Source organism: Enterobacter sp. Lyrl_3 (genome assembly GCF_051948675.1).
Classification (GTDB): domain Bacteria; phylum Pseudomonadota; class Gammaproteobacteria; order Enterobacterales; family Enterobacteriaceae; genus Enterobacter; species Enterobacter cloacae.
In genome coordinates, this window is sequence record NZ_JAYJLI010000004.1 from 230,686 (window position 1) to 285,891 (window position 55,206).

Sequence of the window (55,206 nt, forward strand, 5' to 3'; positions counted from 1 at the left end):
TTAGTCAGGTTATCCCCTTCTCCTGCGTGGACGGGCCGGGCAGCCGCCTGGCCCTCTTCCTGCAGGGCTGTAACCTGCGCTGTAAAACCTGCCACAACCCGTGGACCATCGGTCGCTGCAACGACTGCGGCGACTGCGTGCCCCACTGCCCGCACGATGCACTGAACATTCAGGCCGGACGCGTCTGGTGGCAGGAGAGTCGGTGCCAGCAGTGCGATACCTGCCTGCATCTGTGCCAGCAGCAGGCAACGCCAATGGCGCAGCGCCTGAGCGTGGAAGAGATCCTCGCGCAGGTCCGTAAAGCCGCCCCTTTTATTGAAGGGGTTACCGTGAGCGGCGGCGAAGCCACTACCCAGTTGCCGTTTTTGATCGCCCTGTTCACGGCGATCAAAACGGATCCCGCCCTGCGCCACCTGACGTGTCTGGTGGACAGTAACGGTCTGCTGGGGGAAACCGGCTGGCAAAGACTGCTGCCGGTACTGGATGGCGCGATGGTGGATCTCAAGGCGTGGGGAAACGAACATCACCTCGTGCTGACCGGACGCGAAAACCCGCAGATTAAGCAGAGCATTCGCTGGCTGGCGCAGCATCAGCGGCTGACGGAACTGCGTTTACTGGTGATCCCTGAGCAGTGCGATTATCTGGAGCATCTTAAGCCCCTGACAACATTTATCCACGGGCTGGGGAATGTGCCGGTGCGCATTAACGCGTTTCACGCGCACGGGGTTTACGGCGAGGCGGCGTCATGGCGCAGCGCTACACCGGAGGACATCGAGCCGCTGGCGCTGGCGCTCGAAAAACAGCACATCACGGTGATTCGCCCGGCACTTTACCTATAGCGTGATGCCAAACAGCGCGCGGGTATTTTCCAGCAGCGCATCTGCAATCTCCGTTTCCGGCTCCTCACGCAGTTCACACAGCGTGGTAAACACGCGTGCCGCCTGTTCCGGGCGGTTCGGCTGCCCCTGAAAACCGTTTAATGGCATATCAGGAGCATCCGTTTCCAGTAACAGAGCAGACAGCGGTAACTGTGCCATTACGTCGCGCGTTTTGCTGGCCCGGGGATAGGTAATGGTACCGCCCACGCCAATCTTATAGCCCAGTTCAATGAAACGCTGCGCCTGCTGCAGACTACCGGAGAAACCGTGCACCACCCCTTTTCGCGGCAGATCGATGCGTTTCAGGTGCATCGCCAGTTTGTCGTGCGTACGTCGTGAGTGGAGGATCACCGGCAGATCGTGACGCTTTGCCAGCCTGAGCTGGGCATCAAGGATCGTCTGCTGGCGTTCAAACTGCGGATTATCGCGATAGAGATCGAGGCCGATCTCACCCATCGCGACCAGTTTGTTTTCGCGGGTTTGCAGCGCCGCATCCAGTACGTCGAGATGTTCGTCCAGATGGTGTTCTATCACAATAGGATGCAGACCCAGCGCGGCGTACAGCGCATCATGGCGGCGGGCGAGATCAAGCACGCGCTCGAATCTGTCCACTTCGATTGCAGGCACAATCATCGCGTGGATACCCACCTGAGCGGCGCGCTCAATGCTCTGCGTCTCGTCCCCCGTAAACGGCGGAAAATCAAAGTGGCAGTGGGTATCAACAAAACGGTGCGTCACGCCAGATCCTCGTTATCCAGTAAAGCGTCATTCGCCTGCGGGACATCCACCAGTGGCACGGTCAGCGGATCGTTAGCCACAATCGCAGGCGGCGTAATAATGTGTTTGTGCCGGTGCAGCGGCGGTTGCTCTGCCAGCATTTTTCCAACCGTCGCCAGGAAGTAGCGTCCGCACAGCCGCCCCGTTTTATAATCTGCACGCAGCGCGGGAACACGGCTGCCGAGCGCCATACTGACCAGCGGTTTCGGCGGATAAATTTCAAAAATACGCAGCTTACCCGGCGGTTTTTCGATAAAGCGTTGCATCGCGCCGTAGGTGGTTTCATGCTGCTTCGCGATATTCACCAGCGGCTGCAAACTGCTGTCGCCCAGCCAGCGCTCCATCCGTTTAAACCACTGCGGCGTGTAGTACATTTGCGACGGCACAGTGCGGATCACCACAATGGTTTTTGCCCCCCGCCGGGCCGCTTCCTGCACCGGCACCGCGTCACTGATGCCGCCGTCGAGATAGCTGATGCCGTCCAGCAACGCGCCGGTCCGATAAAAGCCGGGAATGGCGCTGGAGGCACGGATGATATCCAGCCAGTTCTCTTTTTGCGGAGAGAAATAGCCCGGGGAATAATCATCGCCCCGGCTGGCGCACATCCAGAACGCTTTGCCGCTATCAAACAGGCGTGCGGCGGTATCCATCGCCAGCGGCATCTGGCTGGAAGTGGATTCCAGCAGCCAGTCGAGATCGATCAGGTTGCCGCCGCGCACAAAGCGCACCGGGTTAAAAAATTCTTTCGCCGTGGTGTAGCGCATAATGACCTTTCGCGCGTAGCCGGGCTGGTTACAGACATAGGCAGACAGGTTCTGCGCCCCGGCAGACGTGCCGAAGTAAAGGTCAAACGGGTTGAATTGCGCGCGCATAAATTCATCCAGCACGCCGGCGGTAAAAATGCCGCGCTGCCCGCCCCCCTCGCAAACCAGCGCAAGTTGACCAGCACGAAACGGTTTTAACGTCAGCGGCGCAATATTGCCGAGCGTAACGGGAATTCGTTGCCCCACCTCTGCTTTCCTGTTTTGATTATTTTCTCTCTTCACAGTAACGCACCCGACCAGCAACGCAAATAAGAAAAAGCCAGTCATCACGACTGGCTTTTTTTTGTTTAAGGAATATTGCGTTTGCTACGGACGTCTGCGTCCCGTAAACAGGCTCACCAGGAACAGGATGATACCGACAACGAAGACAATTTTAGCTGCCCAGGCCGCTGTACCCGCCAGTCCGCCAAAGCCCAAAGCGGCGGCAATTAACGCGATAACCAGAAATATAATGCCCCAACGAAACATAAGCCTCTCCTTTACCATAGTTAATGTCGGCCGCTAAATATGAGCGCTCAGGTCACTCACCGGCGTTTTTCCAGAGTCATTTTTATTTCGCCCGCAGGGCTGGCCTGTCGGGCGAATCGTGCAGGTTTACTTCGTTTTCAGATCGTTTTTAACGCTTTTCACACCATCAATTGCTTTCGCAATGGATTCGGCGCGGTCAATTTGCGCCTGAGAATCTACCGTACCGGAAAGCTGAACCACACCGTCGGTGGTTTCCACTTTGACTTTACGCGATGGCACGATGTCATCTGCTAAAAGTTTAGCTTTGATTTCGCTGGTCGTAGCGGCATCGCCTGCATAGCCTTTCACCGACGCGTTTTTGCTGTCACGGACGTGCAGTTTGTCACTTACAGACGCAACGCCTTCAACACCCTTCGCCACTTTTACGGCCTGTTCGGCCTGGGCCTGGCTTTCAACAAAGCCGCTCAGGGTGACGACTTTTTGCTCGGTTTTTACGGAAATATCGGTGCTCTTGATAGCTTCATCATCTACCAGCGCGGCTTTCACTTTTGCTGTGATTGAGCTGTCATCCATGAAATTACCGACTTTATTCATAGAGCTATCGATTTTTTCCCCTGCGGTATTAGCGGTGTTTTGCGCTTTATCCATGGTGCTGGATTCCGCCAGAGCGGAGCCGCTTACCAGAACGCTACCCAATGTCACCGCCAGCAGAGTTTTAGAAATCTTCAGTCTTGTCATATTCATCGATGTATTCCTGTGTTTTGCCCGTTATTCGGGCTACATACTTCCTTAGTAGTTTTATATATTGCGAATAGACACACGGGCAAAATGGAGAACCTAAAGTCATGCATTGAACAGTTTATTCATCCACGCCCGGAGCTAAACACTGAGTTAAATATAGATCACTCTCACAGAGGTGCTTTCAGTTTCGGGCAAAAAACGAGCAAAAAGCGCGAAAATGCGATGAATTAAGAACATTCCGCAAGGGACTAATAAGACAGGAAATAAAGAAGAGCACGGCGGCTGCCGTGCTCTGAGAGGGGATTAGTGTTCGCGCGTTTTGCGGAACTGTACGTCAGGATAACGTTCCTGCGTCAGATTCAGGTTAACCATGGTTGGGGCGATATAGGTGAGATTATCACCGCCATCCAGCGCCAGCTGAACTTCGTTCTTACGCTTGAACTCCTCGAATTTCTTCACGTCAGCACATTCAACCCAGCGCGCGGTCGCCACGTTGACCGATTCGTAAATCGCTTCCACGTTGTATTCGCTCTTCAGACGCGCAACCACCACGTCGAACTGCAGCACACCCACCGCACCCACGATCAGATCGTTGTTCGCGATTGGACGGAAGACCTGCACAGCACCCTCTTCGGAAAGCTGCACCAGCCCTTTCAGCAGCTGTTTCTGCTTCAGCGGATCTTTCAGGCGAATGCGGCGGAACAGCTCTGGCGCGAAGTTCGGTATCCCGGTGAACTTCATCATTTCGCCCTGCGTGAAGGTATCGCCGATCTGGATGGTGCCATGGTTATGCAGACCGATAATGTCACCCGGATACGCTTCTTCCACGTGCGAACGGTCGCCCGCCATGAAGGTCAGCGCGTCGGAGATCACCACATCTTTACCGATACGCACCTGACGCAGCTTCATACCCTTTTCATACTTGCCGGACACCACGCGCATAAAGGCCACGCGGTCACGGTGTTTCGGGTCCATATTGGCCTGAATTTTAAAGACGAAGCCGGTGAACTTCTCTTCTTTCGCTTCCACTTCACGGGTGTCGGTTTTACGTGGCATCGGCTGCGGCGCCCACTCCACCAGACCGTCGAGCATATGGTCGACGCCGAAGTTACCCAAAGCGGTACCAAAGAAGACCGGGGTAATTTCGCCGCTCAGGAACAGCTCTTTATCGAACTCATGAGATGCGCCTTTCACCAGCTCCAGCTCGTCACGCAGCTGTGCAGCCAGCTCGTCACCCACCGCGGCGTCCAGATCCGGATTATCCAGACCTTTCACGATGCGCACTTCCTGAATGGTGTGGCCTTTACCTGTCTGATACAAATAGGTTTCGTCTTTATAAAGGTGGTAAACACCTTTAAACAGCTTACCGCAGCCAATTGGCCAGGTGATGGGCGCACAGGCAATCTTCAGCTCGTTTTCCACTTCATCCATCAGCTCCATCGGATCACGGATGTCACGGTCGAGTTTGTTCATAAAGGTGAGGATTGGCGTATCGCGCAGACGGGTCACTTCCATCAGCTTACGGGTACGGTCTTCTACACCTTTTGCGGCGTCGATCACCATCAGGCAGCAGTCCACCGCCGTCAGCGTACGGTAGGTATCTTCGGAGAAGTCTTCGTGGCCCGGGGTGTCCAGCAGGTTCACCAGGCAGTCGTGATACGGGAACTGCATCACGGAGGTGGTAATCGAAATACCACGCTGTTTTTCCATCTCCATCCAGTCAGATTTTGCGTGCTGGCTGGAGCCACGGCCCTTTACGGTACCGGCGGTCTGGATGGCCTGTCCGAACAGCAGCACCTTCTCGGTGATGGTGGTTTTACCGGCATCCGGGTGCGAAATAATGGCAAAAGTGCGGCGTTTGGCCACCTCTTGCAGATAAGGAGACAACGTCATAATCAAATCTTCTTATATAAGCGCGACAGCAGGCCGCGCATCATGGAATACGAAAAATGCGGCTATTTTACCCATCAATGGGGGGCAGGCAATCATTGTTTACACAGGAGCTGCTCCAGTTCGTTCAACGACGTTACGGTCCAGGTTGGCTCAATACCTTCTGGCTTCACGCGGCCATGCGCATTCAACCAGACGGTCGACAGACCAGAATTCATGCCGCCCAGAATATCCGACTCCGCGGTATCACCCACCATCAGCACACGGTCGCGATCGGGGTTGCCGGCTTGCGCCAGTGCATAATCAAAAATACGTGGATCCGGCTTCGGCACGCCCACCTCTTCTGAGATCACCAGCGCGTCGAAATGATCGCGCAGGCCCGTGCGCTCAAGGCGAATCTGCTGCAGCGCGGTAAAACCGTTGGTGATGATCCCCAGTTTGACCTTGCCTTTCAGCGAATCAAGCAGGGAAACCGCCCCCGGCAGCGGGGCGCAGATATCGGCCATCGCATTGAGGAATGCCTCGTTTAACGCGCCTGGACTTACATTTAACCGTTCGGCCCAGACATCGAAACGCTGGTGCTGCAGTTGTAACGCGGTGATGGCACCGTTCTGGTAATCCACCCACAGCGGTTTATTCACCGCCTGATAGTCCTGAAAATCTTCAGCGGTGAAGGTCACGCTATAGTCCAAAAACATCCGCTGTAGACCACCGAACGAATCGAACGTAAAGAGCGTTTCGTCGGCGTCAAAGAAAATCCAGTCCCATTTCATCGTTACAACCTTATTTTTCGTTATCCAATCGGCAGAGCCATAATAATGGCGTCTTCATGTCCCTCTGCGGTCGGGTAGTAGTTACGGCGAATTGTCGCCTCGTTAAAGCCTAAGCTTTCATAGAGCGCGATGGCGGCGACATTTGACGCGCGCACCTCCAGCCACAGGGTGAAAACGTCACGGGTTTCGAGCTCACGAATGAGATGCGTAAGCAGTTCTCTTCCCAGCCCACGGCGCTGAAATGCGGGATCCACCGCGATATTAAACAGCGTGGCCTCATCCAGAACGACCTGGGTTATCGCAAATGCGGCCAGGGTGCCGTCAACGTCCAGGCGGTAATTCAGATACCGTTCGCCCTGATTGCTGGCGAGTGTCTTTTCGCTCCACGGAAACGCATGGGCGCGTGTTTCAATCGCATACGCCGCAGGCAGATCAGGCGTCGTGAGGGAAGAAATCGTGTTCATATTCGCAGATTTGTTGCCATAGCGCGCTTCGCGCTTTTGGGTTGGCTTTCAGCTCTTCCAGCACGGGGGAGCTGATCTGGCTCCCGGAAAGGGATATGTCGTTTGTCTCGCCCATTCGCCAGCAGTTGCAATGGCTGTCAGGAGGAAGCATGGCGACCCTGTCCGGCGTCAGCTGTAAAACCTGGTCGGCCGTCAGCTTCAGGCTGCGAAGGACATCACCAATCAGGGCATCATTCAGGGCAGGCAGTTCTTCCGCCACCATCACCAGACGCACATGCGCAGGGATGGCGATAGCGATTTCACCCTGCAACGCCGTCGGGCGACGCAAGACCCACTGGGTGATACCCAGCTGCTGCAACTGCCAGTCACGTCGGGATGTCATAGCGAAAACTCCTGTCTCTCAGGCGCGCAAATATAGCAAATGTGTCGAAAGTGCGCCATCTACCTACTATAATCCCCGCCTGAGTTTATTGAGGAACAATTCATGTCTGCATTTACCCCGGCAAGTGAAGTCTTGCTGCGTCACAGTGATGATTTCGAAGAAAGCCGTATTCTGTTTGCCGGAGATATGCAGGATGACCTGCCCGCGCGTTTCGACTGTGCTGAAAGCCGTGCCCACACCCAATACTACCACCACTGGCAGGTGCTGAGCCGCCAGATGGGCGAGCGCGCACGCTTTAGCCTGGTGGCGGAACAGAGTGATGTCGCTGACTGCGACACGCTGATCTACTACTGGCCGAAGAACAAACCGGAAGCGCAGTTCCAGCTGATGAATCTGCTCTCTCTGCTGCCGGTCGGGTGCGATATTTTCGTGGTCGGTGAGAACCGCAGCGGCGTGCGAAGCGCAGAGCAGATGCTGGAAGCGTACGCCCCGCTCAATAAAGTCGACAGCGCCCGTCGCTGCGGCCTGTATCATGGTCGTCTGGAAAACCAGCCTTCCTTTGATGCCGGGACATACTGGGATGCGTATCAGCTTGATGGCCTGACCATTAAAACCCTGCCGGGCGTTTTCAGCCGTGACGGGCTGGACATGGGCAGTAAGCTGCTGCTCTCCACGCTGACGCCGCACACCAAAGGCAAAGTGCTGGACGTAGGCTGCGGTGCAGGGGTACTGGCCACGGTGCTGGCAAGCCACTCACCAAAAGTCCGCCTGACGCTCTGTGACGTCAGCGCGCCCGCAGTTGAAGCCAGCCGTGCGACGCTTGCCGCAAACGGCTTCGAAGGGGATGTCTTCGCCAGCAACGTCTTCTCGGACGTTACCGGTCGGTTCGACATGATTATTTCAAATCCGCCGTTCCACGATGGCATCGAAACCAGCCTTGAAGCAGCGCAAACGCTGATCCGTGGCGCAGTACGTCACCTGAACAGCGGGGGTGAACTGAGGATCGTCGCCAACGCGTTTCTGCCGTACCCGAAAGTGCTGGATGAAACCTTCGGCTTCCATGAAGTTATCGCGCAAACGGGCCGTTTTAAGGTCTACCGTACCGTGATGACGCGTCAGGCTAAAAAGTAATCCACGGGTATTGTTTGCCGGAGAAGTGCCATCCCCCTCCGGCCATTTTTGCAGCAATTAAAACAACGCGCGCATTTTTCTATTGACGTAAAGCTCAAAACATCTAGAATGCGCCTCCGTGGTTACGATACTTTTACAGTATCGATGGTATGCGAAGGTGGCGGAATTGGTAGACGCGCTAGCTTCAGGTGTTAGTGTCCTTACGGACGTGGGGGTTCAAGTCCCCCCCCTCGCACCATAAATCACGTTGATATTGCTCGCACTGGGCGAAGGTGGCGGAATTGGTAGACGCGCTAGCTTCAGGTGTTAGTGTTCTTACGGACGTGGGGGTTCAAGTCCCCCCCCTCGCACCAACGAGGCGATATCAAAAAGTAAGATAACTGTGCGAAGGTGGCGGAATTGGTAGACGCGCTAGCTTCAGGTGTTAGTGTCCTTACGGACGTGGGGGTTCAAGTCCCCCCCCTCGCACCAATTATCTTGCATCCCCTCTGAAGTCCTTCTTGTTATTCACTGTTATTTCAAACTCATCAGTATCACCAGAATTCCACTGACCAGCGCGACGCATGATGGCAACAAAACAAAGTGCCGTAATTGCTTATGCCAGATCATGGCTGAGGTCATCAGCAGCCCTGACACAATGATGGCTTTCCAGAGATCAATGGAGAGATCGGCAAACATCAGACCGCCGAGGATGGCTCCCGGCAGTAATACCCCCCAACCACTTCCTAACACCCGGTTCAACATGGTTTGCCCTTTCGAATCGATAATGATAACCAATATCATATGACAAGCATTATCATTTGTCAGCACCGATAATTAAAAACCGTGGCCGTTTACCTTTCCCGTAATGACAGGCATTGTTTAAGGTGATAAATTGCCCACCTGTTAACTACTCATAAAATTTCTCTGATAATTACTCGTTGATTTTTTTTGCTTCCATTATTGCGAAACAACATCCATTTATCTGTTTTAATTAAATTTTAATAAAAACGCACTACTATGACATCACAATCCTGGCGGTCTTTGGTCAACAGCAAATATCAATTATCGTTACGTTTATTTTTATTTTTGAACGCAACCTCAGCGGTGTTCTCGGTAACAAATCCGCTCTATTCTGTTCAGCTGTTATCTTTCCCCCTGCTGGCTATTTTTACGCTCAGCACCGGATTGCTGCTCTGGCACTGGCAAAAGAGTACCCGCAAGATAAATATTCCTGTGGTTTCAGCGATATTCGGGATTTTATGGGCCTGGCAAATCGCCTCAAAATTTTCGTTAATTACGCACGATCGGGCGACATATTTGATCATGGCGCTATTAACGGTGCTTTTTATCGGTTCGCTGGCATTCGCCATTAATATCAAAGCGTTTACGCTCCACTCATTACCCGCATTTATTGTCTGCCTGTGGTTAAGCCCCTCTGAACACTGGTTGAGAATGATCTACTCTTTCATTCTTCCGGTCGTGGCTATCGGCGTTCACCACGTACTACAAAGACGTAACGATCGCTTCGCTCAGGAACTCCTCTCCCGGTTACTGGAAGAACGAGAAACGCTGACCGATCTCAGCATGATGGATCCGCTTACCGGCCTGTATAACCGTCGCGGCTTGCAAAGCCGACTGGAGAATCTGCCTGCGGTAGAGAACGGCGAACACTTTGTCCTGCTAATGGATATCGATCACTTCAAAGCCTATAACGACCACTACGGCCATATGATGGGTGACCAGGCGTTAATCCGTGTCTCGGCAGCCATTCGTGATGCCGTACGCTCGCGGGACATTGTGGCGCGGTTTGGCGGGGAAGAGTTTATGGTACTGCTGACGAACATCTCGCTGGAACATGCCCGCCAGACGGCAGAGCGTATTCGTCAGAAAGTGTACGACTTAAAAATCCCCCACATGTTCAATGAGCGCGTCGCGACTAACGTCACCATCAGCATTGGTATTGCCATTTTTGAGAATGAAGACGCAGAAGGCGCGCTGGAAAAAGCGGATAAAGCCCTCTACGAAGCAAAGCATCTTGGGCGGAATAACATTCTGCTCAGCGAAGAGCTACAGGCGGTTTAAGCACAGCATTCTCTCTCCAGGACAAAAGTCTTGCCATCGGTATGAGCAATAGTTAGGATTGGCAATCATTATCATTTAGATTTCTATCTATTATGGCCACTCATACCGTACAGACTGTTGAACCCCTCCTCTGGCGAGCCCGTCTCACCACGGGAGACTCTTCGCTTGCGGAAGCCATACGCCAAAAGATAGCGGCAACCCGTGCCCATCTGCTGGACTTTATCAAACTGGATGAGCCGCATCCGCACCACGCCATGACACTGGCACAGTGGCAGCAGCCGGCAAAACGCCAGTCGCTGCTGGCAACCTATTCTGACCATATCTATCGCAATCAACCCACCCTTACGCGGGAAAATAAGCCCCTGCTCTCTCTCTGGGCGCAATGGTATATCGGCCTGATGGCGCCTCCGCTTATGCTGGCATTGCTCACCCAGGAGACCATGCTGGATCTCTCCCCGGAGTATTTTCACGTTGAGTTCCACGAGACGGGGCGTGCGGCCTGCTTCTGGATCGATCTTCACGAAGACCCAACGGCCATGCATCTTTCTGCCACGCAGCGGATGGAGCGGCTCGTGACCCGCGCCCTGATGCCGGTGGTGAATGCTCTGGAAGAGACAGGTGAGATCAACGGGAAGCTTATCTGGAGTAATACCGGCTATTTAATCCACTGGTATTTGACGGAAATGAAGCCCCTGCTCGGTGATGAGAAGGTGGATGCCCTGCGTCAGTCCTTGTTCTTTACGAAACAGCTTGCGGATGGCCGCGATAACCCATTATTCCGTACCGTAGTGCCGCGTGACGGGCTTCTGGTGCGTCGCACCTGCTGCCAGCGCTATCGCCTGCCGGACGTTCAGCAGTGCGGGGATTGTACGCTGAAGTAGTCAGGACCGGCCTGATGCCCTCACCCTGCCCCTCTCCCACAGGGTTGAGGGATCCCCATAAATAATGCCTGCACAGACGGCCCCCTCTCCCTTTGGGAGAGGGCGGGGGTGAGGGGGAACATACGGCTGTGGAGGTCATTCCGTTCACTTTATGTTCCTTGCTACTCTGTAACGGCATGACTTGTGAACGTGCCAGGGTGGCTCAGTCGCCACCACCCTGGCGACCCGGGCTCCCGGCGGTAAATCGCCGCTTCGCGGATTGTTCGCCCCATCCCTGGGGCTCACCCCTTTGGGGCCAGCGCAAGCGCTGTCCAAAATTGCTCCCGGCAATTTTGTCTTCGGCTTATTCCTTCCGGCTTATCGGGGACGGGCGGATGTAACGTCCCTGTAAAGCCGCCCTCTCGGCGCATCCCTGCGCCTCGCCCCGGCCTGCAGGAAACGCCTCAGCGATTTACAGCCGGACCAGGGCATCGCTGAATGTTCTCAGTCATTCTGAGAGCAGCGTTATCGCTTATGGTTAAAAAATTACTGGGGATCCCTCAACCCACAGGGAAAGGGAACAAACACTAAAAACGGCAACTTATGTTGCCGTTTTGCTTTTACCTAGGCCACCTGCTGATTTTCCGCTTCCGCATTACGCTGCGCTTCTTCCGCTTCCTGCTCCAGCAGCTGCTTCTCGTACACTTTAAAGAACGGGAAGTAGATGATGGCTGAGACACACGCAAGCACCACTACCAGAATGGCCGCGCGGAAATCCCAGCCCAGCGCCCATGCGGCGCCCACAGGCGCGGGTGCTGTCCATGGCACAACAGAGATCACGCGGCTAATCAGATCAAACTTCATTGCCGCCCAGGCCAGCACGGCGTTGACCATCGGTGCCAGCAGGAACGGAATAAAGAACACCGGGTTCATGACGATCGGCGTACCAAAGATGACCGGTTCGTTGATGTTAAAGATGCTCGGCACCACGCTCAGACGTCCGATGGAGCGCAGGTGCGCTGAACGGCTGCGCAGGTAGCAGAACACCAGCCCCATTGTCGCCCCCGAGCCCCCAATCACGATAAAGAACGTCCAGAACGCTTCCATAAAGATATGGGGAAGAGGCTGGCTTGCCGCCAGGGCGGTCTGGTTAGCCCCGAGATTGGTCAGCCAGAACATCTGCAGCATCCCGGAGACAATTGCCGCCCCGTGGATCCCTGCGAACCACAGTAAATGACCAATCAACACCGCCAGCAGGATGGCAGGCAGAGAATCCGCAGCGGAAACCAGCGGTTTGAAGATTGACATAATGGCCTGCGGGATCAGCATGCCAAACTGAGACTGAATCAACAAACTCAGCGGATAGAGCGTCAGTACAACCACCAGCACCGGGATCAGCAGATCAAAGGAGTTTTTGATCATCGGAGGAACCTGGTCCGGCAGACGGATACCGATATTGTGCGCTTTGAGGAAACGCATCATCTCAACGCAGTAGATTGCTACCAGAATCGCAGTAAAGATCCCCGTGCCTCCCAGGCTGTCTACGGGCAGCGTGCCTTTGGTCTTAGGTGCAGCCACCAACAGAAACGCCATCAGCGACAGCATGGCGCACATGAACGGATCTAACTGATGCGATTTCACATAGTGTTTGCCGAGGTTATAGGCAATGGCCGCACAAATATAGATGGACATAATGCCCATCGTCATATCGAACGGCGTGAGAATCTGTCCTTCAAATTGCTTTGCCATGTCCAGCCAGGCGCGCGCGAAGCCCCAGGTGGTGTCTGGCGAAAACGGTGGGTAAGCAAACACTAACAAAAATGAACCGACAATCATGAAGGGCATCGCGGAAATAAATCCGTCGCGGATAGCCATAACATGACGCTGGGAAGAGATCCGCCCGGCAATGGGACTGACGTAATTTTCAACGAAACGGAATATCAGATTAAACGCAGCATGGTTGGCAGACATAGCAGATCTCCTGTCAGACGTTCGATACGGGCGTTTTCACGCCACACGTTGTTCCATAAATCAGCTTCACAACCTTGCTGGCTCGTGTACCAGCGGTACTGCTCAGACGGAATGGTTTCATAATGTGCTCTTATTAGTGGATACAGGGGACGTTACGTCCTCAGTATTAATCTCTGATTCACGCTCTGCAACCGGTTACTGTAACCGGTTTCCGTGAATGTGAAGGCGATCCAGAAATCGGCCATGTAGGATATTTGTTACTTAAGAGATATTTACAGCAGATAAATTCTTATGACAGATTACGCAGGATATTTGTCAGGAGGAAACAATGAGTTTGCAGTCTGTACAGCAGTTTTTTGCCGACAACGCGCCGGATATTGAAATCATTGAACTGAGTCAGAGTACCGCGACCGTTGCGCTGGCTGCTGCCGCTCATCGCGTTGAGCCGGGACAAATCGCCAAGACGTTATCGCTAAAAGTAAAAAATGAGGTGATTCTGGTAGTGGCGAAAGGCGATGCGCGTCTGGACAACAAAAAACTGAAAGATACCTTTGGTGCAAAAGCGCGCATGCTCAGTAGTGATGAAGTGGTGACGATTACAGGCCATCCCGTCGGGGGAGTCTGTCCGTTCGGGCTGGAAAACCCACTTTCTGTTTACTGCGATATTTCGTTAAAACAGTACGCGGAAGTGCTGCCCGCCGCAGGTGCCATCCACAGCGCCGTGCGCATTTCTCCAGACCGGATGGCTGAGCTGACGTCCGCAAAGTGGGTCGATGTATGCATTTAATTGATGTGCCAGAAGTTATCTGGCGCATCAAAAAATCACCGATTATAAAAATGCCGGCGAGCCCGACACCGAACAGCGCATGTCTCTTGCCGGAAGATGGGTAAGAATATCCGCCGCATCAAGCAACCCTACGTCAGAATTCACCCCCAGTTTCACCATCGCATTAAACTTGTGCGCGCGGATGGTTTTAATATTGCGTTCAAGTTGTTCCGCGATTTCAGGGATAGAAAACCCGAAAGACATATACCGCAATATCGCCCGCTCCGTTGGGCTTAACAATCTGTTTTGATTGACATACCAGTGGTTCAGCATATTGTCATTGATATGATGCGTCTCTCTCAATAGCACCACCAGCTCCTCCTGCAGGTGGCTCAGCGGTACCGATTTACTCACAATGCCATGCAGACGAGAAGGCGACAGATGGCTTATCAGGCGCGCTTCCATGTCATCAGACGCAAGTACAATTCGCTGAATATCGCTATGGGTGAAAGCGAGATCCCGCAGGGAAGCCAGGCAGTTACGACGCTCCTCACGCGCATCCGAGAGCGAATAGATCACCGAGAAAAAAGAGATATTGGTCAGCGCCTTTTTAAAGCTTTCGAACTGACTGAAGAGGTGCAGTCGATAATGGCTGAGCATCGGCATCGCAAAAAGATGCTGCAGCCCAACGGCACTCATTGTGCAATTTTCGATGACAGCGATATGTCCTGGTGTATCGGTTTTTTCCATTCCTCATACTCTCCATAGGCTGACATTAAACTCAGCTCTCTCATTCCCTGTGCACTGTTAATCCAGGCGTACATATCGGCATTGCTGCGCAGCGACAACCGTCGCATCGCACTGTTTTTCTGCGCACTGATTGTTTTGTTGCTCTTCTTGAGCAGGGTAGCAATTTGGTTAATTCCCCAGCCCTTACCTAGCAGGCGTAACACTTTTCGTTCAGAGTGGGTCAGCGCAACAAACGGTTCGTCTTCGGTTTCCGCCTCGGCGGGTTCAGGAGACAATAACGTCTGGCTTATCCTCTCTGCCCGCTCGCTACCTGCACGAATAGCATTAATCACGCCTTCAATCGGCTCCATTTCAGAAAGCAACGTGCTTTCCGGGCGCATAAGCAGTTCCACTGCAATGGGATAAAGGGGACGAGAGACCATAAAAATCCAGTGAATATCCCGGTATTGGTTCAGTAAGTTGTAATATTCTTCTAACGTTCCCCGGGGTTTCCTGTATTCACCTGAAATATCAGCAATAATGACATTAGCCCGGCGAAGCTGAAGTAACGTTAACTCCTGCAGCGAACGACAATAAGTCAATTCAAATTCTGGGAAATGGTTTGCCATAACGCTGCCTAACCCGTTTTGCATAACGGGTACCCTGCTAATAACTACGCCATGTTTACCATTCAATGACAACATAGACCCTCCGTGTCCATTTTTCATTTGATGAGTAGCGTCTAAACGCATCAAGATTTATGTTTTTTCGTCCCTGAGTGTAGACTGATTAATACAAGCAGAAGATGAGATATGTTCTTAGCTTAAGAAAGGCCTAAAACAACGCTAATATCTCACAAAGCGCAATTAAATTTAATTGCAAGAGCATTAAAATAATGAAAATATAAAATAAGAATAACTTAATATAAATATTCTATATTTCGACTCATACAAATTCATCGTATTTATATTTAAACCTCATTCTCTTTCGCGAACCGGGCTGCAACTGTTTGCAGGAATCTTGATCTGACCCAGAGCAAGGGATACCGCACTCTGTGCTAAAAGTAAGCATCAGGGGCCAACAGGCAAGCGACTCACCAACACTTCGGGACACTACATGCAGGCAGAAATAACGATGCAGCGTGCCACCACGCGGCTGTGTATTCAGTGCGGACTTTTCCTGCTCCAGCACGGGGCGGAAAGCGCCCTGGTCGAGGAGCTTTCGACGCGTCTGGGGCTGGCATTGGGGATGGATAGCGTCGAAAGCGCGATTTCATCGAACGCTATCGTGCTGACCACCATCAAAGATGGCCAGTGCCTCACCTCTACCCGTAAAAACCACGACCGCGGCATTAATATGCATGTGGTAACCGAAGTGCAGCACATCGTCATTCTGGCTGAACATAAGCTGCTCGACCTGAAAGAGATAGAAAAACGGTTCAACCAAATTAAACCCCTACGTTATCCGCGCTGGCTGGTGGTGTTGATGGTGGGGTTATCGTGCGCCTGTTTTTGTAAGCTCAATAAAGGGGGCTGGGACGGCGCGTTCGTGACCTTCTGCGCCAGCAGCATCGCCATGTATGTACGCCAGGTACTGACGCACCGGCAGTTGCACCCACAAATTAACTTCTGCATCACCGCGTTTGTTGCCACCACGGTGTCGGGGCTGCTGCTGCGCCTGCCGCAGTTTGCCAACACGCCCACCATCGCCATGGCCGCCAGCGTGCTCCTGCTGGTTCCGGGCTTCCCGCTGATTAACGCCGTTGCCGATATGTTTAAAGGGCACATCAATACCGGTCTGGCGCGCTGGGCGATTGCCAGCCTGCTTACGCTGGCAACCTGTATCGGCGTAGTGATGGCCATGACGCTGTGGGGGTTACGCGGATGGGCGTGATAACGTTTCTGCTGGCACTGATGCAGGACATGATCCTGGCCGCCATTCCCGCCGTCGGCTTTGCGATGGTCTTCAACGTCCCGCAGCGCGCTTTGCCATGGTGTGCGCTGCTGGGCGCCATCGGTCATGGCTCGAGAATGATCATGATGACCGCTGGTTTTAACATCGAGTGGTCAACTTTTATGGCCTCTATGCTGGTCGGCAGCATTGGTATTCAGTGGTCGCGCTGGTATCTGGCGCACCCTAAGGTGTTCACCGTCGCGGCCGTCATCCCGATGTTCCCCGGCATTTCAGCCTATACGGCCATGATTTCAGCGGTAAAAATCAGCCACTTTGGCTACACCGAGCCACAAATGATCCTGCTTCTGAGCAACTTTCTTAAGGCCTCATCTATTGTTGGCGCGCTCTCGATCGGGTTGTCGATCCCGGGGCTGTGGCTTTACCGCAAACGCCCGCGCGTTTGATGTTTGTGTTATTTCGCTGCCATGGGGATAATCTTTCTATTCCGTTTAGTGACGATAAGGAAAGGATGTGGCAAACCCTGGCAGCGAACTCCCGGAGCACAGTGAAGAATCCAGCCTGAAGGAAAAAATCTTTCAGAGCGCTATCGCCCTTTTTGCCGAATATGGGTTGAACGGCGCCCGCATGGAGCAGATCGCAGAGAAAGCAGGCACCACTAAACGGATGGTGGTTTACCATTTTAAGAACAAAGAAAATCTTTACCTTCTCGTTCTTGAGTACGTCTACACCCGGATCCGCGCCAGTGAAAAAGCGCTCAGCCTTGCAGACATACCGCCGGTTGAAGCGCTGGTGCACCTGGTGGAAGCCACCTTTGACTACCACGCAGACCACCCGGATTACATTCGTATTATCTGCATGGAGAACATGCAGCGTGGTCGCTTTATGCAGCAATCCAGCTACCTGCGCCAGGTCAACCGCAGCGCGCTCGATCTGCTCGACGATATCCTGCGGCGCGGAAAAGAAAAGCAGCTGTTCAGCCAGTCTGTTGACCCGCGGGATCTTCACCGCCTGATCAGCAGCTTCAGCTTCCACTATGTTGCCAACAGCTACACCTTTACGCTGCTGTTTGAAGAGGGAGCAGACGAGCAGGCTCAGCGCCAGCACTACCGGAAAATGGCCGTTCAGGTGGCGCTTCGTTATACCTGTCCATAAAATTGCTTGCAATTATATCGTGCACTATCTATATTCAACTCATGAACGCAAAAACGAACGACACCACCAACGCGCTTCTGCTGGATAACCAGCTCTGTTTTGCCCTCTATTCGGCAAACCTGGCGCTTAACAAGCTGTACCGGCAACTGCTGGCGCCGCTGAACCTGACCTACCCGCAATACCTGGTGATGCTGGTACTGTGGGAGCAGGATGATATTACGGTGTCGGACATCGGTGAGCGGCTGTTCCTTGACTCTGCCACCCTGACGCCGCTGTTGAAGCGTCTGGAAAGCGCCGGGCTGATCAACCGTCAGCGTTCGCGTAAAGACGAACGCCAGGTCGCCGTCACGCTGAGCGATGCGGGACGTGAGCTGCAGCAGCAGGCCTCCGGGATCCCTCACGCGGTGGGATGCGCAGCGCAATGTGACACTGACACCATGCTGGCACTCAAGCAGCAGCTTGAAATTTTGCGACATCAGTTACATCACGCGTAAGGCTATACTTTACGCGTATTTATTTACCCAAATACATCGCGTGCTATTTAATAGCGCACACTAACGTAAAATGAGGAACCTGCCATGTCTTTAGAAAAAGTTGTCTACACTGCCAAAGCAAAAGCGACCGGAGGCCGTGACGGCCGAGCAACCTCTTCCGATGGCGTCCTGGACGTCAAACTGGGTGTGCCAAAAGAGATGGGCGGCATGGGGGGCGAAGTGACCAACCCTGAACAGCTGTTTGCTGCCGGCTACTCTGCCTGTTTCCTGGGGGCGATGAAATTTGTGGCTGCGCGCGACAAATTTACGCTGCCAAAAGAGGCCTTCATTGAAGGTGAAGTGGGAATTGGTCCACTGCCAACCGGTTTTGGTATCGAAGCCAAACTGAACATTCACGTTGAAGGCATGGATCCTGCAGAAGCCAAAAAACTGGTGGATGCGGCGCACATTGTGTGCCCGTACTCTAACGCGACCCGCGGCAACATCGACGTGACCCTGAATATCATCGCGTGATAAATGCCTGATGGCGCTGCGCTTATCAGGCCTACGACTGTAGCCCCGGTAAGCGCAGCGCCACCGGGGAAATCCCCTCCATTCCCTCATCCTCTCTGTGCTACCATAAGCCCATATCACGCCCGTAGTAATCAGTAGAGAAAGCGTTATGTCCTCCAGAATTCTGACCACCAGCATTGCTGGTATTGATGCCTTTATGCGCGATCCCCGCGGTGTGTTGACGCACGCCGAAGGCGGCACGCTTGCAGTGTTGGCCGATAACGCCCCGGCGTTTTACGCCCTCACCCCGGAGCGTCTGGCGCAGCTTCTGGAGATAGAAGCGCGGTTGTCGCGCCCGGCAAGTGACGTCACGCTCGATAACCAGTTCTTTGAAGAGCCGGGTAACGCCCCCGTCACGGTGCCGATGGGGAAATTTGCCCTGTACGCGGGCTGGCATCCGGATGTGGATTTCCAGCGGCAGGCGGCATTGTGGGGCATTGCGCTGACGCAACCGGCTACCCCTGAGGAGCTTGCCGCCTTTATTGCCTGGTGGCAGGCAGAAGGCAAAGTCTTTACCCACATTCAGTGGCAGCAAAAGCTCGCCCGCCATCTGCAAATTAACCGCGCCAGCAATAACGGCCAGCCAAAACGCGATATCAACGCTTTTTCAGAACCGGATAAACAGATCCCTAATGGATTCCGAGGTGCGAAATGAAAAACGTCGGCGACCTGATGAAACGACTGCAAAAGATGATGCCAGCCAATGTGAAACCTGCCTTCACAACGGGTGAAGAACTTCTGGCGTGGCAAAAAGAACAGGGTGAGATCCGCGCTGCCGCCCTCGCCCGCGAAAACCGGGCGATGAAAATGCAGCGTACCTTTAACCGCTCCGGTATTCGCCCCCTGCATCAGAACTGCTCATTCGATAACTATAAAATTGAGACCCACGGGCAGATGAACGCCCTGGCCGCCGCCCGGCAGTACGTGGACGAATTCGACGGCAACATCGCCAGCTTTATCTTCAGCGGTAAGCCCGGCACCGGTAAAAATCACCTGGCCGCCGCCATCTGCAACGAACTGCTTCTGCGCGGGAAATCGGTGTTAATCATTACCGTGGCCGATATCATGTCTGCCATGAAAGATACCTTCAGCAACCGTGAAACCAGCGAAGAGCAGCTGCTTAACGATCTGAGCAATGTGGATTTGCTGGTTATTGACGAGATTGGTGTTCAAACCGAATCCCGCTATGAAAAGGTGATCATTAACCAGATTGTCGATCGCCGCTCTTCTTCCAAGCGTCCCACCGGCATGCTGACCAACCACAATATCGACGAGATGACCCGCTTACTGGGCGAGCGCGTGATGGATCGCATGAAGCTGGGCAACAGCCTCTACGTCATCTTTGACTGGGAAAGCTATCGCAGCCGCGTCACCGGTAAAGAGTATTAAGACAGTTCCAGGAATCGCCGCCGGAGCGGAGGTATATACTGGACCCCTTCCGGCCCAAAACGGACCTTTTTGAGAAAGCCATTATGAAAAAACAGATTCTTTTCAGCACACTTTTAGGCGCCCTGCTGGTCACCGGCATGGCCCATGCCGCGTCATGGCAAGAGTCCCTCTCCAGCGCCGCCAGCGAACTCACCAAAGAGAGCGGCAGCACTCAGGGCGGGCTGTCAGCCTCTTCCCTCACCAGCCTGCTGGGCAATAGCTCCCAGAGTCTGAGTGCCGGCACCATGAACAACGCAGCAGGCATCCTGGAATACTGTGCGAAGCAAAAGCTGGCTTCCGTGACCGATGCGCAAAATGTGAAAAACCAGGTGCTCGGTAAGCTGGGTCTGGACACCCAGGAGCAGAAAGCCGACACCAACTACATGGACGGCATTCAGGGTCTGCTGAACGCGCAAAATGGTCAGCAGCTGAATCTGAGCACCCTTGGCAACTCATCTCTGGCGAAACAGGTGAAAACCAAAGCCTGCGATCTGGTGCTGAAACAAGGCGTTAATTTCATCTCCTGATCGGCCCCATTTCCTGCCACAACACGCCGCGTTTAATACGTTAGTCTTGCAACGCGGCGTGAAACCGGCATTTTTCCCCTTCTGCCCTCGTCTCAGCATCCGTACAGCAGGATGCGACCGCCTTCAAAAAAACGATTTTCTAAACCAATTCCTAACAACGGCACACTTTCGTGACACTAAAATTGCAGCTTAGCGACATCACCATTACATTGTATTACCCAAAAAATAATCAATTAGCCAGCGAAGCACCTGGCGTCATGAGGATATGCTGTTGTCAGAGTTAATGTCCCTTGCCCTTTTTCTGGCCTCCATCGGCGTTTACGCCTGGAAAGCTGGCCGTAACACCTGGTGGTTTATCGCCACGCTGGTGGTGCTCGGCATTTTTATTGTTTTAAACATTACGCTCTACGCCAGCGATTACTTTACCGGAGACGGGATAAACGATGCGGTGCTCTACACCCTGACCAATAGCCTGACGGGCGCGGGCGTGGGTAAGTATATCCTCCCCGGTCTGGGGCTGGTGCTGGCGCTGGTGACCATTTTTGGCGCGCTCGCCTGGGTGCTGCGCCGCCGCCGTCATCTTCCGCACCATCATGGCTACAGCCTGCTGGCGCTTTTCCTTGCGCTGGCCTCCGTGGATGCCAGCCCGGCATTTCATCAGATCACCGAGCTGGTGAAATCCCAGTCGCGCGACGGTGACCCGGATTTCGTGGCGTACTATAAAGAGCCATCGAAAACGATAGCCAACCCGAAGCTTAATCTGGTGTACATCTACGGCGAGAGTCTGGAGAGGACCTATTTTGATAACGACGCCTTCCCGAACCTGACGCCGGATCTGGGCGCGCTGAAAAACGAAGGCCTCGACTTCAGTCACACCATGCAGCTGCCCGGCACCGACTACACCATTGCCGGAATGGTCGCCTCCCAGTGCGGCATTCCTCTGTTTGCCCCCTTTGAAGGCAACGCCTCAGCTTCAATGTCGAGCTTCTTCCCGCAGAATATCTGCCTGGGCGACATACTGAAAAACTCCGGTTACGAGAACTATTTTGTCCAGGGGGCCAACCTGCGCTTTGCCGGGAAAGATGTGTTCCTGAAATCACACGGGTTTGATCATCTGTACGGCTCAGAAGAGTTAAAAACGACCGTCGCCGACCCCACTTACCGCAACGACTGGGGCTTCTACGACGATACCGTGCTGGAGGAGACCTGGAAAAAATTCGAAGAACTGTCCCGCGCCGGGAAACGCTTCTCCCTCTTTGCCCTGACGGTAGATACTCACCATCCTGACGGTTTCGTCTCGCGCACCTGCAAGCGCAAACGCTACGACATTGACGGAAAAGATAATAAATCCTTCAGCGCCGTCACCTGTAGCCAGGAGCATATCGCCGCCCTTGTTCAGAAAATCAAAACCTCGCCCTGGTTCAAAAACACGGTGATCGTGGTCTCTTCAGACCATCTGGCGATGAAAAACAGCGCGTGGGATCAGCTGAACAAACAGGATCGCAGCAACCTGTTCTTCGTTCTGCGCGGCGACAAACCGCAGCAGGAGGTAATCGCCACCAAGCGTAATTCGATGGATAACGGCGCCACGGTGCTGGATATTCTTGGCGGTGACAACTTTATTGGCCTGGGCCGCAGCACGCTGTCGGGACAATCGCTGTCCGAAGTGTTCCTCAACATGAAGGAAAAAATCCTCGCCTGGAAGCCGGATATCATTCGTCTGTGGAACTTCCCGAAAGAGATGAAAGACTTCACTATCGATCAGGATAAAAAAACGATCGCCTTCTCAGGCAGCCACTTCCGGCTGCCGCTGCTGCTGCGCGTGTCGGATAACCGCGTTGAGCCGCTGCCTGAAAGCGAATACTCGGCGCCGCTGCGCTTCCAGCTGGCGGAGTTTGCCCCGCGTGATAACTTTGTCTGGGTCGATAAGTGCTACAAAATGGGCCAGCTCTGGTCGCCGCCGCTGGCGCTGTCGACGGACTGGTGCGTCTCTCAGGGGCAGCTTGGCGGGGAGCAAACCGTGCAGCACGTGGACAAGCCAGTATGGAAGGGCAAAACCGCCTTCAGGGATACGGTTATCGATACCGCCCGCTATCAGCGCAACATTGATATGCTGAAAATCGTCGACAACGATATTCGTTATAAAGCGGACAGCTTCATCTTCAACGTCGCCGGTGCGCCGGAAGAAGTTAAACAGTTCAGCGGTATCTCTCGTCCGGAGTCCTGGGGACGCTGGTCCAACGCACAGCTGGGCAATGAGGTAAAAATTGAGTATGCCCACCCCTTGCCGCAGAAATTCGATCTGGTGATCACCGCCAAAGCGTATGGCGCTAATGCTAACCGCCCTGTTCCGGTACGGGTGGGCGACAGCGAGCAGACGCTGACCCTTGGCAACGAAGTCACCACCACCACGCTGCATTTCGATAATCCTTCACGGAGTAATACCCTGGTGATTGTGCCGCCAGAGCCGCAATCCACCAATGAAGGCAATATTCTCGGCCACTCACCGCGCGAGCTCGGGATTGGCATGGTCGAAATTAAAATCGTGGGTAACGCAGGCTAATGCGTGTCGGCCTTAACATCACCGTTCGCCCAACACGCCCCGGTGACGTCACCGCCCTGCCCGCCATTGAACGCGCGGCGGGCGAGCGTTTCCGGGACTACCCGGAACTCGCCTGGCTTGCAGAGGGCGAGGTCATTTCCGCTGAGCAGCATCTCGACTACGCCGAACGCGGACTGAGCTGGCTGGCGCTGGCCAACGACCAGCCGGTCGGTTTTATCCTCGCAGAATTGCACGTTTCGTCGCTGTTCATCGTGGAGCTTTCGGTGCATCTGGACTGGCAGGGAAAAGGGATCGGCCGACGGCTCATCGCCTGTGTCGCTGACCAGGCCCGCAAAAGGGGGCTGGCATCGCTGACGCTGACAACCTTCCGGGACGTGCCGTGGAATGCGCCGTTCTATGCGCGGCTGGGGTTTGAAATGATAACGACGCTGACGCCTGAACTGCGTGAAAAACGCGAAGAAGAGATGGCGCACGGTTTAGCGTATGACGCTCGCTGTGCCATGCGCCTGCCTCTGTAATATCGTCCGACGGCGCACCGTCATTGCGTAGGCCGGGTAAGGCGTAGCCGCCACCCGGCACCACATACGGCGTTAGAAGGTTTCCCAGTTATCGCCCGCATCCGCGGTCGCCGGTTTACGCATCACCACCGGTGCAGCAACGCTTTTGGCAGCGGCAAACTCACGTGCTTTCATCTGCTCCTGCTGAATACGGAACACCGCGACGGCCTGCGTCAGGCGGCTCGCCTGCTCTTCCAGCGCCGCAGCGGCAGCAGCAGACTCTTCCACCAGCGAGGCGTTCTGCTGAGTCACGCGATCCATCTCCGCCACCGCCAGACCAACCTGATCGATACCGCGGCTCTGCTCATCAGAGGCAGAGGCGATTTCGCCCATGATATCGGTCACGCGGGTCACCGCATTAACGATTTCACCCATCGTTTCACCGGCGCTTTCCACCAGCGTTGAGCCCACTTCCACACGACCGACGGAGTCTTCTATCAGGCTCTTGATCTCACGGGCAGCCTGGGCACTGCGCTGGGCCAGGTTACGTACTTCACCTGCCACGACGGCGAATCCGCGCCCCTGCTCACCCGCACGTGCAGCTTCAACCGCCGCGTTCAGTGCCAGAATATTGGTCTGGAAGGCAATACCGTCAATCACGCTGATAATATCGGCGATTTTCTGCGAACTGCCCGCGATGTCGCGCATGGTTTGCACCACGTTATCCACCACTTTCCCGCCCTTCTGTGCGGTTTCAGACGCGCTCAGCGCCAGGTTGCTCGCCTGGCGGGCATTCTCGGCGTTCTGCTTCACGGTCGCCGTCAGCTGCTCCATGCTGGCTGCGGTCTCTTCCAGGGAAGCGGCCTGCTGTTCAGTACGGGAAGAGAGATCGTTATTGCCCATCGCGATTTCGCTCGCGCCGCTGTAGATAGCGTTTGCGCCGTTACGCACGTCACCAACGGTACGCACCAGTTCGCTCTGCATATGACGCAGCGAGTCGGCCAGTTCACCCATCTCGTTAGCGCCTTCCACTTCAATGCGCTTCACCAGATCGCCGCTGGCGATATGGCGGATGTTGTCGATGAGACGGGTCAGCGGAGAGATCAGCGCCTGCTTGATACCCAGCCACACGCCCACGATGACCACCAGCACAACCATCAGCACGCTGATCAGCACCCAGATCGCCTGGCTGTAAGAGCTGTTGCTGTTTTCCACCGCCATCTGATACAGCTTGTCGTTCTGCAGCAGGTAGTTCACATACTGCTTCTCAAAACCATCCTGATAGCTCTGGGTAGGCTGATCGAAGAAAGCGTTAATTTTGCCTGCCCCCAGCAGCTGAATCAGCTCCGCCAGCGCGCCGTGATAAATATCGTAGTTACGCTTAATTTCCATCGCTTCAGCGTCGCTCTGACGCGGATCGCGCGGCAGGGCTTCGTAGGCGGCCCAGTTTTTTTCCGCCTGTTTCAGTGACACAGAGGCAATTTGCATCAGATCGTTCACGGTCGCGCCGCTGCCGATATTGTTCTGATCCATCATGTAGCGGATGCCCGCGCGGTTCAGGGTGTTACGGGTTTGCAGCAACGCCACCCAGCTGGCGTTCAGCGTGGATTGTTGCTGGCGAATGGTTTGCAGGACGGTGAAATTCTCTTTGTCATGCTTCAGGGCATTGAAGAAAAGACCACCGGAGGTCAGTTGTAAAAGGCCAAATATCGCTAAAACCAGCATTAAGCTGGTGACAATCTTGATACGGTTTAACATGTTTTCTCTTCCTTCAGACAGATACAGAATTTTCGGCCTGGAAAGGGAAAACTTTACGAAAATCATCCTTTAATTTGTGGTTTTTACTCTTCGTCACGCGCTGCGTTATGGCGGTTTCCCAGCGCGATAAACTCCTCAAGCAGCGCCGTCAGCTGTTTCATCTTCTCCGGCGTATATTCCGCCTCTATCTGCTGGTACGCCTCTTCCACCTGCGCCTGAGCGTGCTCGTACAGCGCGTTGCCCTCTTTGGTCAGCGACACGTACAGTTTGCGCTGGTCATTGACCGGTTTTAAGCGCAGCACCAGACCGTCGCGCTCCATGCGCGTCAGAATGCCCGTCAGGCTCGGGCGCAATATGCAGGTCCGAAACGCCAGATCGTGAAAATCCATCGAGGGATGTTCAGCCAGTACACGCACAATGCGCCACTGCTGCTCGGTCAGGTTATGCCGCTTCACAATTGGTCGGAAGTAGGACATTGCCGCTTCCCGCGCCTGCAACAGGGCGATAGTTAAAGAATCATGCATAGCCACTCCCGCTTATTGTTAACAAGTAAACAATTCAAAATCGCTGTTTTAATCAACTGCTTTTTGACCATCGGAAAGTCTAACAGAAACAACAGCACTTTATTAACACGATGATAAATATATCATTTTAAACGAAAATGTAAATTTATTGTTATTCATATCACAAATATTTCACTTCTGATTGCGAAATAATCAGCAAAAGCATAAAACCAGATCATTAACATATTAACAAAATCAACGCCGGCGTTCCGGCCTGAGGAGTATGTCAATGAAAGGTACCGTTTTTGCCGTGGCGCTGAACCACCAAAGCCAGCGCGACGCCTGGGCTGAGGCGTTTGAAAAAGCCCCCTACAACACCCCGCCAAAAACCGCGGTGTGGTTTATCAAGCCACACAACACGGTGATCCGCGCAGGTGAACCCATCCCGTTCCCGCTGGGTGAGACGGTGCTGAGCGGCGCAACCGTCGCGCTGGTGGTGGGCAAAACGGCCAGCAAAGTTCGCGTCGAGGATGCGGCGGCCTACATCGCCGGGTACGCACTGGCCAACGAGGTAAGCCTGCCGGAAGAGAGCTTTTATCGCCCGGCAATCAAAGCCAAATGCCGGGACGGGTTTTGTCCGCTGGGTGAGCTGGTCGCCGTCGACAACGTGGATAACCTGACTATCATCACCGAAATCAACGGCCGCGAAGCAGATCACTGGAACACCGCCGGGCTACAGCGCAACGCCGCCGAACTGCTGAGCGCCCTGAGCGAGTTCGCGACCCTGAATCCGGGCGATGCGATCTTGCTCGGCACGCCGCAAAGCCGCGTCGAGATCCGCCCTGGCGATCGGGTACGCATTCTGGCGGAAGGGTTCCCGGCACTGGAAAACCCGGTGGTGGATGAACGCGACGTGGCGATGGCTCAGGGCGCGCACCCTCACCCCACGCTGTTCGCCCTCGGCCTGAACTACGCCGATCACGCCAGCGAGTTGGCATTCACGCCACCGACCGAGCCGCTGGTGTTTATCAAAGCGCCCAATACCTTCAACGGCGACAACCAGACCTCGGTACGCCCGGACAACGTTGAGTACATGCACTACGAGGCGGAGCTGGTGGTGGTCATCGGCAAAACCGCGCGTAAGGTCAGTGAAGCCGAGGCGATGGATTTTGTTGCGGGCTACACGGTCTGTAACGACTACGCTATTCGCGACTATCTCGAAAATTACTACCGCCCGAATCTGCGGGTCAAAAGCCGCGACGGGTTAACCCCCATCAGCCCCAACATCGTGCCAAAAGCAGCCATTCCCGATCCGCATAACTTAACCCTGCGCACCTTCGTCAACGGTGAATTACGTCAGGAAGGGACCACGGCGGATCTGATTTTCAGCATCCCATACCTGATTGCATACCTGAGCGAATTCATGACTCTGCAGCCGGGCGACATGATCGCCACCGGCACGCCAAAAGGACTATCCGACGTGGTACCGGGGGATGAAGTGGTGGTGGAAGTGGAAGGCGTGGGTCGCCTGGTAAACCGGATTGTGAGTGAGGAGACGGCAAAATGAAAAAGATTAACCACTGGATCAACGGCAAAAACGTGGCGGGAAGCGACTACTTCCACACCACCAACCCGGCCTCCGGCGAGGTGCTGGCAGAAGTCGCCGCCGGCGGGGAAGCGGAAATCCATCAGGCCGTGGCGGCAGCAAAAGAGGCTTTCCCAAAGTGGGCCAACCTGCCGATGAAAGAGCGTGCGCGTCTGATGCGTCGCCTGGGCGATCTGATTGACCAGAACGTGCCGGACATTGCCGCGATGGAAACCGCCGACACCGGCCTGCCCATCCACCAGACCAAAAACGTGCTTATCCCCCGCGCCTCGCACAACTTTGAGTTCTTCGCCGAAGTGTGCCAGCAGATGAACGGCAAAACCTACCCGGTTGACGACAAGATGCTGAACTACACCCTGGTGCAGCCGGTGGGCGTCTGCGCGCTGGTGTCGCCATGGAACGTGCCGTTTATGACCGCCACCTGGAAGGTCGCCCCATGCCTGGCGTTGGGGAATACCGCCGTGCTGAAGATGTCTGAACTCTCGCCGCTGACCGCCGACCGTCTGGGCGAACTGGCGCTGGAGGCGGGTATTCCGGCGGGCGTGCTGAACGTGGTGCAGGGCTATGGCGCCACGGCAGGCGATGCGCTGGTGCGCCATCACGACGTGCGGGCCGTCTCCTTCACCGGCGGCACCGCCACCGGGCGCAATATCATGAAAAACGCCGGGCTGAAGAAATACTCCATGGAGCTGGGCGGCAAATCCCCGGTACTGATTTTTGAAGATGCCGACATTGAGCGCGCGCTGGACGCCGCCCTGTTCACCATCTTCTCCATCAACGGCGAGCGCTGCACCGCGGGCTCGCGCATTTTCATCCAGCAGAGCATCTACCCGGAATTCGTCAAACGCTTCGCCGAGCGCGCCAACCGCCTGCGCGTGGGCGATCCGACCGATCCGAACACCCAGATTGGCGCACTGATTAGCCAACAGCACTGGGAGAAAGTCTCCGGCTATATCCGCCTGGGCATTGAGGAGGGCGCGACCCTGCTGGCGGGCGGCCCGGACAAACCGGCCGACCTGCCCGCGCACCTGAAAGGCGGTAACTTCCTGCGCCCGACGGTACTGGCGGATGTCGACAACCGCATGCGCGTGGCGCAGGAGGAGATCTTCGGCCCGGTAGCATGCCTGCTGCCGTTCAAGGACGAAGCGGAAGGGCTACGCCTGGCCAACGACGTGGAGTACGGCCTGGCGTCGTACATCTGGACCCAGGACGTCAGCAAAGTGCTGCGTCTGGCGCGCAATATCGAAGCGGGCATGGTGTTCGTGAATACCCAGAACGTGCGCGATCTGCGCCAGCCGTTTGGCGGCGTGAAGGCCTCCGGCACCGGGCGCGAAGGCGGCGAGTACAGCTTTGAGGTGTTCGCGGAGATGAAGAACGTCTGCATCTCCATGGGCGACCATCCGATTCCAAAATGGGGGATCTAAAATGGGAAAGTTAGCGTTAGCGGCAAAAATCACGCATGTACCGTCAATGTATCTCTCTGAGCTGCCGGGTAAAAACCACGGCTGCCGTCAGGGGGCCATTGACGGGCACAAAGAGATCGGCAAGCGCTGCCGCGAGCTGGGCGTCGATACCATCATCGTCTTCGACACCCACTGGCTGGTGAACAGCGCCTATCACATCAACTGTGCGGACCATTTTTCAGGCATCTACACCAGTAACGAGCTGCCGCACTTTATCCGCGACATGACCTACGACTACGACGGCAACCCGGAGCTCGGGCAGCTGATCGCCGACGAGGCGGTCAAGCTTGGCGTGCGCGCCAAAGCGCACAACATCCCGAGCCTGAAGCTGGAATACGGCACGCTGGTGCCGATGCGCTACATGAACGCGGATAAGCACTTCAAAGTGGTCTCCATCTCGGCGTTCTGCACGGTTCACGACTTCGCCGACAGCCGCAGGCTGGGCGAGGCCATCGTCAGCGCCATCGAAAAGTATGACGGCACCGTGGCGGTGCTCGCCAGCGGCTCGCTGTCGCACCGCTTTATCGACGACCAGCGTGCGGAAGAAGGGATGAACAGCTACACCCGCGAGTTCGACCGCCAGATGGACGAACGGGTGGTGAAGCTATGGCGCGAAGGCCAGTTCAAAGAGTTCTGCAGCATGCTGCCGGAGTACGCCGATTACTGCTACGGCGAGGGCAACATGCACGACACGGTGATGCTGCTGGGTATGCTCGGCTGGGACAAATACGACGGCAAGGTTGAATTCCTCACCGAGCTGTTCGCCAGCTCCGGTACCGGCCAGGTTAACGCCGTTTTCCCGCTGCCCGCGTAAGGAGCCACCATGCCGCATTTTATCGCTGAATGTACCGACAACATCCGCGAGCAGGCCGACCTGCCGGGGCTGTTCGCCAAAGTGAACGAGGCGCTGGCCGCCACCGGCATTTTCCCCATCGGCGGTATCCGCAGCCGCGCCCACTGGCTGGATACCTGGCAGATGGCGGACGGCAAGCAGGAGTACGCCTTTGTGCATATGACGCTGAAGATTGGCGCCGGGCGCAGCCTGGAGAGCCGCGAGGCCGTGGGTGAAATGCTGTTTGCGCTGATCAAAGCGCATTTTGCCAACCTCATGGCCGCCCGCTATCTGGCGCTGTCGTTTGAGCTCGATGAACTGCACCCGACGCTCAATTACAAACAAAACAACGTACACGCGTTGTTTACGTAATTCCGTCCCCTCTCCCTTTGGGGAGAGGGTTCCCCAGTAATTTTTTTAACCATAAGCGATGAATGTTGCTTCAGGAAAATGAAAGACTTACAGCGACGCCCTGGTCCGGCTGTAAATCGCTGAGGCGTTTCCTGCAGGCCGGGTCGCCAGGGCGGCGGCGATTGAGCCGCCCTGGCACGTTCACAGGTTATGTCGTAACAGAGTAGCAAGGAACATAAAGTGAACGGAATGACCTCCACAGCCGTATGTTCCCCCTCACCCCAGCCCTCTCCCAAAGGGAGAGGGGGCCGTCTGTGCAGGCATTATTTATGGGGATCCCTCAGCCCTTTGGGAGAGGGTTAGGGTGAGGGGAAATCTCTGCGGCCCGATGCCCTCACCCCGTCCCTCTCCCACTGGGAGAGGGAGAAAACAAACATAAAACAGGATATCGCCATGCTCGACAAACACACCCATACCCTGATCGCCCACCGCCTACATCAGGCGGAGCAGTCCCGGGAGCAGATCCGCGCGATCTCGCTGGAGTACCCGGAGATCACGATTGAAGACGCCTACGCCGTACAGCGCGAATGGGTGAACCTGAAAATCGCCGAAGGCCGCGTGCTGAAAGGCCACAAGATCGGCCTCACCTCAAAAGCGATGCAGGCCAGCTCGCAGATCAGCGAGCCGGACTACGGTGCGCTGCTGGACGATATGTTCTTCCACGACGGCAGCGACATCCCCGTCGATCGCTTTATCGTCCCGCGCATTGAGGTGGAGCTGGCTTTCGTGCTGGCAAAACCGCTGCGCGGCCCCAACTGCACGATCTTCGACGTCTACAACGCCACGGATTACGTGATCCCCGCACTGGAGCTGATCGACGCCCGCTGCCACAACGTTGACCCGGAAACCCAGCGCCCGCGCAAGGTGTTCGACACCATCTCCGATAACGCCGCCAACGCGGGCGTGATCCTCGGCGGCCGTCCGATTAAGCCCGACGAGCTGGATCTGCGCTGGATCTCCGCCCTGCTCTATCGCAACGGCGTGATCGAAGAGACCGGCGTTGCCGCGGGCGTGCTCAACCACCCGGCTAACGGCGTGGCGTGGCTGGCCAACAAACTTGCCCCCTACGACGTTCAGCTTGAGCCAGGCCAGATCATTCTCGGCGGTTCGTTTACCCGTCCGGTCGCGGCCAGCAGAGGCGATACCTTCCACGTGGACTACGGCAACATGGGCTCCATCAGCTGCCGCTTTGTCTAGGAGATAACCATGCAAAACGCATTCAAAACGGCGCTGAAAGCCGGAAAGCCGCAGATTGGTTTATGGCTGGGGCTGACCAGCAGCTACAGCGCCGAACTGCTGGCGGGGGCTGGTTTCGACTGGCTGCTGATTGACGCCGAACATGCGCCGAACACCGTGCAGACCGTCTTAACCCAGCTGCAGGCCATCGCCCCTTATCCGAGCCAGCCGGTGGTACGCCCGTCGTGGAACGATCCGGTGCAGATCAAACAGCTGCTGGATGTGGGCGCGCAAACCCTGCTGGTACCGATGGTACAAAACGCCGAAGAAGCCCGTCTGGCGGTCCGTTCCACGCGCTATCCGCCTGCGGGTATTCGCGGCGTGGGCAGCGCCCTGGCGCGGGCCTCACGCTGGAACCGCATCCCGGACTACCTGCACCAGGCCAACGACGCCATGTGCGTGCTGGTGCAAATCGAAACCCGCGAGGCGCTAAAAAACCTGCCGCAGATCCTGGATGTGGACGGCGTCGACGGGGTGTTTATCGGCCCGGCGGATCTGAGCGCCGACATGGGCTTTGCCGGTAAACCTCAGCATCCGGAAGTGCAGGCGGCCATTGAACAGGCGATCGCGCAAATCCTGAGCGCCGGCAAAGCGCCCGGCATCCTGATGGCCAACGAGCAGCTGGCCAAACGCTATCTCGAACTCGGTGCGTTGTTTGTCGCCGTCGGCGTCGACACCACCCTGCTCGCCCGCAGCGCCGAAGCGCTGGCGGCACGTTTTATCGATCACCCGGTTACGTCAGTTAATAACAATAAATCCGTCTACTAAACGTAAGATCTGGAGCGCACCATGACGACCTCTACCCTGCAAGATAATAAAGCTGTTGAACATCGCGTTATAAATAAGCTGTTCCGTCGTTTGATCGTGTTTCTCTTTATCCTGTTTGTCTTTTCGTTTCTCGATCGCATCAACATTGGCTTTGCCGGGCTGACGATGGGCAAAGATCTGGGCCTCACCTCCACGATGTTTGGCCTGGCCGCGACGCTCTTTTACGTCACCTACGTGCTGTGCGGGATCCCGAGCAACATCATGCTGGCGAAGATCGGCGCCCGGCGCTGGATCGCCGGGATCATGGTGGTGTGGGGGATCGCGTCCACCTGCACCATGTTCGCCACCAGCCCGGAAACGCTCTATGTGCTGCGCATGCTGGTGGGCATTGCCGAGGCTGGCTTCCTGCCGGGGATTTTGGTCTATCTCACCTGGTGGTTCCCGGCCTATCACCGCGCCCGCGCCAACGCGCTGTTTATGATTGCCATGCCGGTAACCATGATGCTCGGCTCTATTCTTTCCGGCTACATCCTGGCGATGGACGGGCTGTGGAATCTGAAAGGCTGGCAGTGGCTGTTCCTGCTGGAAGGGTTGCCGTCGGTGGTGCTCGGCGTGGTGACCTGGTTCTACCTTAACGACACCCCGGATCAGGCCAGCTGGCTGGATGATGAAGAAAAGCAAACGCTGAAAACCATGATCGCCCGTGAGCAAGAGCTGGCGGTGGCGCATGCCGCCACGCCGCGTTCAACGCTGCGTGAAGTCCTGACTCCGGCGGTACTGCTCTATACGCTGGCCTATTTCTGCCTGACGAACACGCTGAGTGCGATCAATATCTGGACGCCGCAGATCCTGCAAAGCTTCAACACCGGCAGCAGCAACATTGTGATCGGCCTGCTGGCGGCGATCCCGCAGTTTTGCACCATCCTCGGCATGATCTGGTGGAGCCGTCGCTCCGACAGGCTGAAAGAGCGAAAAAAGCACACCATCCTGCCGTATCTCTTCGCGGCGGCGGGATGGATGCTGGCCTCGGCCACCGATCACAGCCTGATCCAGCTGCTTGGCATCATCATGGCCTCAACCGGATCGTTTACCGCCATGGCGATATTCTGGACCACGCCGGATCAGGTTATTAGCCTGCAGTCCCGTGCGGTGGCGCTGGCGGTGATCAACGCTATCGGCAACGTCGGATCCGCCGTCAGCCCGCTGCTGATCGGCATTCTGCGTGATGCCACCGGCAGCTTCAGCTCCGGGCTGTGGTTTGTCGCCGGGCTGCTGGTGGTGGGCGCGCTGGTGCTGACGCGGATCCCAATGACCCGCCAGGAAAGCCTCGGGCGCGATCCGGGGATGGCGGCACAGAAGATCCACTGAGGAGGAGCTATGTGCCAGAGCCCCGTCGCCAATATCGATATCAGCAAAGAGTACGACGAAAGTCTGGGCACCGACGATGTGCACTATCAGTCGTTCGCCCGCATGGCGGCCTTTTTTGGCCGCGACATGCAGGCGCATCGTCACGACCAGTATTTTCAGATGCACTTTCTTGATACCGGGCAGATAGAACTCCAGCTCGACGATCATCGCTACTCGGTGCAGGCTCCGCTGTTCGTCATTACCCCGCCGTCGGTGCCGCACGCGTTTATCACCGAATCCGACAGCGATGGCCACGTTCTGACGGTACGCGAGGATCTCATCTGGCCGCTGCTGGAGGTGCTCTACCCCGGCACGCGAGAAGCGTTTGGCCTGCCGGGGATCTGCCTGTCGCTGGCCGATAAGCCCGACGAGCTGGCGGCGCTCAGGCACTACTGGCAGCTGATTGCCAGGGAATCCACCGGGCAACTTCCTGGGCGCGCGCATACCCTGGTGCTGCTCGCGCAGGCGGTCTTTACCCTGCTGCTGCGTAACGCCAGGCTCGACGACCACGCTTCAGGCGGCATGCGCGGTGAGTTAAAACTGTTCCAGCGCTTTACCCAGTTGATTGACACCCACTATCACCAGCACTGGACGGTGCCGGACTACGCCTGTGAACTCCACCTGACCGAATCCCGCCTGACCGATATCTGCCGCCGCTTCGCCAACCGTCCGCCGAAGCGGCTGATCTTCGACCGCCAGCTGCGCGAAGCCAGACGGCTGTTGCTCTTTTCCGACAGTACGGTCAGCGAGATTGCGTGGCAGCTGGGCTTTAAGGATCCGGCCTATTTTGCCCGCTTTTTCAATCGCCTGACGGGTTGCTCGCCCAGCGCGTATCGGGCGCAGAAAGTACCGGTGTCGTAATCCCCCGGTGGCGCTACGCTTACCGGGGCTACGGTCCGTAGGGCGGGTAAGCGTAGCGCCACCCGCCTAAAAGCCGCACAGATCACAAAACCACATCTCACCCGAAAAGTACCTGCCGTTGTCCCAATCGTCCCTTCACGTTCCGCCCCTCTCACGCTTCAATTAAACAACAAAAACAAAACATAAATTTAACAAACCAATTCCGATACGAGGTCCCTATGAAGCCTGAAGAGTTCCGCGCTGATACCAAACGCCCGTTAACCGGCGAAGAGTATTTAAAAAGCCTGCAGGATGGCCGCGAGATTTATATCTACGGCGAGCGCGTTAAAGACGTCACCACCCATCCGGCGTTTCGCAATGCGGCGGCCTCCATCGCGCAGATGTACGACGCGCTGCACAAACCGGACATGCAGGACACGCTGTGCTGGGGCACCGACACCGGCAGCGGCGGTTACACCCATAAGTTCTTCCGCGTGGCGAAAAGCGCCGACGACCTGCGTCAGCAACGAGACGCCATCGCCGAGTGGTCTCGCCTGAGCTACGGCTGGATGGGCCGCACGCCGGACTACAAAGCCGCGTTCGGCTGCGCGCTTGGCGCAAACCCGGCCTTCTACGGCCAGTTCGAGCAAAATGCCCGTAACTGGTATACCCGCATTCAGGAAACCGGCCTGTACTTTAACCACGCTATCGTCAACCCGCCTATCGACCGCCACAAACCGGCGGACGAGGTGAAAGACGTCTATATCAAGCTGGAAAAAGAGACCGACGCCGGGATCATCGTCAGCGGCGCCAAAGTGGTTGCCACCAACTCGGCACTGACCCACTACAACATGATCGGCTTTGGCTCCGCACAGGTGATGGGCGAAAACCCGGACTTTGCGCTGATGTTCGTCGCGCCAATGGATGCCGAAGGGGTGAAGCTGATCTCCCGCGCCTCCTACGAGATGGTGGCTGGCGCTACCGGCTCGCCGTACGACTACCCGCTCTCCAGCCGTTTTGATGAGAACGACGCGATCCTGGTGATGGATAATGTACTCATCCCATGGGAAAACGTGCTGATCTACCGCGATTTCGACCGCTGCCGTCGCTGGACTATGGAAGGCGGTTTTGCCCGCATGTACCCGCTGCAGGCCTGCGTGCGTCTGGCGGTGAAGCTCGACTTCATCACCGCCCTGCTGAAAAAATCGCTGGAGTGTACCGGCACCCTGGAGTTCCGCGGCGTGCAGGCAGATCTCGGCGAAGTGGTCGCCTGGCGCAATATGTTCTGGGCGCTGAGCGACTCCATGTGTTCCGAAGCCACGCCGTGGGTGAACGGTGCGTACCTGCCGGATCACGCGGCGCTGCAAACCTATCGCGTGATGGCGCCAATGGCCTACGCGAAGATTAAAAACATCATCGAACGCAACGTCACCAGCGGGCTGATCTACCTGCCATCCAGCGCACGGGATCTGAACAACCCGCAGATCGATCAGTATCTGGCGAAGTACGTGCGCGGCTCCAACGGTATGGATCACGTCGAACGCATCAAGATTTTGAAGCTGATGTGGGATGCCATCGGCAGCGAATTTGGCGGCCGTCACGAGCTGTATGAGATCAACTACTCCGGCAGCCAGGACGAAATTCGCCTGCAGTGTCTGCGCCAGGCGCAAAGCTCCGGCAACATGGACAAAATGATGGCGATGGTCGACCGCTGCATGTCTGAGTACGACCAACACGGCTGGACGGTGCCACACCTGCACAACAACAGCGATATCAACATGCTGGACAAGCTGCTGAAATAACGCAGCGGGAGGTTTCAATGCATTCAGATGAACAACGCCTGCGTTTTCGCGACGCCATGGCCAGCCTGTCGGCCGCGGTGAATGTCATCACCACGGCGGGCGATGCCGGACGCTGCGGGATCACCGCCACTGCCGTCTGCTCGGTAACGGATTCCCCGCCGTCGGTCATGGTCTGTATCAACGCCAACAGCGCCATGAACCCGGTGTTTCAGGGCAACGGCAAACTGTGCGTGAACGTGCTCAACCACGAGCAGGAGATCATGGCTCGCCACTTCGCCGGTATGACCGGGATGGCCATGGAGGAGCGCTTTACCCTCTCCTGCTGGCAGAAAGGTCCTCTGGCGCAACCGGTGCTGAAAGGGGCGCTGGCAAGCCTGGAAGGCGAGATAAGTCAGGTGCAAACCATCGGCACGCATCTGGTTTATCTTGTTGAAATTAAAAATATCATCCTCAGTGAAGAGGGCCACGGCCTGATCTATTTCAAACGTCGTTTCCACCCGGTAATGATGGAGCCGGAAGCAGCCGTGTGATCCCCTCTCGCGCTGGCCCTCCTGAGGCCAGCGCGCCTTTCTGCAAAAATTCCTAAGGTTTCCGCTAAATCACGCCGTTATATAGCCATAAGAGAAATTTTCTGTGCCTGAATACTGACACGCTGTGTCAGTGCTACCCGCATCATTCAGCGCATACCCTAATATACAGGAAGACCTTATGGCTAAAACGACGCGGAGCCGCTCGGCTGAACGTCTGGTCGATATTCTCCTTGAGCTACATTTAAACGGTGTGATAAACCGCAGTGCGCTGATGGAGAAATTTAATATTACCGAGCGTACCGTCTACCGGGATTTAAATGCGCTCTCCCCGATTGTGGAACATACCGGAAACGGGCTATATCGGCTGATCCATTCCGCGCAATCGCCCGGCGGACAAGGATTACACCATACCCTTGCTAACTTCCTGAATGCTGATAGTTTTTTCCCCGAAAGAAACGCGGAGTTTTGGGAGAAACTCGAAAACCGCGTTGACGAAAATCATATTCTTATTCTCGCCAACGAGGCGGAGCACACGGCGGAACGTGATATTCGTCGCCATTTATCCAACATTGAAAAATCGATTAAAAACTGTAATGTTTGCCAGATCGTTTATAAAGGCAAAACCCGGCTGATTAACCCCTATAAACTCATTAACAAAAAAAATATATGGTATTTACAAGCTACCGAAAATAGCCGGTTAAAATCCTTCTCATTGAGTCAGATTCGCTGGCTTGATATTCAGAAACGCACCTTTACGCCGGACGAAAATGTGATCGGGCTGTTGGAAAACAACCTCGATCCGTGGGTATCGGAAGATACTTTCGAGGTGAAAATATTTATTAAGGATAATATTTCACACTACTTCCTGCGCCGCGATCTCCTCCCGGCACAAGAGCTGCTGGAGGAGCAACACGACGGCGTGACGCTGCGCTGTCAGGCAGCACATGAAAACCAGATCCTGCCGCTGCTGTTCTACTGGTTACCCAACATTCAGATCCTGGAGCCAGCCTGGCTTAAGGAAAAGCTGGTTAAAACGCTGGAAGGCTACCTGGGGGGGAGCGCAGCCACGGTAACCGGGTGATCTGTATCACATTATTTCTTCCGCTGGCGGCGAGCCTGAACCACTCGCCGCCCCCTTTGACCGCTCACCAGGCACTTTCAACCACTCACCCAATTTCTTCCCTTTACGCGCGCAAGCTTCTGGCACGATCGCTCCAGCATTACTCAATACCTCCTCACAACGAACCCTGACCCTTTTTTCTTTACATAAAAAACCAGGTCTTACTATGGATACTAAAAAACTACTGAAGCATGTGCCCTGGGCCTTACTCGGGATCCTCGGCGCTTTCTGTCTGGCGGTTGTCGCATTACGCCGGGGCGAACACGTAAGCGCCCTGTGGATCGTGGTCGCGTCGGTTTCCGTCTACCTTGTGGCTTATCGCTACTACAGCTTATACATCGCGCAGAAGGTCATGAAACTCGACCCGACGCGTGCCACCCCGGCGGTCATTAACAATGACGGCCTGAACTACGTGCCAACCAACCGCTATGTGCTGTTTGGTCACCACTTTGCCGCCATTGCAGGCGCTGGCCCGCTGGTCGGCCCGGTACTGGCCGCGCAGATGGGCTACCTGCCGGGTACCCTGTGGCTGCTCGCTGGTGTAGTGCTGGCGGGTGCGGTGCAGGACTTTATGGTGCTGTTTATCTCCTCGCGCCGTAACGGTTCGTCGCTGGGTGAGATGATCAAAGAAGAGATGGGCCGCGTGCCGGGTACCATCGCCCTCTTCGGATGCTTCCTGATTATGATCATCATCCTCGCGGTGCTGGCATTAATCGTGGTGAAAGCGCTGGCTGAAAGTCCGTGGGGCGTCTTTACCGTCTGCTCTACCGTGCCGATTGCGCTGTTCATGGGGATCTACATGCGCTTCCTGCGCCCTGGCCGCGTCGGCGAGGTGTCGGTCATTGGTATCGTGCTGCTGGTTGCCTCTATCTACTTCGGCGGTGTGATTGCGCACGACCCGTACTGGGGTCCGGCGCTGACCTTCAAAGACACCACCATCACCTTTGCCCTGATTGGTTACGCGTTTATCTCTGCCCTTCTGCCGGTATGGCTGATTCTGGCTCCGCGTGACTATCTGGCGACCTTCCTGAAAATCGGCGTCATCGTCGGGCTGGCGATCGGTATTGTGATCATCAACCCTGAACTGAAAATGCCGGCGGTGACCCAGTACATTGACGGTACCGGTCCGCTGTGGAAAGGCGCCCTGTTCCCGTTCCTGTTTATCACCATCGCCTGTGGTGCCGTTTCTGGCTTCCACGCGCTGATCTCCTCCGGCACCACGCCGAAGCTGATGGCCAACGAAACCGACGCGCGTTTCATCGGTTACGGTGCCATGCTGATGGAATCCTTCGTGGCGATCATGGCGCTGGTGGCTGCGTCTATCATCGAACCGGGTCTTTACTTCGCGATGAACACCCCGCCGGCAGGCCTGGGCATCACCATGCCAAACCTGCATGAGATGGGCGGTGACAACGCGGCGCTGATTATGGCGCAGTTGAAGGACGCCAGCGCCCACGCGGCGGCGACCGTCAGCTCCTGGGGCTTTGTGATTTCGCCTGAGCAGATCATGCAGACCGCGAAAGACATCGGCGAACCGTCCGTGCTGAACCGCGCCGGTGGCGCACCGACGCTGGCGGTAGGTATTGCACACGTGTTCCACAAAGTGCTGCCATGGGCGGACATGGGCTTCTGGTACCACTTCGGTATTCTGTTCGAAGCACTGTTCATCCTCACCGCGCTGGACGCCGGTACCCGTGCAGGCCGCTTTATGCTGCAGGATCTGTTGGGTAACTTCGTGCCGTTCCTGAAGAAAACCGACTCGCTGGTGGCGGGCGTGCTGGGTACTGCGGGCTGCGTTGGCCTGTGGGGTTACCTGCTGTACCAGGGCGTTGTTGACCCACTCGGCGGCGTGAAGAGCCTGTGGCCGCTGTTCGGTATCTCTAACCAGATGCTGGCCGCCGTTGCCCTGGTGCTCGGCACCGTGGTACTGGTGAAGATGAAACGCACCAAATACATCTGGGTCACCGTGGTGCCTGCGCTGTGGCTGCTGCTCTGCACCACCTGGGCGCTGGGTCTGAAACTGTTCAGCAGCAACCCGCAGTTGGAAGGCTTCTTCTACATGGCTAACCAGTACAAAGCGAAAATTGCCGCCGGTGGCGCGGATCTCACCGCCCAGCAGATTGCCAACATGAACCATATCGTGGTGAACAACTACACCAACGCGGGTCTGAGCATTCTGTTCCTGGTGGTGGTGTACAGCATTATCTTCTACGGCATCAAAACCTGGATGAAAGTGCGTAACGCTGAAGGTCGTACGGACAAAGAGACCCCGTACGTGCCGGTACCGGAAGGCGGCGTGAAGACCTCTTCGCACCATTAATCTACTAATACCCCTCCCCCCAGCCCTCTCCCCATAGGGGAGAGGGTGTAAAAGTTCCCTCTCCCCTATGGGGAGAGGGTTAGGGTGAGGGGCTTTTCCTGTCTGGAATCCACAATGTTTGGTAACTTAGGCGAAGCAAAAAAATACCTCGGTCAGGCAGCGAAAATGCTGATTGGCATTCCGGACTATGACAACTACGTTGAGCATATGAAAACCAACCACCCGGATAAGCCCTACATGACCTACACTGAATTCTTCCGCGAGCGTCAGGAAGCGCGCTACGGCGGAAGTGGAGAAGGCGGCGTCCGCTGCTGCTAAAGGAGAGACCATGACCCCGATTGCCGTCACCCTGTTGACCGGTTTCCTCGGCGCCGGTAAAACCACCCTGCTGCGCCACATTCTCAACGCGCAGCACGGTTTCAAAATCGCCGTGATCGAAAACGAGTTCGGCGAAGTCTCCGTTGACGACCAGCTGATTGGCGATCGCGCCACGCAGATCAAAACCCTGACCAACGGCTGCATCTGCTGTACCCGCTCTAACGAACTGGAAGATGCCCTGCTGGACCTGCTCGACAGCCGCGATCGTGGGGACATCCACTTCGACCGCCTGGTGATTGAATGCACCGGCATGGCCGACCCCGGCCCGATTATTCAGACCTTTTTCTCACATGACATCCTTTGCCAGCGCTACCTGTTGGACGGCGTGATTGCCCTGGTCGACGCGGTTCACGCCGACGATCACATGAACCAGTTCACCATCGCCCAGTCTCAGGTGGGCTACGCCGACCGCATCCTGCTGACCAAAACCGACGTGGCGGGCGAGAGCGTTAAACTGCGCGAGCGCCTGGCACGCATCAACGCCCGCGCACCGGTATACACCGTGACGCACGGCGATATCGACCTGTCTCAGCTGTTCAACACCAACGGTTTTATGCTGGAAGAGCATGTCACCTCAAAACCGCGTTTTCACTTTATGGCGGATAAGCAGAACGACGTGGCGTCGATTGTGGTGGAGCTGGATTACCCGGTAGACATCAGCGAGGTCTCCCGCGTGATGGAGAACCTGCTGCTGTCGTTTGCGGATAAGCTGTTGCGCTACAAAGGCATGCTGTGGATCGACGGCGAACCAAACCGCCTGCTGTTCCAGGGCGTACAGCGGCTGTACAGCGCGGACTGGGATAGACCCTGGGGCGACGAGACACCGCGCAGCGTGATGGTATTTATCGGTATCCAGCTGCCGGAGGAGGAAATCCGGGCGGCGTTTGCGGGGCTGAAGAGATAACCGCCCGGCATCCCCTCTCCCTTTGGGAGAGGGTTAGGGTGAGGGGCAAACCTTATTTCACCGCCTCCGGCAGCGTCACAATCCACAACTCACTGTCAGACTCCGGTTTCTCCAGCGGCTTCACGCTGAGGGTCGTCTCAACCGGCTTATCATCCAGCGTCAGCTTTCCTTCCGCGTTCACCCGATAATCCTTGAGCTTCTTGCCCTCGACCGGATGTTGCATCGCCACCTTCACGCCAAAGTCGTTATCGTTCGCCACCGCCAGCGTTTTGCTGTCGATCAGCGCCAGCCCTTCAGCCTTTTCCTGCTGCCAGCCCAGGGCGCGCAGATCAACAACCTGCGTTTTCTGCGCAAGGGTAATGCCGCGCTGTGCCAGGGTTTTCTCATCATCAAACTCCGGATACTCGCCCGGCTTGTCGAAACCTGACAAATCGCTCGCCTTACTGAGATCGACCTTGTAAATCAGGTTACGCATTCCGTCGTTTTTATCACTTCCCTGTTCAATCAGCAGGATGTGCTGGTCATCGAGCGCCACGATGTCGCCGATTTTAGCGTCGCTGTTTTTGCTGTAAGCCGCGCTGTCGATGGGATAACCGTACATCGCGGTTTTCCCGCTTGCCGGGTCAAAGCTCACCAGACGCGTAAACAGCGCCTTTTTCTTGCCCTTACCGTCGATATCCAGCGTACTTTGCACGGCGGCAATAATACGCCCGTCCGGCATACGGGTGAGGCCTTCAAAGCCGCGGTTCGCCTGACGCCATTTGAGGATATTTGGCAAACCGCCCGCAATTGCTTTTTCCCCTTCCGCCGCCTGCGGACCGTGGATCGCCAGGATTTTCCCTTTACTGTCGATGTTAATCAGGAACGGGCCATACTCATCGCACAGCCAGTAACCGCCTTTACCGTCCGGGGTGATCCCTTCCGTATCCAGCCCGCGATTATCCCCCTTCAGCCTCTTTAACGTGTCGCTGAAGGCCACTTCATTGGTGGATCCAATCACGTCGCTTTCCAGCGGCAGACCGTTGATCGCGCCTTTATCGTCATGCAGAGGACGGGCATCAATGGCCTCCGCTTTGCCGTTTTGTACACGAATCGTCATCAGCAGCGGCGCGAAATCTGGCGTAACGAAAATTTTGGCTTCGTTTTTACCCAATTTCGGTGAATCCGCGTTCGGACCGCGATCGGTAATGGTGGCGAAGGTCAGGGCATCGCCCTGTTTCCCGGTGAACAGCAGGCCAGAACCTATCCCAACCGGAAGCCCGTTCGGGAATGCACTGGCAAATGCGCCGGTGTAGTTCACGTGTGTGCCTTCTGGAAAACTGACGACATAGCGCTCAGCCGTAGGCTGCGCCGCGAGGGCAGAGAAAGAAAGCACACAACCGATTAGCACAGGAATAATTTTTCTTTTCATATTGTTAGCATCCATAAAGTGAAGCTCACACCGTAAAGAAGAAACGTGTCAGGAAAATGACATCGAATGGCAACATTGCGCGGGCCGGAGCGCCAAAGAAATGTAAAGCTCTGTTGTTATATGTAACAGCGGAAACATTTCTGGAAATTATTAGAAACCCAATTAATTCGCTGCGAACCACTCTTTCAGCTCTCGTTCAGATTATGTTTAGCAAAAAAAATAAACACTTTCTAAACGCCAAATCATTACCCGTTGACGACCTCGCAACCCAACACTCTCGCAACACCACCAAATTAAAAAATTAACAAAACCAGCATAAAACGGCGACTTTCATCACATTTGCAGTCATTAACATCGCTTGTTAAGGTGCGCCCAGATTAAATTGATGACGAGGCATATGAGATGAAAAAACTGAATATCCTTCTGCTGACTGCGTTGACTGCTGTATCGGGTTCTGCACTGGCTCTGGGTGGCAGCGTTGAGCAGGGTAAAAACTTCACCAACCTCAATCTTGAGATGGGTAAATCCTCATCCGGTCTGTATGTGGAAAGCAACTGGCTGAAAAACACCGATGACGGTACGCAGACCGGCGGTGTGGGTGCAGGTTATAACCTGGGTCTTGGCCCGGTCATGCTGAACGCGGGTGCAAAAGCTATCTATATCGGCCCGAAAAAAGGCGATAATGGCGTGGCGTTCCCGATCGGTGGCGGCGTAAACGTTGCCCTGACCGACAGCATTCATCTGTATGGTGAAGGCTACGTGGCACCAGAAGGGATGAACAACAGCGTGAAAAACTACGTTGAAGCCAACGGCGGCGTAAGCTGGACGCCAGTTACACCTGTGACCCTGAAAGTGGGTTACCGCCACGTGAGCGTTGATGGTAAAGACGGTCGTCCAGGCCACACCCTGATTGACGGTGCGTATGTTGGCGGTGGAGTCACCTTCTGATGAAACACCGCATTACCGCGCTTTGCGTTCTGAGCCTCACGCTTCTGCTCACCGGCTGCGTCCAGTACAAATGGGTGAAACCGGGCGTCAGCGACGCTGAAATGAACAAAAAGCTCACGGAATGTGAAGCGCAGGCGCTGATCGATCTGCCCCCGGATAACGTCGTGACCGGTTCGGACTCGGAAAAAACGGATCTGAAGAACAAGAAAAAGGATATTTCCACGAGCTACACGGTTGAAGACGCCAATGAGGATCGCAGGGCGACCCTCGTAGACAGCTGCATGTTCAAAAGCGGCTGGGATAAAATTGAAGTGCAATAATCTCTAAAAAACCTGCCTACTGGCAGGTTTTTTATTGCTGCTTACTTACGCACCACCACCAGCTTCTGGTTCACAAACTCTTTGATCCCCAGATCCGACAGCTCGCGTCCGTAACCGGAGCGCTTCACGCCGCCAAACGGCAGCTCCGGTGCGGTATCGGTGAGCCAGTTGATATACACCATCCCGGTCTCAATCCGTGACGCCATTTTCTTCGCGCGTTCAATATCCTGACTGAACACCGCACCGCCCAGTCCGTAGTGGGAGTCGTTCGCCAGGGCGACCGCCTCGTCATCGTTTTTCACCACATACATCTGCGCCACCGGGCCGAAGAACTCCTCGAAGTACGCCGGGTTGTCGCGGGAGATATTCGTCAGGATCGTCGGCTCAAAGAAGCTCCCGTCGCGCTGCACCGGTTTACCACCATAGTGTAACGTCGCGCCCTTTTTCACCGCCTCGTTGACCTGTTTTGTCAGCGTTTCGAGCGCATCTTTAGACGACAGTGGCCCAAGCGTGGTGCTTTCATCCAGCGGGTCGCCAATTTTCACCTGCTTAAAGGCGTCGGTGAATTTGCTCAGGAAGGCATCAGCAATTTTCTCATGCAGGATAAAGCGCTTCGCTGCGGTACAGACCTGACCGGCGTTGTTAAGTCGCGCGTTCACGCCTGTCTTCACCGCTTTATCGAGATCCGCGTCGTCCAGCACCACGAAAACGTCGTTACCGCCCAGCTCAAGGGTGGATTTCTTGATGTGCTTCGCCGCCTGCGCGGCCACCACGCTGCCCGCTTTCTCAGAGCCGGTTAGCGCGGCCCCCTGTACGCGGTCGTCAGCAATGATGTTCGCCACCTGCTCAGACGAGATAAAGAGATTGGTCCATGCCCCTTCCGGCGCCCCTGCCTCACGCACCAGATGAGCAAAGGTTTCGGCACAGTGCGGCACGATGCTGGCATGTTTAGCCAGAACCGGGTTACCCGCCGCCAGGTTAGGTGCCAGAACACGCATCAGCTGATAATACGGGAAATTCCACGGTTCCACGGCCATCAGCACGCCGATGGGGTGATGCTCCACCCACGCTTCTCCGAGTTCAGACGGGTACTTCACCGGGGCCAGGAACTGCTTCGCGTTATCGGCATAGTAGCGGGCGATTTGCGCGCACAGCTTCACCTCGCCGCGGCTTTGTTCGATGAGCTTACCCATCTCCTGACTGGCAATTTTAGCCAGCTCCTCGGTGCGTTCGTCGATCAGGTCAGCAAGCTTATGCAGCACCGGCAGGCGCTGTTCAATGTCGCCTTTCGCCCACTGCGAATGGTAAAGGGCGTCGGCCGCTTTCAGCGCCGCTTCGATATCCGCGTCGGTATGAGAGGGATATTCTTTGATGAGCTGGTTGGTGGCAGGATTTACTGTCTGATAAGCCATATCGAATCTCCATGTTTTACCGCTTAGGGTAGTAAGGGTAGACAACATGACGGGTGATGGACGTAAAGTTGGGTATATCCGGAAGGTTCTTAGCAGGGCCAGGGCATGGTATAAAAATGTTCCTGACAGGAGCGCCTATGACCCATACCCGACACATCCGGCAGACCTTTAACCGCCTTCCGGGCCTTGAGCTGCGCAGCACGTGGCAGAGTACCGTGGCGTATAAACGTCATTGTCACCCCCAACTCTCGATTGGCGCGATAGTGGAAGGCCAGACCTGCTGCCGGTGCAATGACACGCAGTACATCCTCCACCCCGGCGATCTCATCGTGATCCCGGCGCATGTGCCGCACAGCTGCAACCCCGTTGCGGGCCAGCCCCGCAGCTATCATATGCTCTATATCGACACGGATTATCCCCTGGCAGAACAGGTCATTCGCGACAGCACGCTGTTTGCTCTTTACCAGAACGTTGTTGAGAACATGTCGGCTAATTCCCTGAACATGCTGATTTCTGCCCTTCCGCGCTGCGCCAGCCGCACGGGTGAATTACGCTCAACCAGCCAGCACATCCAGCAGGCGTTTCTTACCGATTTAACCAGCCCGCCGTCACTCGACGACCTTGCCCACCGCTTCTCGCTGCGCAAAGAGACGCTGATCCGCACCTTCAGGCAGGACACTGGCCTGACGCCGGGCAGCTTTCTCAACATCTCCCGCGTGGAATACGCCAAAGCGCGGCTCCGCGCCGGGGATGATATTGCCGATGTCGGCTACCAGAGCGGGTTTGCCGATCAGAGCCATTTTCATAAGACCTTTGTGAGCTATACCGCCGCCACGCCGCGCCAGTACGCCACGGGCCGATCAATATTGGACAATAAATAGCGTTTGCATCGCCGTAGTCTGACCTCGGTTTTTTACACAGAGGTTGCTATGGAACTGTTATTCCCTTCCGCTTTTCTTGCTCTGGCGCTGGCGCATTTTGTCGCCCTGTTAAGCCCGGGCCCGGATTTCTTCCTGCTGGTGGGCTACGCGGCGCGCTACCGGGTCCGCGGCAGCGCCGGGCTGTGCCTCGGCATCGCTGCGGGCAACGGGTTGTATATCCTGCTGGTGATCATTGGCTGGAGCGCGCTGCGCCAGTTTACGTGGCTGTTTACCCTTATCGAGCTTTGCGGGGCGCTGTATCTGCTGTGGATCGGTTCGCATCTGGTGCGCAGCCGCCCGCAAGCGCTGGCGCTGAACGAAACCCATCAGCGCTTCCCTTCACTGCGTAAGCAGATCCTGCTGGGACTCGGCTCAGCGTTGTTAAATCCAAAGAACGCCCTGTTCTATCTGGCGCTGATGACGGCGCTGCTGGGGCCAAACGTCACGCTGCTTCAGCAGTCGACCTGCGGCGTCTGGATGGTGCTGGTAGTGCTGGTGTGGGATCTGGCGCTGGTATCACTGATGGGGCTGCCCGCGTTGCAACAGAGGCTCAGCCGTTCGCTGTGGCTAATTGAGCGGGCGGCAGGGGTTGTACTAATGGGGTTTGGCGGGTGGGTACTGTGGCGGCTGCTGGAGCTGATAAGCTGAAATAAGGGGCAGCCCAACGCTGCCCGTGGTTTATTTTTTGTTTTGATCGCGCAGCATCGCTTCACGCAATATGGCGTTTAGCCGCGTCTGGTAACCCTTTCCAGGCCGTTTCAGCCACTCCATCACGTCGGCGTCAATGCGTACAGATGCCTGCGTTTTAAGTGGCCGATAGAACTTCCCTCGCACCGCCCCGGACCACTGTTTATCGTCCGTGGCAGGAATATCGCTGTAATCGATTTCTGCTTCTGGTTTTTCAGCTAATGCTTTTAGCTCAGCGTCACGACGAGCGCTAACCTCAGGCGAACTACCTCGTTTATGTTTAACGATGCTCATAACGGCTCCTCTCTTTACGGTCCGCCTTACGTGCGCTAATGATACGAATAATTTCGCCTCCGCTTTCGAAACGTACCGTATGTGCGACCAGGATAACAATGACGCCTTGCACAAGGCCGATGGTTTGCCAGCGAAACTCACCGTTCTCATAGCGATCCTGAACAGACAAATGATAAGGATCGTCGAAAACCAAAACCGCATCCTCAAAGCGTATGCCATGTTTTTGCTGGTTACTTTTCGCCTTATCGCTATCCCACTCATACTCCGTTGGCATAGTGTACCCTTCCCTGATTGTATATACAAAAAAGCATATACAAACTGCGCAAGGATTAAACCCATTAAGCAAAAGCGGTGTTTAATTTCGGAAGGCGGATTCCAGAAGCGAAGATGGTGTAACGCTCCCGTCTTTGCACTTTTCCCCCGTCTCCCTCTATCCTTAACCCATGGAAAAAATCGCTGAACTCAAACGCGCCAAGCTGCTGGCGCTGTCGCTGCTGCTGATTGCCGTCGCGGCATTTATCACCACCCTGTTTCTGCCGCAAACCTTCTGGGTGCGCGGCGTGAAGGCCATTGCCGAGGCGGCGATGGTTGGCGCGCTGGCGGACTGGTTTGCGGTCGTCGCGCTGTTTCGCCGGGTGCCCATTCCGTTTATCTCGCGCCATACGGCGATTATCCCGCGCAATAAAGACCGGATTGGCGATAATCTCGGCCAGTTCGTGCAGGAGAAGTTTCTCGACACCCAGTCGCTGGTGGCGCTGATCCGCCGCTATGAGCCGGCGCAGATGATTGGCACCTGGTTTAGCAAGCCCGACAATGCCCAGCGTGTCGGGCAGCATCTGATTCAGGTGATGGGCGGTTTTCTTGAGCTGACCGACGACGGGCGTATTCAGCACCTGCTCAAACGCGCGGTGCATAAGGCCATCGATAAGGTCGATTTCACCGAAACCAGCGCAGTGATGCTGGAGAGCATGACCAAAAACAACCGCCATCAGGTACTGCTGGACGCCATCATCAACCGCCTGATCACCCTGATTCAACGCGATAGCACGCGGGAATTTATTTCAGACCAGATCGTCCACTGGCTTAAGACCGAGCATCCGCGCAAGGCGATGGTGCTGCCCACCGAGTGGCTGGGCGATCAGAGCGCGGAGATGGTGTCAAACGCGGTGAATACCCTGCTGGACGACGTCAGTCATGACCGTACCCACCAGATCCGCCAGGCGTTCGACCGCGCCACGCTGAAGCTTATCGACAACCTGAAAAACGATCCGGAGATGGCCGCAAAGGCAGAGAACATCAAGCATTACCTGAAGAACGACGACGCGTTTAACCGCTATCTGGGTGAGATGTGGGCTGACCTGCGCCAGTGGCTGAAGGCGGATATGCAACGTGAGGATTCCCGCGTGAAGCAGCGCATCGCCAACGCCGGGCAGTGGTTTGGCGAAACGCTGCTCGGTGACGACAGCCTGCGGGCATCGCTCAATGAGCATCTGGAGCAGGCGGCGCACCGCGTGGCACCGGATTTCGCGGCGTTTCTCACCCGTCATATCAGCGACACGGTAAAAAGCTGGGACGCCAAAGATATGTCCCGCCAGATCGAGCTTAATATCGGCAAAGATCTGCAGTTTATCCGCGTCAACGGCACCCTGGTGGGCGGGACAATTGGCCTGATCCTGTTTTTACTCTCGCAACTGCCCGCCGTGCTTGCGCATTACTCCGTTTTTGGTGGTGCAATGACGTAGCGCGTCGCCTCAAAGCGATTGAGGATCAAGTGCACCAGAAACACCATCGTCAGCGTCGCCACCAGGGAAAAGGTCACCGAGGTGATGCGGTAGAGATCGCTGAACACCAGGTCGCTGTCCGGGTGCATGTTCTGACCGAACATAATCCCGATGGTGGTGATGCTGGCAAACCCAACGCCGGCTCCCACCTTCTCCATCACATGCAGACGCGCACCAAACGCCAGCCCGAGGCCGATAAGCGGCATCATCAGTAGCATGTGGCTGCTGTGATCGTAGAGGATAAGCTGCACCACCAGAATATAGAGACAGCCCAGCACCACGCCAGCCACGCGCCAGATAGAGCTCATCACCGCGCCGCGATAGTGCATCGGGAACAGAATCAACACACCGGCCATCAGCGCCGAAAGCGAATCGCTTAAATCGCTTATCTGGAAGATAACAAAAATCATTGTCGCAACGGTGCCGGAGAGCAGAGACTCGTGTCGCACGCGGGCATCATCTTTCTCGATCAGCGGCGGCGGCTTGCGCGGTTCAACGTCCGGCAGGAGGTAGTTCATCAGCGCGCTCAGGCATACCGCCATCACACTCGCTTCAATGTTGGAAAACAGCAGCGTGTGCCAGTCGGTGGTGGGATAGCTCATAAAGTTGAGCATCACGCTCTGGCACACCACGCCCATCGACCCGAACAGGAACAGCGGCCCCTTACTCATAAAGCGAAAACGCATGACATACAGCGCAAAAACTACCAGCGTCATGATCACCGGCCACTGGGACAGATAGCCGATAATAATCACCATTTCGACGCAGTTTAGCGATGCGCTGAAGATAAACTGCTTCGCCACATGGCGGTTAAAGACCGGCACCAGCGACAGCAGCATGATGGGGTAGACCACATAAAACACGCCGTAGCTGGTGTTATAGAAACTTGAAATACTCAGCGCGATCATCCCGGCAAAGACGATGCGCAGGGTCTGGCGAAAGTCATTGGCCGTATAGACGATGTTGCCGTGCGGGGTAAAGACCCGCGCCAGCGTGCTAATAGACATAGTGGAGCAGGCTCACCAGGTGGATTTGCATCCCGGAGAAGAAGCGCGCAAACGGCCCTTCGCTGTTGTAGAGCTGCACGGTGGCACGAGCGCCGGTCGGGAGCGGTTTCGGCAGCGTCTCATCCAGCGCCACGTGAATACGCATTCGCTGAGCGTCGCGCACCCAACGGTTGGAGGTTTCCGGCGCGGACAGTTCGCCGCTCACCGCCTCCTGTCCGGCAAGGATCCCCGCATCGCTGCTGGTCACGTGGGCGCGGAAAACCTGTCCCGGAAAGGCGTCAAATACCACGGCGGCATCGGTCCCCTGATGGGTATGGCGCAGACTCTTCTCACGAAAATCGGCCACAATATCGGTCTGATTATTCACCAGCGCCAGCGCCGCCGAGCCGGACGAAGCATAAAACCCGGGGCTTAGCTGCAGGTTGCTGACCGTACCATCCGCCTGGGCGTAAACCTTCGTCCAGCCGAGGTTCAGCTCCGCCTCATCCAGCGCGTTACGGTATTTTTGCAGCGTCACGTTGCGGTGCTCTTCCCGCTCACCACGCTGGATGCGCAGGTTATGGATGTTCGCCTGAATCGAGCTCACGGACTGCTCGCTGCTCTGCCAGGTGGTGCGGACCTTATCCAGATCCGCCCGCGAGACGTTCTGTAACGTGCTCAGCTTCTGGTAGCGGTCAAAGGTCACTTTGTCGTTACGCGCGGTCAGCACGGCGGTTTTCAGGCTGGCCTGGGCGGCGGCGATCTGCGCGTCCAGCTGTTCATTGGACAGGCGTGCCTGCTCAAGCGCGATTTGCGCCGCTTCCACTTTATTGCGAAACGGCGTGTCATCCAGCTCAAACAGCAGGTCGCCCCGCTTCACCTGGCTGTTGTTGTGTACGTGCACCGCCGACACATACCCGGAGACGCGCGGAGAAACCGGCGTCACCACGCGCATGACGGTGGAGTCCGGCGTCAGCGGGATCCAGATATCGGCAACGACAAAGTAGACAAACATCAGCAGGAAAGAGGCAATACTCACCCTTACCCAGCGGGCAAACTTTTGTTCAGGAGTCATTATTTTTCGGTCTTGTTATCTTCTTCGCGGATTGTCCGCAAATTGCAGGCGATTTGATTCAAGGTGGCGCTGAAAATTTCGATATGCTCAGGCGCGATGTTTTGCGATACGCGCGTCTGGTACGTCTCAATCACCTGGGTGAGCCTTTTTAGGATGGCTTTTCCCTCAGGCGTCAGCGTCAGAAGCCGGATGCGCTTGTCATAAGGCGATACGGTGCGCAGCAGGTATCCCTGCTTTTCCAGCTGTGTCAGGGTGCGCATCAGCGGCGGCAGTTCAATGCCCTGCACCTCCGCCAGCTCACTCACCGAGACGTTATCCCCCAGTTGATGAAGCTGCATCATTACCGTCCAGCTCGACTGGGTTAACCCGGTATCGAGAATGGCGTCGTCAATAACGGCGCGCCACTGGCGCACAATCATCGCCATCCGCATGCCCATCGGCCTGCGGCAAAACAGTTGTTCTTCACTCATGGGGGGAACCTCTCGAAACACGTCGTCAAGATAATAGTTATCAGGGTAAGTATCAAGAAACGCGAGGCGAAAGAGCAGGAATTGCGAAACGATGTCTCCCTCTCCCGGCGGGCTGAGGGTTTCCCATAAAATAATGTCTGCACGGAGGACCCCCTCTCCCTTGAGGGAGAGGGTTGGGGTGAGGGCACAGCCCGCAGCGGAGTTTAGCGGCTAAAATGTCGGGTAATGGCCCCCTTCCCCGAAGCCGTAAGCACCACTTCCCGATACCCCGCTACCCGCTGGATCCAGCCCTTGCTTTCCAGATGCATGAGCAGCGCCGCACCGGCTTCACCGCCCAGATGAAACCGCCGCTCGCTCCAGTCCAGACAGGCGCAACAGGCCTTTCGCCGGGGATGGGTGCTTAACGGGATACCGAGTTTCAGAAACTGCTCCCGGCCATACAGCGTCAATGCTGAACCGTCTGGCTCCAGCCAACTTTCGCCCTGCATGAAATCGTAGATCTGCACCGCCACCGCACCCGCCAGATGGTCGTAGCAGGTGCGGGCTTCACGCAGGGCTTTTGGCGCGCTGGTTTCCGGCGGAGAAATGCGGTGCCACGACAGCCCCATCATCTGCTCCACCAGCTCCGCTACGTCATGCCCTGCCAGGCGATAATAGCGATGGCGCCCCTGCGACAGGCAGGTAATGAGCTTTCCGTCCAGCAGTCGCGCAAGGTGCCCGCTGGCGGTAGACGGCGCCACATCCGCCGCCGTACTCAGCTCGGTGGCCGTCCACGCCCGCCCGTCCATCAGCGCACAAAGCATTTTCACGCGCGACGGATCGGCCATTGCGGCTGCTACTGCGGCAATGGCCTGCTCCAGCGCTGCGCTGTTATCTGGCGGTAAGCTCGTCTTTAACATAGGTTGCCCAGGGTTCGGTGATTGCTGCGGCCAGCTTATCATTATCCGTCAGCAGAATGAGGTGATTCGCGTGGTCGCTGTACTGGGTAAGAATAGACACCCCGCGAGCCGCCAGTGCAGCAGCTATCTCCCCCAGTTCGCCGGGGCGTTCCTGCCGCAGTTTTCTGATGATGGGCTGACGAACCGCTTTCAGGTTAAATCCGGCCTCAAGCAGAACATGGCGGGCTTTTTCGCCGTCTTCCACCAGAAAATGCGCCACAACGCCGAATACGCCACCGCCTTCCAGTCCAATCCCCTTACTGCCCAACAGCTGACCAAAGCGTGCCAGTTCACCCGGCATATCGTTAAAAATCACATGAACATCATACATCCGCGTGCCCTCCGTTTTCGGCGCTGTATTCCCGCACCAGCTGTGCCACCCGAATGCGGTAGTACGTAAAAATCGACTCCCGCCCCTCGGCCTGCGCGGCCTGATGAAAAACGTTCTGCTTCCAGTTGCGGATAGCCTCTTCGTCCCGCCACCAGGAGAGCGAGAGAATTTTGCCGTCGGTGGTCAGGCTCTGGAAACGTTCGATATCGATAAAACCGTCAATATCCGCCAGCAGGGGTTTAAGTTCGGCCGCGAGCTGCAGGTAGCGCGCCTGATGCGCCGGCGCGGCTTTGGCTTCGAAAATGACTGCGATCATAAAGGTCTCTCCGTTGTGATGGTATGGAGAGAATGCAGGACAGATGACAAGGATGCTTCGGTATGGAGCGAAGTGTTGTGCCGGATGGCGCTGCGCTCAATTTCCCGTTGAAATCCGACGATGACAGACATATGATTTATGTACGGTAAAATTCCGTACACAATATTACTATGCAACCGGGGCATGAACCCCAGGTCACGATGAAGAGCGAATCATGTCAGCACTAAAGAAACAGCGCATCGATCTACGCTTAACCGAAGACGACAAAAGCCTGATCGAAGAAGCAGCGGCAATGACGAACCAGTCAATTTCACAATTCATGGTAAGTACGGCCTCCGAGCGCGCAGCAGAAGTGATTGAACAGCACCGCCGCCTGATCCTCAACGAGGCATCCTGGAACCAGGTGATGGATGCGATCAGTAACCCGCCAACGCCAAATGAACGACTGAAGCGAGCAGCCAGGCGTCTCCAGGATCTGGAGTGATACGTGAATAACATGAAAATAGGGATTTTTTCAGATGACGTTGAGTATGATCTAAGCCATTTCGATTGCGGAGAAGAGAGCCTAAACACCTTTCTGACGGCGCACCTGAAACGCCAGCATCGTGGGAAATTTTTGCGGGGTTACGTTCTTGTCGCATCCGGGGAAAAGCCGCGGGTGTTGGGTTATTACACGCTGTCCGGGAGCTGCTTTGAAAAGGCGTACCTTCCTTCTAAAACCCAGCAGAAGCGAGTGCCTTACAAAAATGTTCCCAGCGTCACGCTGGGCCGCCTGGCGATTGATAAACGCTTCCAGGGGCAAGGATTGGGGGAGTTGCTGGTCACCCATGCTCTGAAAACGGTCTACCTGGCGTCTTTTGCCGTGGGTATCCATGGGATATTCGTAGAAGCGCTGAACGACAGCGCCAAAAACTTTTACCTTAAACTGGGGTTTATCGCCCTTCAGGCAGAGAATGAAAATACTCTCTTCCTGCCGACTAAAACCATCGAAAGACTGTTTGCAGATTAAGTCTGTTACTCACGCCCCGCGAACCGGGCGTGAGTAACACGTAATGGGTTTAACCCACAATCGACTTCGGCTCCATAAACGCCCCAATTCCCCATTCGCCCATCTCACGTCCCACGCCGGAGTGTTTAAACCCGCCAAACGGGGCTTTTGGCTCATGCGCGAGGGTGTTCACCAGCACGCGCCCGGAAACAATCTGCTGTGCCACGCGACGCGCACGCCCGGTGTCACGCCCCAGCACCATCGCGCTCAGGCCGTACTCGGTATCGTTGGCAATCGCGACAGCCTCCGCCTCGTCCTGATAAGGAATAATGCACAGCACCGGGCCAAAAATTTCCTCACGCGCGATGGTCATCTGGTTGTTCACATCAGTAAACAGCGTCGGGCGCACAAACCAGCCGTCCCGCGTCCCGTCCGGTCGCCCTTCGCCGCCCGCCAACAGTCGTGCGCCTTCGTCGAGCCCTTTGCGAATATATCCCTGCACCCGCAGCCACTGCTTTTCGCTGACCATCGGGCCAATCTCTGTCGCGCTTTCGCGCGGGTCGCCGGATTTCACCGCCGCCACCGCCTGCGCCAGGGCGATTTCCA

The 55,206-nt window shown here is 55.9% G+C and carries 62 protein-coding genes and 3 tRNA genes (3 of these 65 running past the window's edge); 40 read left to right on the forward strand and 25 right to left on the reverse strand.

Features of this window, described 5'->3' with window-relative positions; translation table 11 throughout:
• Positions 1-4: the 3' portion of a YjjI family glycine radical enzyme gene (locus tag VF709_RS10950; RefSeq protein ID WP_013095488.1), read on the forward strand. The gene continues 1,544 nt to the left of window position 1, outside the view; only the last 4 of its 1,548 coding nucleotides appear in the window; its start codon lies off the left edge, out of view; the stop codon is at positions 2-4.
• Positions 1-839, forward strand: partial view of a YjjW family glycine radical enzyme activase gene (locus VF709_RS10955; protein WP_440231576.1) — the 3' portion only. It extends 22 nt beyond the left edge of the window; 839 of the gene's 861 nt are visible here — the last part of the coding sequence; the start codon falls outside the window, past its left edge; the stop codon is at positions 837-839. The genes VF709_RS10950 and VF709_RS10955 overlap by 26 nt, the downstream gene beginning before the upstream one ends.
• Here the strand turns inward: VF709_RS10955 and VF709_RS10960 are convergent.
• The 8 genes from VF709_RS10960 to VF709_RS10995 all read right to left on the reverse strand — a co-directional run bounded on the left by VF709_RS10960 (position 834) and on the right by VF709_RS10995 (position 7,197).
• Positions 834-1,616: a TatD family hydrolase gene (locus tag VF709_RS10960; RefSeq protein WP_149896536.1), complete on the reverse strand. Its 783-nt coding sequence runs from the start codon at positions 1,614-1,616 to the stop codon at positions 834-836. The two genes, VF709_RS10955 and VF709_RS10960, sit on opposite strands and share 6 nt — an antisense overlap.
• Positions 1,613-2,665, reverse strand: a complete 1,053-nt coding sequence (locus VF709_RS10965; protein ID WP_013095485.1) for a patatin-like phospholipase family protein — start codon at positions 2,663-2,665, stop codon at positions 1,613-1,615. The genes VF709_RS10960 and VF709_RS10965 overlap by 4 nt, the downstream gene beginning before the upstream one ends.
• 120 nt (positions 2,666-2,785) lie before the next feature.
• Positions 2,786-2,947, reverse strand: coding sequence for a DUF1328 domain-containing protein (locus VF709_RS10970; protein WP_003856556.1), 162 nt, complete (start codon positions 2,945-2,947; stop codon positions 2,786-2,788).
• Between the two features lie 126 nt (positions 2,948-3,073).
• The gene (gene osmY, locus VF709_RS10975; protein ID WP_013095484.1) at positions 3,074-3,691 is read right to left on the reverse strand and encodes a molecular chaperone OsmY; all 618 of its coding nucleotides are present in this window, start codon (positions 3,689-3,691) and stop codon (positions 3,074-3,076) included.
• Positions 3,692-3,991: 300 nt separating this feature from the next.
• The gene (gene prfC, locus VF709_RS10980; RefSeq protein WP_023621922.1) at positions 3,992-5,581 is read right to left on the reverse strand and encodes a peptide chain release factor 3; all 1,590 of its coding nucleotides are present in this window, start codon (positions 5,579-5,581) and stop codon (positions 3,992-3,994) included.
• Positions 5,582-5,673: 92 nt separating this feature from the next.
• Entirely contained in the window at positions 5,674-6,351 is a 678-nt protein-coding gene (yjjG, locus tag VF709_RS10985) for a pyrimidine 5'-nucleotidase (protein ID WP_020684451.1), read from the reverse strand.
• Positions 6,352-6,371: 20 nt separating this feature from the next.
• Positions 6,372-6,815, reverse strand: coding sequence for a ribosomal protein S18-alanine N-acetyltransferase (gene rimI, locus VF709_RS10990; RefSeq protein ID WP_440231578.1), 444 nt, complete (start codon positions 6,813-6,815; stop codon positions 6,372-6,374).
• On the reverse strand, positions 6,784-7,197 hold the full coding sequence (locus tag VF709_RS10995) for a DNA polymerase III subunit psi (protein WP_029882663.1): 414 nt from the start codon (positions 7,195-7,197) through the stop codon (positions 6,784-6,786). The genes rimI and VF709_RS10995 overlap by 32 nt, the downstream gene beginning before the upstream one ends.
• A 102-nt stretch (positions 7,198-7,299) precedes the next feature.
• Between VF709_RS10995 and rsmC the strand changes: the two genes are divergently transcribed.
• From rsmC to VF709_RS11015, 4 genes are all read left to right on the forward strand, one after another.
• Positions 7,300-8,328, forward strand: a complete 1,029-nt coding sequence (gene rsmC / locus VF709_RS11000) for a 16S rRNA (guanine(1207)-N(2))-methyltransferase RsmC (RefSeq protein ID WP_149896535.1) — start codon at positions 7,300-7,302, stop codon at positions 8,326-8,328.
• A 151-nt stretch (positions 8,329-8,479) separates the two neighbouring features.
• A tRNA-Leu gene (locus tag VF709_RS11005) sits at positions 8,480-8,566 on the forward strand.
• A gap of 28 nt (positions 8,567-8,594) precedes the next feature.
• Positions 8,595-8,681 (forward strand) — tRNA-Leu (locus VF709_RS11010).
• Between the two features lie 31 nt (positions 8,682-8,712).
• A tRNA-Leu gene (locus tag VF709_RS11015) sits at positions 8,713-8,799 on the forward strand.
• A 42-nt stretch (positions 8,800-8,841) separates the two neighbouring features.
• On the opposite strand, the gene VF709_RS11020 is transcribed toward VF709_RS11015, so the two are convergent.
• Positions 8,842-9,111 (reverse strand): DUF1435 domain-containing protein, encoded by a 270-nt coding sequence (locus VF709_RS11020; RefSeq protein WP_058681502.1) that lies wholly within the window; start codon positions 9,109-9,111, stop codon positions 8,842-8,844.
• Positions 9,112-9,327: 216 nt separating this feature from the next.
• Between VF709_RS11020 and VF709_RS11025 the strand changes: the two genes are divergently transcribed.
• Positions 9,328-10,392, forward strand: coding sequence for a GGDEF domain-containing protein (locus VF709_RS11025; protein WP_058678925.1), 1,065 nt, complete (start codon positions 9,328-9,330; stop codon positions 10,390-10,392).
• Between the two features lie 92 nt (positions 10,393-10,484).
• On the forward strand, positions 10,485-11,273 hold the full coding sequence (gene fhuF, locus VF709_RS11030) for a siderophore-iron reductase FhuF (protein WP_038418639.1): 789 nt from the start codon (positions 10,485-10,487) through the stop codon (positions 11,271-11,273).
• Positions 11,274-11,876: 603 nt separating this feature from the next.
• Here fhuF and VF709_RS11035 read toward each other — a convergent pair.
• Positions 11,877-13,223: a PTS cellobiose transporter subunit IIC gene (locus VF709_RS11035; protein WP_013095475.1), complete on the reverse strand. Its 1,347-nt coding sequence runs from the start codon at positions 13,221-13,223 to the stop codon at positions 11,877-11,879.
• A gap of 328 nt (positions 13,224-13,551) precedes the next feature.
• Here VF709_RS11035 and VF709_RS11040 point away from each other — a divergent pair, with 328 nt between their 5' ends.
• Entirely contained in the window at positions 13,552-14,010 is a 459-nt protein-coding gene (locus VF709_RS11040; RefSeq protein WP_013095474.1) for a YbaK/EbsC family protein, read from the forward strand.
• A gap of 42 nt (positions 14,011-14,052) precedes the next feature.
• Here VF709_RS11040 and bglJ read toward each other — a convergent pair whose 3' ends face one another.
• Together bglJ and VF709_RS11050 are read right to left on the reverse strand one after the other, a co-directional pair.
• A complete protein-coding gene (bglJ, locus tag VF709_RS11045) occupies positions 14,053-14,688 on the reverse strand; it encodes a DNA-binding transcriptional activator BglJ (RefSeq protein ID WP_023621916.1) in 636 nt (211 codons plus the stop codon).
• Entirely contained in the window at positions 14,685-15,422 is a 738-nt protein-coding gene (locus VF709_RS11050; RefSeq protein ID WP_020688833.1) for a helix-turn-helix transcriptional regulator, read from the reverse strand. Before VF709_RS11050 ends, bglJ begins: the two co-directional genes overlap by 4 nt.
• A gap of 412 nt (positions 15,423-15,834) precedes the next feature.
• Between VF709_RS11050 and VF709_RS11055 the strand changes: the two genes are divergently transcribed.
• From VF709_RS11055 to VF709_RS11100, 10 genes are all read left to right on the forward strand, one after another.
• Positions 15,835-16,611: a threonine/serine ThrE exporter family protein gene (locus VF709_RS11055; protein WP_062729719.1), complete on the forward strand. Its 777-nt coding sequence runs from the start codon at positions 15,835-15,837 to the stop codon at positions 16,609-16,611.
• Positions 16,602-17,075 (forward strand): threonine/serine exporter, encoded by a 474-nt coding sequence (locus VF709_RS11060; RefSeq protein ID WP_013095466.1) that lies wholly within the window; start codon positions 16,602-16,604, stop codon positions 17,073-17,075. The genes VF709_RS11055 and VF709_RS11060 overlap by 10 nt, the downstream gene beginning before the upstream one ends.
• A gap of 67 nt (positions 17,076-17,142) precedes the next feature.
• Positions 17,143-17,784, forward strand: coding sequence for a TetR family transcriptional regulator (locus VF709_RS11065; protein WP_013095465.1), 642 nt, complete (start codon positions 17,143-17,145; stop codon positions 17,782-17,784).
• Positions 17,785-17,825: 41 nt separating this feature from the next.
• Complete coding sequence (locus VF709_RS11070; RefSeq protein ID WP_038981282.1) at positions 17,826-18,278, forward strand: MarR family winged helix-turn-helix transcriptional regulator; 453 nt, start codon at positions 17,826-17,828, stop codon at positions 18,276-18,278.
• Positions 18,279-18,362: 84 nt separating this feature from the next.
• The gene (locus VF709_RS11075) at positions 18,363-18,791 is read left to right on the forward strand and encodes an organic hydroperoxide resistance protein (RefSeq protein WP_013095463.1); all 429 of its coding nucleotides are present in this window, start codon (positions 18,363-18,365) and stop codon (positions 18,789-18,791) included.
• A 148-nt stretch (positions 18,792-18,939) separates the two neighbouring features.
• Entirely contained in the window at positions 18,940-19,485 is a 546-nt protein-coding gene (gene dnaT / locus VF709_RS11080) for a primosomal protein DnaT (protein ID WP_014830554.1), read from the forward strand.
• On the forward strand, positions 19,482-20,219 hold the full coding sequence (dnaC, locus tag VF709_RS11085; protein WP_023620778.1) for a DNA replication protein DnaC: 738 nt from the start codon (positions 19,482-19,484) through the stop codon (positions 20,217-20,219). The genes dnaT and dnaC overlap by 4 nt, the downstream gene beginning before the upstream one ends.
• A gap of 83 nt (positions 20,220-20,302) precedes the next feature.
• Positions 20,303-20,785, forward strand: a complete 483-nt coding sequence (locus VF709_RS11090) for a DUF2501 domain-containing protein (protein WP_013095460.1) — start codon at positions 20,303-20,305, stop codon at positions 20,783-20,785.
• A gap of 271 nt (positions 20,786-21,056) precedes the next feature.
• Positions 21,057-23,348 (forward strand): phosphatidylglycerol--membrane-oligosaccharide glycerophosphotransferase, encoded by a 2,292-nt coding sequence (gene opgB, locus VF709_RS11095; protein WP_045295484.1) that lies wholly within the window; start codon positions 21,057-21,059, stop codon positions 23,346-23,348.
• The gene (locus VF709_RS11100) at positions 23,348-23,866 is read left to right on the forward strand and encodes a GNAT family N-acetyltransferase (RefSeq protein WP_130626863.1); all 519 of its coding nucleotides are present in this window, start codon (positions 23,348-23,350) and stop codon (positions 23,864-23,866) included. Before opgB ends, VF709_RS11100 begins: the two co-directional genes overlap by 1 nt.
• A 72-nt stretch (positions 23,867-23,938) precedes the next feature.
• On the opposite strand, the gene tsr is transcribed toward VF709_RS11100, so the two are convergent.
• Positions 23,939-25,603: a methyl-accepting chemotaxis protein gene (gene tsr, locus VF709_RS11105; RefSeq protein WP_013095457.1), complete on the reverse strand. Its 1,665-nt coding sequence runs from the start codon at positions 25,601-25,603 to the stop codon at positions 23,939-23,941.
• An 83-nt stretch (positions 25,604-25,686) separates the two neighbouring features.
• Positions 25,687-26,127, reverse strand: coding sequence for a homoprotocatechuate degradation operon regulator HpaR (gene hpaR / locus VF709_RS11110; RefSeq protein WP_013095456.1), 441 nt, complete (start codon positions 26,125-26,127; stop codon positions 25,687-25,689).
• Between the two features lie 268 nt (positions 26,128-26,395).
• Here hpaR and hpaG point away from each other — a divergent pair, with 268 nt between their 5' ends.
• The 14 genes from hpaG to yjiA all read left to right on the forward strand — a co-directional run bounded on the left by hpaG (position 26,396) and on the right by yjiA (position 41,723).
• Positions 26,396-27,673, forward strand: coding sequence for a 4-hydroxyphenylacetate degradation bifunctional isomerase/decarboxylase (gene hpaG / locus VF709_RS11115; protein ID WP_149896533.1), 1,278 nt, complete (start codon positions 26,396-26,398; stop codon positions 27,671-27,673).
• Positions 27,670-29,136, forward strand: a complete 1,467-nt coding sequence (gene hpaE / locus VF709_RS11120; protein ID WP_013095454.1) for a 5-carboxymethyl-2-hydroxymuconate semialdehyde dehydrogenase — start codon at positions 27,670-27,672, stop codon at positions 29,134-29,136. The genes hpaG and hpaE overlap by 4 nt, the downstream gene beginning before the upstream one ends.
• Before the next feature lies 1 nt (position 29,137).
• Positions 29,138-29,989, forward strand: a complete 852-nt coding sequence (gene hpaD / locus VF709_RS11125; RefSeq protein ID WP_013095453.1) for a 3,4-dihydroxyphenylacetate 2,3-dioxygenase — start codon at positions 29,138-29,140, stop codon at positions 29,987-29,989.
• A gap of 9 nt (positions 29,990-29,998) precedes the next feature.
• A complete protein-coding gene (locus VF709_RS11130) occupies positions 29,999-30,379 on the forward strand; it encodes a 5-carboxymethyl-2-hydroxymuconate Delta-isomerase (protein ID WP_038418633.1) in 381 nt (126 codons plus the stop codon).
• Between the two features lie 432 nt (positions 30,380-30,811).
• Positions 30,812-31,615 carry a 2-oxo-hept-4-ene-1,7-dioate hydratase gene (hpaH, locus tag VF709_RS11135; RefSeq protein ID WP_038981112.1) on the forward strand — a complete coding sequence of 268 codons (804 nt, stop codon included), beginning with the start codon at positions 30,812-30,814 and terminating at the stop codon, positions 31,613-31,615.
• A gap of 9 nt (positions 31,616-31,624) precedes the next feature.
• Positions 31,625-32,422 carry a 4-hydroxy-2-oxoheptanedioate aldolase gene (hpaI, locus tag VF709_RS11140; RefSeq protein ID WP_440231581.1) on the forward strand — a complete coding sequence of 266 codons (798 nt, stop codon included), beginning with the start codon at positions 31,625-31,627 and terminating at the stop codon, positions 32,420-32,422.
• Between the two features lie 21 nt (positions 32,423-32,443).
• Positions 32,444-33,790 carry a 4-hydroxyphenylacetate permease gene (hpaX, locus tag VF709_RS11145; protein ID WP_013095449.1) on the forward strand — a complete coding sequence of 449 codons (1,347 nt, stop codon included), beginning with the start codon at positions 32,444-32,446 and terminating at the stop codon, positions 33,788-33,790.
• A gap of 9 nt (positions 33,791-33,799) precedes the next feature.
• Complete coding sequence (gene hpaA / locus VF709_RS11150; RefSeq protein WP_187170849.1) at positions 33,800-34,690, forward strand: 4-hydroxyphenylacetate catabolism regulatory protein HpaA; 891 nt, start codon at positions 33,800-33,802, stop codon at positions 34,688-34,690.
• A 218-nt stretch (positions 34,691-34,908) separates the two neighbouring features.
• The gene (hpaB, locus tag VF709_RS11155; RefSeq protein WP_013095447.1) at positions 34,909-36,471 is read left to right on the forward strand and encodes a 4-hydroxyphenylacetate 3-monooxygenase, oxygenase component; all 1,563 of its coding nucleotides are present in this window, start codon (positions 34,909-34,911) and stop codon (positions 36,469-36,471) included.
• A gap of 17 nt (positions 36,472-36,488) precedes the next feature.
• Complete coding sequence (locus VF709_RS11160; protein WP_013095446.1) at positions 36,489-37,001, forward strand: 4-hydroxyphenylacetate 3-monooxygenase reductase subunit; 513 nt, start codon at positions 36,489-36,491, stop codon at positions 36,999-37,001.
• 178 nt (positions 37,002-37,179) lie between these two features.
• Positions 37,180-38,082, forward strand: coding sequence for a helix-turn-helix transcriptional regulator (locus VF709_RS11165; RefSeq protein ID WP_149896531.1), 903 nt, complete (start codon positions 37,180-37,182; stop codon positions 38,080-38,082).
• A 205-nt stretch (positions 38,083-38,287) separates the two neighbouring features.
• On the forward strand, positions 38,288-40,441 hold the full coding sequence (locus tag VF709_RS11170) for a carbon starvation CstA family protein (RefSeq protein ID WP_029882188.1): 2,154 nt from the start codon (positions 38,288-38,290) through the stop codon (positions 40,439-40,441).
• Between the two features lie 114 nt (positions 40,442-40,555).
• Complete coding sequence (locus tag VF709_RS11175) at positions 40,556-40,759, forward strand: YbdD/YjiX family protein (protein ID WP_003856610.1); 204 nt, start codon at positions 40,556-40,558, stop codon at positions 40,757-40,759.
• A gap of 10 nt (positions 40,760-40,769) precedes the next feature.
• Positions 40,770-41,723, forward strand: coding sequence for a GTPase (yjiA, locus tag VF709_RS11180; RefSeq protein WP_440231584.1), 954 nt, complete (start codon positions 40,770-40,772; stop codon positions 41,721-41,723).
• A gap of 52 nt (positions 41,724-41,775) precedes the next feature.
• Here the strand turns inward: yjiA and VF709_RS11185 are convergent, their stop codons facing one another.
• Positions 41,776-43,134, reverse strand: coding sequence for an esterase-like activity of phytase family protein (locus VF709_RS11185; protein ID WP_062729726.1), 1,359 nt, complete (start codon positions 43,132-43,134; stop codon positions 41,776-41,778).
• Positions 43,135-43,536: 402 nt separating this feature from the next.
• On the opposite strand from VF709_RS11185, the gene VF709_RS11190 reads away from it, so the two are divergent.
• Positions 43,537-44,082, forward strand: coding sequence for a YfaZ family outer membrane protein (locus tag VF709_RS11190; protein WP_013095440.1), 546 nt, complete (start codon positions 43,537-43,539; stop codon positions 44,080-44,082).
• Positions 44,082-44,402 carry a hypothetical protein gene (locus tag VF709_RS11195; protein ID WP_013095439.1) on the forward strand — a complete coding sequence of 107 codons (321 nt, stop codon included), beginning with the start codon at positions 44,082-44,084 and terminating at the stop codon, positions 44,400-44,402. Before VF709_RS11190 ends, VF709_RS11195 begins: the two co-directional genes overlap by 1 nt.
• 41 nt (positions 44,403-44,443) lie before the next feature.
• On the opposite strand, the gene VF709_RS11200 is transcribed toward VF709_RS11195, so the two are convergent.
• Positions 44,444-45,814, reverse strand: coding sequence for an NAD-dependent succinate-semialdehyde dehydrogenase (locus VF709_RS11200; RefSeq protein WP_038418628.1), 1,371 nt, complete (start codon positions 45,812-45,814; stop codon positions 44,444-44,446).
• 137 nt (positions 45,815-45,951) lie between these two features.
• On the opposite strand from VF709_RS11200, the gene VF709_RS11205 reads away from it, so the two are divergent.
• Together VF709_RS11205 and VF709_RS11210 are read left to right on the forward strand one after the other, a co-directional pair.
• A complete protein-coding gene (locus VF709_RS11205) occupies positions 45,952-46,695 on the forward strand; it encodes a helix-turn-helix transcriptional regulator (RefSeq protein ID WP_149896530.1) in 744 nt (247 codons plus the stop codon).
• A 48-nt stretch (positions 46,696-46,743) separates the two neighbouring features.
• Positions 46,744-47,382, forward strand: coding sequence for a LysE family translocator (locus VF709_RS11210; protein WP_149896529.1), 639 nt, complete (start codon positions 46,744-46,746; stop codon positions 47,380-47,382).
• A 30-nt stretch (positions 47,383-47,412) separates the two neighbouring features.
• Here VF709_RS11210 and VF709_RS11215 read toward each other — a convergent pair whose 3' ends face one another.
• Together VF709_RS11215 and VF709_RS11220 are read right to left on the reverse strand one after the other, a co-directional pair.
• Complete coding sequence (locus tag VF709_RS11215; protein WP_023620649.1) at positions 47,413-47,715, reverse strand: BrnA antitoxin family protein; 303 nt, start codon at positions 47,713-47,715, stop codon at positions 47,413-47,415.
• Positions 47,702-47,989, reverse strand: coding sequence for a BrnT family toxin (locus VF709_RS11220; RefSeq protein WP_047023211.1), 288 nt, complete (start codon positions 47,987-47,989; stop codon positions 47,702-47,704). The genes VF709_RS11215 and VF709_RS11220 overlap by 14 nt, the downstream gene beginning before the upstream one ends.
• Before the next feature lie 169 nt (positions 47,990-48,158).
• On the opposite strand from VF709_RS11220, the gene VF709_RS11225 reads away from it, so the two are divergent.
• Positions 48,159-49,457: a DUF445 domain-containing protein gene (locus VF709_RS11225; protein WP_187170852.1), complete on the forward strand. Its 1,299-nt coding sequence runs from the start codon at positions 48,159-48,161 to the stop codon at positions 49,455-49,457.
• On the opposite strand, the gene VF709_RS11230 is transcribed toward VF709_RS11225, so the two are convergent.
• The 6 genes from VF709_RS11230 to VF709_RS11255 form a co-directional block, all read right to left on the reverse strand.
• Positions 49,427-50,503 carry a DUF2955 domain-containing protein gene (locus VF709_RS11230; protein WP_013095434.1) on the reverse strand — a complete coding sequence of 359 codons (1,077 nt, stop codon included), beginning with the start codon at positions 50,501-50,503 and terminating at the stop codon, positions 49,427-49,429. The genes VF709_RS11225 and VF709_RS11230 overlap by 31 nt on opposite strands.
• On the reverse strand, positions 50,493-51,560 hold the full coding sequence (locus VF709_RS11235) for an HlyD family secretion protein (RefSeq protein WP_149896527.1): 1,068 nt from the start codon (positions 51,558-51,560) through the stop codon (positions 50,493-50,495). The genes VF709_RS11230 and VF709_RS11235 overlap by 11 nt, the downstream gene beginning before the upstream one ends.
• Positions 51,557-52,027: a MarR family winged helix-turn-helix transcriptional regulator gene (locus VF709_RS11240; protein WP_013095432.1), complete on the reverse strand. Its 471-nt coding sequence runs from the start codon at positions 52,025-52,027 to the stop codon at positions 51,557-51,559. The genes VF709_RS11235 and VF709_RS11240 overlap by 4 nt, the downstream gene beginning before the upstream one ends.
• Before the next feature lie 203 nt (positions 52,028-52,230).
• A complete protein-coding gene (locus VF709_RS11245) occupies positions 52,231-52,926 on the reverse strand; it encodes an ArsR/SmtB family transcription factor (protein WP_058661992.1) in 696 nt (231 codons plus the stop codon).
• Complete coding sequence (locus VF709_RS11250; protein WP_058661993.1) at positions 52,898-53,296, reverse strand: hypothetical protein; 399 nt, start codon at positions 53,294-53,296, stop codon at positions 52,898-52,900. The genes VF709_RS11245 and VF709_RS11250 overlap by 29 nt, the downstream gene beginning before the upstream one ends.
• The gene (locus VF709_RS11255; RefSeq protein ID WP_023620659.1) at positions 53,289-53,612 is read right to left on the reverse strand and encodes an antibiotic biosynthesis monooxygenase family protein; all 324 of its coding nucleotides are present in this window, start codon (positions 53,610-53,612) and stop codon (positions 53,289-53,291) included. The genes VF709_RS11250 and VF709_RS11255 overlap by 8 nt, the downstream gene beginning before the upstream one ends.
• A gap of 214 nt (positions 53,613-53,826) precedes the next feature.
• On the opposite strand from VF709_RS11255, the gene VF709_RS11260 reads away from it, so the two are divergent.
• Together VF709_RS11260 and VF709_RS11265 are read left to right on the forward strand one after the other, a co-directional pair.
• Positions 53,827-54,096 (forward strand): type II toxin-antitoxin system TacA family antitoxin, encoded by a 270-nt coding sequence (locus tag VF709_RS11260; RefSeq protein WP_013095428.1) that lies wholly within the window; start codon positions 53,827-53,829, stop codon positions 54,094-54,096.
• Positions 54,097-54,108: 12 nt separating this feature from the next.
• Complete coding sequence (locus tag VF709_RS11265; protein ID WP_201745556.1) at positions 54,109-54,621, forward strand: GNAT family N-acetyltransferase; 513 nt, start codon at positions 54,109-54,111, stop codon at positions 54,619-54,621.
• A 49-nt stretch (positions 54,622-54,670) separates the two neighbouring features.
• On the opposite strand, the gene VF709_RS11270 is transcribed toward VF709_RS11265, so the two are convergent.
• A protein-coding gene (locus tag VF709_RS11270; protein WP_062676737.1) for an aldehyde dehydrogenase family protein crosses the window boundary here: on the reverse strand, positions 54,671-55,206 show its end. The gene runs 880 nt beyond the window's last position; the window shows 536 of its 1,416 coding nt (coding positions 881-1,416); its start codon lies beyond the right edge, outside the window; it ends in the stop codon at positions 54,671-54,673.

Bases quoted from the DNA above. Each gene is read 5' to 3' on its own strand.
- VF709_RS10970 (WP_003856556.1), bottom strand. From the start codon at position 2,947: ATGTTTCGTTGGGGCATTATATTTCTGGTTATCGCGTTAATTGCCGCC.
- osmY (WP_013095484.1), bottom strand. From the start codon at position 3,691: ATGAATATGACAAGACTGAAGATTTCTAAAACTCTGCTGGCGGTGACA.
- prfC (WP_023621922.1), bottom strand. From the start codon at position 5,581: ATGACGTTGTCTCCTTATCTGCAAGAGGTGGCCAAACGCCGCACTTTT.
- yjjG (WP_020684451.1), bottom strand. From the start codon at position 6,351: ATGAAATGGGACTGGATTTTCTTTGACGCCGACGAAACGCTCTTTACG.
- rimI (WP_440231578.1), bottom strand. From the start codon at position 6,815: ATGAACACGATTTCTTCCCTCACGACGCCTGATCTGCCTGCGGCGTAT.
- VF709_RS10995 (WP_029882663.1), bottom strand. From the start codon at position 7,197: ATGACATCCCGACGTGACTGGCAGTTGCAGCAGCTGGGTATCACCCAG.
- rsmC (WP_149896535.1), top strand. From the start codon at position 7,300: ATGTCTGCATTTACCCCGGCAAGTGAAGTCTTGCTGCGTCACAGTGAT.
- VF709_RS11020 (WP_058681502.1), bottom strand. From the start codon at position 9,111: ATGATATTGGTTATCATTATCGATTCGAAAGGGCAAACCATGTTGAAC.
- VF709_RS11025 (WP_058678925.1), top strand. From the start codon at position 9,328: ATGACATCACAATCCTGGCGGTCTTTGGTCAACAGCAAATATCAATTA.
- fhuF (WP_038418639.1), top strand. From the start codon at position 10,485: ATGGCCACTCATACCGTACAGACTGTTGAACCCCTCCTCTGGCGAGCC.
- VF709_RS11035 (WP_013095475.1), bottom strand. From the start codon at position 13,223: ATGTCTGCCAACCATGCTGCGTTTAATCTGATATTCCGTTTCGTTGAA.
- VF709_RS11040 (WP_013095474.1), top strand. From the start codon at position 13,552: ATGAGTTTGCAGTCTGTACAGCAGTTTTTTGCCGACAACGCGCCGGAT.
- bglJ (WP_023621916.1), bottom strand. From the start codon at position 14,688: ATGAGTGCCGTTGGGCTGCAGCATCTTTTTGCGATGCCGATGCTCAGC.
- VF709_RS11050 (WP_020688833.1), bottom strand. From the start codon at position 15,422: ATGTTGTCATTGAATGGTAAACATGGCGTAGTTATTAGCAGGGTACCC.
- VF709_RS11055 (WP_062729719.1), top strand. From the start codon at position 15,835: ATGCAGGCAGAAATAACGATGCAGCGTGCCACCACGCGGCTGTGTATT.
- VF709_RS11060 (WP_013095466.1), top strand. From the start codon at position 16,602: ATGGGCGTGATAACGTTTCTGCTGGCACTGATGCAGGACATGATCCTG.
- VF709_RS11070 (WP_038981282.1), top strand. From the start codon at position 17,826: ATGAACGCAAAAACGAACGACACCACCAACGCGCTTCTGCTGGATAAC.
- VF709_RS11075 (WP_013095463.1), top strand. From the start codon at position 18,363: ATGTCTTTAGAAAAAGTTGTCTACACTGCCAAAGCAAAAGCGACCGGA.
- dnaT (WP_014830554.1), top strand. From the start codon at position 18,940: ATGTCCTCCAGAATTCTGACCACCAGCATTGCTGGTATTGATGCCTTT.
- dnaC (WP_023620778.1), top strand. From the start codon at position 19,482: ATGAAAAACGTCGGCGACCTGATGAAACGACTGCAAAAGATGATGCCA.
- VF709_RS11090 (WP_013095460.1), top strand. From the start codon at position 20,303: ATGAAAAAACAGATTCTTTTCAGCACACTTTTAGGCGCCCTGCTGGTC.
- VF709_RS11100 (WP_130626863.1), top strand. From the start codon at position 23,348: ATGCGTGTCGGCCTTAACATCACCGTTCGCCCAACACGCCCCGGTGAC.
- tsr (WP_013095457.1), bottom strand. From the start codon at position 25,603: ATGTTAAACCGTATCAAGATTGTCACCAGCTTAATGCTGGTTTTAGCG.
- hpaR (WP_013095456.1), bottom strand. From the start codon at position 26,127: ATGCATGATTCTTTAACTATCGCCCTGTTGCAGGCGCGGGAAGCGGCA.
- hpaG (WP_149896533.1), top strand. From the start codon at position 26,396: ATGAAAGGTACCGTTTTTGCCGTGGCGCTGAACCACCAAAGCCAGCGC.
- hpaE (WP_013095454.1), top strand. From the start codon at position 27,670: ATGAAAAAGATTAACCACTGGATCAACGGCAAAAACGTGGCGGGAAGC.
- hpaD (WP_013095453.1), top strand. From the start codon at position 29,138: ATGGGAAAGTTAGCGTTAGCGGCAAAAATCACGCATGTACCGTCAATG.
- VF709_RS11130 (WP_038418633.1), top strand. From the start codon at position 29,999: ATGCCGCATTTTATCGCTGAATGTACCGACAACATCCGCGAGCAGGCC.
- hpaH (WP_038981112.1), top strand. From the start codon at position 30,812: ATGCTCGACAAACACACCCATACCCTGATCGCCCACCGCCTACATCAG.
- hpaI (WP_440231581.1), top strand. From the start codon at position 31,625: ATGCAAAACGCATTCAAAACGGCGCTGAAAGCCGGAAAGCCGCAGATT.
- hpaX (WP_013095449.1), top strand. From the start codon at position 32,444: ATGACGACCTCTACCCTGCAAGATAATAAAGCTGTTGAACATCGCGTT.
- hpaA (WP_187170849.1), top strand. From the start codon at position 33,800: ATGTGCCAGAGCCCCGTCGCCAATATCGATATCAGCAAAGAGTACGAC.
- hpaB (WP_013095447.1), top strand. From the start codon at position 34,909: ATGAAGCCTGAAGAGTTCCGCGCTGATACCAAACGCCCGTTAACCGGC.
- VF709_RS11160 (WP_013095446.1), top strand. From the start codon at position 36,489: ATGCATTCAGATGAACAACGCCTGCGTTTTCGCGACGCCATGGCCAGC.
- VF709_RS11165 (WP_149896531.1), top strand. From the start codon at position 37,180: ATGGCTAAAACGACGCGGAGCCGCTCGGCTGAACGTCTGGTCGATATT.
- VF709_RS11170 (WP_029882188.1), top strand. From the start codon at position 38,288: ATGGATACTAAAAAACTACTGAAGCATGTGCCCTGGGCCTTACTCGGG.
- VF709_RS11175 (WP_003856610.1), top strand. From the start codon at position 40,556: ATGTTTGGTAACTTAGGCGAAGCAAAAAAATACCTCGGTCAGGCAGCG.
- yjiA (WP_440231584.1), top strand. From the start codon at position 40,770: ATGACCCCGATTGCCGTCACCCTGTTGACCGGTTTCCTCGGCGCCGGT.
- VF709_RS11185 (WP_062729726.1), bottom strand. From the start codon at position 43,134: ATGAAAAGAAAAATTATTCCTGTGCTAATCGGTTGTGTGCTTTCTTTC.
- VF709_RS11190 (WP_013095440.1), top strand. From the start codon at position 43,537: ATGAAAAAACTGAATATCCTTCTGCTGACTGCGTTGACTGCTGTATCG.
- VF709_RS11195 (WP_013095439.1), top strand. From the start codon at position 44,082: ATGAAACACCGCATTACCGCGCTTTGCGTTCTGAGCCTCACGCTTCTG.
- VF709_RS11200 (WP_038418628.1), bottom strand. From the start codon at position 45,814: ATGGCTTATCAGACAGTAAATCCTGCCACCAACCAGCTCATCAAAGAA.
- VF709_RS11205 (WP_149896530.1), top strand. From the start codon at position 45,952: ATGACCCATACCCGACACATCCGGCAGACCTTTAACCGCCTTCCGGGC.
- VF709_RS11210 (WP_149896529.1), top strand. From the start codon at position 46,744: ATGGAACTGTTATTCCCTTCCGCTTTTCTTGCTCTGGCGCTGGCGCAT.
- VF709_RS11215 (WP_023620649.1), bottom strand. From the start codon at position 47,715: ATGAGCATCGTTAAACATAAACGAGGTAGTTCGCCTGAGGTTAGCGCT.
- VF709_RS11220 (WP_047023211.1), bottom strand. From the start codon at position 47,989: ATGCCAACGGAGTATGAGTGGGATAGCGATAAGGCGAAAAGTAACCAG.
- VF709_RS11225 (WP_187170852.1), top strand. From the start codon at position 48,159: ATGGAAAAAATCGCTGAACTCAAACGCGCCAAGCTGCTGGCGCTGTCG.
- VF709_RS11230 (WP_013095434.1), bottom strand. From the start codon at position 50,503: ATGTCTATTAGCACGCTGGCGCGGGTCTTTACCCCGCACGGCAACATC.
- VF709_RS11240 (WP_013095432.1), bottom strand. From the start codon at position 52,027: ATGAGTGAAGAACAACTGTTTTGCCGCAGGCCGATGGGCATGCGGATG.
- VF709_RS11245 (WP_058661992.1), bottom strand. From the start codon at position 52,926: ATGTTAAAGACGAGCTTACCGCCAGATAACAGCGCAGCGCTGGAGCAG.
- VF709_RS11250 (WP_058661993.1), bottom strand. From the start codon at position 53,296: ATGTATGATGTTCATGTGATTTTTAACGATATGCCGGGTGAACTGGCA.
- VF709_RS11255 (WP_023620659.1), bottom strand. From the start codon at position 53,612: ATGATCGCAGTCATTTTCGAAGCCAAAGCCGCGCCGGCGCATCAGGCG.
- VF709_RS11260 (WP_013095428.1), top strand. From the start codon at position 53,827: ATGTCAGCACTAAAGAAACAGCGCATCGATCTACGCTTAACCGAAGAC.
- VF709_RS11265 (WP_201745556.1), top strand. From the start codon at position 54,109: ATGAAAATAGGGATTTTTTCAGATGACGTTGAGTATGATCTAAGCCAT.